A 57671-nucleotide genomic window follows, 5' to 3' on the forward strand; every position below is an offset into this window, starting at 1 on the left:
CATAGTAGCTAAAAAGAAGATTTTCATTTTAATCCTTATTTAAGCCTTATCACTTAAAAGCACCGCTATATAGCGCATTTGCTTGCTTTCATTTAGGGCTAATTTTATACTCATAGTTAATGGCACTGCTAAAAACGCCCCGCCAATCCCTAGCAAAAATCCCCAAAAAATCAAGCTAAGCACCACAGCAAGCGTAGAAATCCCAAGCCCAGAGCCTAAAAATCTAGGCTCGATAAAATTGCCTATTGCGATATTTACAATCAAATAAATAATAGCCAAATACAAAGCATAAATAGGTTCATTTACCAATAAACACATAAAAATCGCAGGCACCGCTGCTACTATGCTACCAACCGTTGGGATATAATTAAGCGCAAAAGCCAAAAATAACCAAATGCTAATATATGGAACATTAAAATAAATCAAAGCAGGTGCTAAAATAGCGGCCGTTGCGATCGATGAGGTGGTTTTAATGGCGATGTAATGGGTTAAATTTCTAGCAAAATTACCGACCACGCTTGAAGCAAAATCACCAAAACTAATAAATTTTTGAGCAAAAATCGGTGCTTCAAAAAGCATAAAAATCACTAATAAAAGCACTAAAAAGCTTTTAGTTACAATCTCGCTGGTGCTTTTTAAAATCCCAGTAGCTGAGCTAAAAATGCGCTCTACATTTAGTGAGATTAGCTCGTTTGCGTTAGTGTTTATGCCACGCTCTTGTAGCCATTGAAGCAAATTAGCAAGCACGCTTTCAAACTTAACGCGATAAATTGGCAAATCAGCCACAAAAGCACTAATTGTATTGCTTAAAACTCCACCAAGCAACCATAAAATCGTCCCAAAAATCCCTACCAAAAATACTATCGCAAGAGCGCGTGGCACGCGATAATGCGTTAAAATTCGCATCAAAGGCAAAACCGCCACGCTAATAAAAATCGCTAGCAAAAACGGCACAACCACGCTAGCTGCGGCATTTAATCCAGCACAAATGATCACAAAAGCAGCAAAGAGTTGAATGTGTTTCATAAAATACCTAAAAAATAAAATTTAAGCTAAAATTATAACTTAAATTTGGCATTATAATTGCTTAAAAAATCTCAAATTTTAATAAATTTTAATTTTGGCGATTTAGGACTAATTAAAATTTAAAAGGATCAAAATGACAAAACACGAATTAGGCAAACACATAGAAAATATCCTAGATAAAGGCGATAAAATCAGCATTTTTGAAAGAAATATTTTAGCAATTAGCACTTATTCGGCCACGCTCGCAAAAGAACTTTTAGAGATTAAAGAGAATAAAAATTTTAATGTTTATATGGGCGCTGATCCGCTAGCTTTAAACATAATTAACACAAAAAATTATGAATATTTATACAAAAATCCACTAGATGATGTTACAAAACAAATAAATGAATTTGAAAAAAAATATGCGCGCTATTTGGCTCTTTTTATTTACGGACTTGGCAATGGAGTGCTGATAAAATCGCTCTTAGCAAATGATAGCCACAAACGCATTATAGTTTTTGAGCCAGAAATTGAGATTATTTTTATAGTGCTAAACCTAATCGATTTTAGCATAGATTTACACCAAAATCGCCTAGTAATCGCGCATTCAAGCGTGTTTAGCCCATCGCATTATTATGCTATTGCTAGAATGGACGAGGTGCTTTCTAGTGCGAAATTATATGATTTATACATAAATTGCCCGTATTATTTAAGCTATAAAAATGATATGCTTAAAGTAAATCGCTTTATGAATGATGCGATAAAACAATGCATCCAAGAAATAGGCAACGACTGCACAGACGCACTCACAGGCATAAACCAAACCACAAAAAACATTCCTCAAATGCTAAAAAACCTAGCTATTTCAAGCATTATAAAAGCGCGCAAAAATAAAGTAAAAAGCGCCATTATCGTATCCACTGGCCCCAGCCTTGCAAAGCAGTTGCCTTTATTAAAAAAAGTGCGCGAACACGCAAGCGTTATTTGTGTAGATGCGAGCTACCCGATACTAAAAAAAGAAGGCATCGTGCCTGATTATGTAGTAAGCATTGAGCGCGTGCCAGCAACTAGTAAATTTTATAACTCCACGCCAAATGAATTTGATAAAGATATAATTTTTGTAATTTCAAGCTTGATGCACGAAGATACAGTAGCTAAAATGAAAGGGCGCAATGTTTCTTATACAATGCGACCATTAAATTATGAAAGAGGTTTTAAGGATAAAGATTTTGGCTACATGGGCTCAGGGCCATCAGCAGCGCATTTAGGGTTTGATTTAGCCTTAGCCTTAGGGCATAAAAAAGCCATTTTAATAGGCCAAGATTTAGCCTTTGGCGATAATGGCACGAGCCATTCAAAAGGGCATATTTTTACCGAAAGAGAAACCGATATAGAAAAAACAACTATCGAGCTTGCGCCAAAATATGGTGGCAAGGGCTTTGTTAAGACTAATACTTTTTGGAATTTATTTAGAAGATATTTTGAAAACTTAGCAATGCTACATCGCAAAGAAATCAAGCTTTATAATTGCACAGAAGGCGGAGCGCGCATTAGCGGAGTAGAAGAAAAACCATTTGAAAAACTAGTAGAAATAATCCTAAAAGAGCCAAAAAAACACCTAAAAGCTATAAAACCACTAAGCCAAAAACGCCAAGCTGCTAAATTGCAACGCTACCAAAAACACATAAAATCCACCCTGCGCTATGGTCAAAACCTACAAAAACGCGTAGAAAAGCTTTTTTCAGCCTTAGTAAAAGAAATTGAAAAAGTAAAACTCTTAAAACAACAAGGCAAAGAAAACAAAATCAATTACGCTCGCTTACAAGCTTTTAGCGATAAAGTTGATGTGATAAAAGATAGCCTAAGTGATAAAAGATTTTTAAGCAGTTATTTTACTATTTGTGGTGCTGCGCTTAAACATAAAGATTTAGATTTTGCTAAGCTTGTAGTGCGCCAAGCAGATACTTACGAGCAAAAATGCGAAAAACTTTATGAATGGGTTTGCTTACAAGCTCATTGGCTTTTTACCATAGCAGGTTATATAGATGTTACAAATGAAAACATCTTAAATCAATCAAAAGAATGGCTAGAAAAATAATTTTTTGGCAAGCTAAAATTTAAAATTTTAACTTTAAATTAGCTTGCTAAATCAACACACAAATTTTATAAAAGGCTGATTTTTACATATTTCTTACTTTTATTTTCGTAAAATAATATTTAATTAAAATTTTAAATTTTATCTTCTTGCTAGCTAAAAATTCCTTAACAACGCAGATTTATGCTATCATTGCGCGAAAATTTTAAGGAGAATAGATGAAGATTCTTAAACGCGCCCTAACCTTTGAAGATGTGCTTTTAGTGCCACAATATTCACAAATTTTGCCAAAAGAAGTAGATATTACAAGCAAACTTACAAAAAACATCTCTTTAAATGTGCCTTTAATTTCAGCTGCTATGGATACAGTTACAGAACACCGCGCAGCTATTATGATGGCGCGCATAGGTGGCATAGGCGTAATCCATAAAAATATGGATACACAAAGCCAAGCAAAAGAGGTGCGCCGTGTCAAAAAAAGTGAGAGTGGGATTATTTTTGATCCGGTTTTTATAAGCCCAAATGAAAGTGTGGCGCGCGCGTTAGAGATTATGAGCGAATACCACATTTCAGGTGTGCCAGTAGTTGATGAGGCTAAGATGCTTTTGGGCATTTTAACTAATAGAGATTTGCGCTTTGAGATAGATTATAAAAAACCAGTGCGCGAGGTTATGACAAAAATCCCACTAATTACCGCTCCAAAAGGTTGCACACTTGATGATGCGGAGAAAATTTTTGCTAATAATAAAGTAGAAAAATTACCTATTGTAGATGATGATGGTCGCTTAGAAGGCTTAATCACCATAAAAGATCTAAAAAAACGCAAAGAATACCCAAACGCAAATAAAGACAAATACGGCAGATTGCGCGTAGCAGCTGCTATTGGCGTGGGCGCGCTAGATAGAGCCTTAGAGCTAGCAAAAGCTGGCGCGGACGCACTTGTAATAGACAGCGCGCACGGACATACTAAGGGCATAATAGACACATTAAAAGAAATAAAAAAAGCCCTACCTGATATAGATGTAATAGTAGGAAATATAGCAAATCCAAAAGCTGTTGAGGATTTAATACAAGCAGGTGCTGATGGCATTAAAGTAGGCATTGGGCCAGGCTCGATTTGTACCACGCGCATAGTTGCAGGCGTTGGCGTACCACAAATCACAGCCATTAGCGACTGCGCTGAGGCTGCTAAAGGCTCAGGCGTGCCTATAATAGCAGATGGTGGTATAAAATACAGCGGCGATATAGCCAAAGCCTTAGCAGCTGGTGCTAGCTCTGTGATGATAGGTTCGTTATTTGCAGGCTGTGATGAAACGCCAGGCGAGCTAGTAACTTTCCAAGGCAGGCAGTATAAAAGCTATCGTGGCATGGGTTCAATCGCGGCTATGGCGCGTGGAAGCTCAGATAGGTATTTTCAAGAAGGCACGGCTGCTGAAAAGCTAGTGCCTGAGGGCATCGAAGGGCGCGTGCCTTACGCAGGTAGCATAAAAGCAGTAGCTCATCAATTACTTGGCGGGTTAAGAAGCTCGATGGGGTATTGTGGTAGCGCAAATATCACAGAATTTCAAACTAAGGCTGAGTTTGTAGAGATTACCTCAGCAGGCCTTAGAGAAAGCCACGCCCACGATGTAATAATCACGCAAGAAGCCCCAAATTACCGCGTTAAATAGCAAATTTACAGAGCGCTTGCTCTGTAAGCAATGATAAATTTTAAAATTTTTTCATTTAATAATAAATTTTAAAATTTGCTAATTTTAAAGATAAAATTAAAATTTCTTAGCCAAATTTTAAGATATTATTTTAAGGATAAAGTTTAAAATTTCTTAGATAAATTTTTAAAATTTGTGATTTTTAAGATAATTTTCAAATTTTAATCACGCTCTACCACTTAAAAGTGGCACAAACTCGCAAACATCAAGCTTTTGGCTTGTAATTTCATCGCCAAATTTTGTGTATTTTATTATGTTTTGTTGTTGGTTTTGGCCAACTGGTGCTACTAAAATCCCGCCATCTTTTAGCTGAGAAAAAAGGCGCTCAGGCACGCTCACACAGCCACAACTAAGCAAAATACGATCATAAGGCGCATAGCTACTCCAACCATTATTGCCATCATCAAAACGCACAAAAACATTATTTACCCCAAGCTCTTTAAAGCGCGCTTTTGCGGTATTTGCAAGCGTTTCTATGCGCTCAATGCTAAAAATTCTATGCGCCAAATGCGATAAAATCGCAGCTTGATAGCCAGAACCACAGCCTATTTCTAAAACATTATCGCAGTTTTTGGCATTTAAGGCTATGGTCATTTTAGCCACGGTTAGAGGCGAGCTAATCCACTGCCCGCTATCAATAGGATGAGCATCAAGGCTAAAAGGATCGGCAAATGATGGAGCAAAAATCGTGCGTGGGGTATTTGCAAAAGCTTGTTTAATATCTGGGCTAAGATTTAAAATTTCGCTGATTTGGTCGGCGAGTTTTGCGCATTTGGCAAGTTCTAGGGCTTGTATTTTCATGGGCGCGCATTATGCCAAAGTTTGTTTAAAATTTGCTTTTAATTTTAAGCTAGGGTTAAAATTTTGATTAAATTTAGCAAATTTTAGATAAAATCAACAATTTTGCTTTTAGGAACAATTATGAAAAACCGCATAATAATCGGCCTTGGCCTACTTTTAGCCTTTGTAATTTTGGCTTGTTTGGATATTTCGTGGATAAATTTTATACTTTTTGCCCTGCTTTTGTGTGCTTGCGTGAGCGAATCTTTAAAATTTTATAGCATAGAAAATCGCGCACTGGTTTTATTAAGCCTTGTATTTTTTACTTTTTTGCCTTTTATGAATGCTTTTTATGTGATTTTTTTAATGCTTGCAATAATTGCTGGCGCGCTAGCTTTAATCCAACATAAAGAGCCAAAAATCATTTTGCCATTTTTGTATCCAGTAGCGCCGATATTTTTGATGTTTGGCTTACTAAAAGATCAAGGTATGAGCGCGCTTGTTTGGCTTGTGCTTTGTATAGTAGCTAGCGATAGTGCGGCCTTTTTTGGCGGGAGATTTGCTAAGGCCAAAAATAAAGCGCACGCCCTTTGTCCATCAAGCCCAAACAAAAGCATAGAAGGCGCGCTAGCTGGTGTGATGGCTGGGGCAATTATAGGATATTTGTATGCGATAAATTTTATAGAAATTAACGAGCAAGCAATTAGCCATTTTAAAGCATTTGGGATTAGCATTTTAGTAGCGATTTTTGGGATTTTTGGCGATTTATTTGAGAGCTATTTAAAGCGCATTGCTGGCATCAAAGATAGCGGCACCTTGCTAGCAAGCCACGGCGGGCTGCTTGATAGGGTTGATGGGCTTTTATTTGGCGCGGTAGTGCTCGTTGTGGCCTTAGGATAATTAAGCGATGATAATACTAGGCTCAACAGGCTCAATAGGCCAAAACGCTCTAAAACTAGCAAAAGACCATAATATCAGCATTTTAGCCCTTGGAGCTAATAAAAATTACGAACTCTTAAACGCGCAAATCGCAAATTTTAAACCAAAACTAGTGTATATGGCCGATAAAAATTACGCAAAAAAAATCAGGCATAAGCGAGTATTTAGCGATTTGGCTGTGTTTATGAAAGCTTGCGATAGCCAATGTTGTAGCAAAAATACCACACTAATTAACGCTATTGTGGGCTTTGCCGGACTTATACCTAGTAAATTAGCCCAAGATTATGGCTTTAAGCTAGCCCTTGCAAATAAAGAAAGCTTGGTAGCTGGCGGGGCTTTTTTGCGCTGTGATGAGATTATGCCTATTGATAGCGAGCATTTTGGTTTAAAATTTTTATTAAGCAATAAATTTTGCGCCCCATCAAAGCTTATTATAACAGCATCGGGCGGAGCTGTGCGCAAGCTAAAAGCCAAACAAATCGCAAACCTAAGCCCAAAACTCGCCCTAAATCATCCCACTTGGGATATGGGCGCAAAAATCACCATAGATAGCGCAACAATGGCAAATAAACTCTTTGAAGTGCTTGAAGCTTTTTGGCTATATAAATGTAAAAATATTGACGCGCTTATTGAAAAAACCAGCACGATTCACGCTTTGATAGAATTTTATGATGGCTCAACCACAGCCCACATCAGCGCGCCTGATATGAAACTAGCAATAGCCCATGCCATCGGGCTTGAAAGCAGAATTTTATCGCCCCTAAATCTTGCTGATTTAACATTAAAATTTAAAAAAATAAACCTTAAAAAATATCCTATTTTCACGCTAAAAGATTATTTGCTAGATAACCCAAAACTTGGGGTTATAGTAAATGCAGCAAATGAGCAAATGGTGTATAAGTTTTTAAAAAATGAATGTGGTTTTTTAGATATTAGCAGGGCTTGTTTTAAAGCACTTGATAAGTTTGGTTCGGCAAAAATTTCGTGCTTTGGCGATATTTTAGAGCTTGATAAAAAAGTTAGAGAATTTCTAAGTAAATAAGGGCCCGTGATGATACTAGCCATAGAAAGTAGCTGTGATGATAGCTCGCTAGCTATAATGAGCTTAGATGATTATTCTTTGATCCATTATGAAAAACTAAGCCAAGAAATTTGGCACGAAAAATACGGCGGAGTTGTGCCTGAGCTAGCTTGTAGGCTTCATGTTAGTGCGATACCAGCGATGTTAGAGCGCGCAAAACCATATTTTAAGCAACTAAAAGCACTTTGTGCTACTAGCGAGCCAGGACTTAGCGTTAGTTTAATAGGTGGAATTTGTGCTGTGCGCGCTCTTAGCGTAGCGCTTAATCTAAAAGCCTTTGGCGTCAATCACCTAATCGGCCATATTTATTCGCTTTTTTTAACAAGCCAAATTAAATTACCACTTGGCGTGCTTTTGGTTAGTGGCGGGCATACTATGGTGCTTGAAATTAACCAAAACCGCGAAATATCCGTGCTTTGTGCTACTAGTGATGATAGTTTTGGAGAAAGTTTTGATAAGGTAGCAAAAATGCTAGATCTTGGCTATCCAGGTGGGGCTAGGATTGAAAATTTAGCCAAAAATGGCGATGATAAAGCCTTTAATTTTACCCTGCCATTAAAAGAGCAAAAACGCCTAGAATACAGCTTTTCAGGCCTTAAAAATCAAGTAAGACTAACAATACAAGAGCAAAAAAAATCAAATCTTTTACAAGATAGCATTTGTGATATTTGCGCTAGTTTTGAGCGCGTGGCTTGCTTGCATATTATGGATAAATTAGAGCGCATTTTTGCTTTGCGTGAGTTTAAGTATTTTGGCGTAGTTGGCGGAGCTAGCGCAAATGCTAGGCTTCGTGCTAGTATTTGCGAACTTTGCCTAAAACACGGCACGCAGGTGCTTTTTGCGCCTTTGGAGTTTTGTAGCGATAATGCTGCGATGATAGCGCGCGCAGGTGTGGATATATTTAAAAATAACGCATTTAGCGAGCAAATCACGCTAAGAGCAAGAAGCCAAATTGATAAAAGCAAGTTATTTTAAAATTTAGCCTAAATTTTAAAATTTGGCTTAAATTTTAATTACACAAGCACTAAAATTAGGCGTTTTAAGCTAAAAATGGCTAAAATACGCAATTTTGAGGTTAAAATGAAGCAAATTAGCTTAGCGCATTCACCAGATGCTGATGATATTTTTATGTATTCGGCTATAAAATTTGGCTGGTGCAATGCGCATAATTTAAAATTTCAAGCCAGCTCTGCTGATATACAAACGCTAAACACGGCATCTTTGCGTGGAGAATACGATATATGCGCTATTAGCTTTGGATTGTATCCGTTAATATGCGATGAATACGCGCTTTTACGCACGGCCATAAGCTTTGGGCAAGGATATGGGCCAAAGCTCATAAGGCGCAAGGATAAAATTTTAAAGCCAAATTTTAAGGTTGCGCTAAGCGGTGAAAACACGACAAATGCGTTGATTTTTCGTATAGCTTACCCAAAAGCGCGAATAATTTATAAAAATTTCTTGGATATTGAAAATGCTGTTTTAAGCAAAGAATGCGATGCTGGCGTGCTAATACATGAGAGCATTTTGGATTTTAATGATGAATTGTGCGTGGAGATGGAGCTTTGGGATTTATGGCAAGAATTAGCCGGCGATTCGCTACCATTGCCACTTGGCGGTATGTGCTTGCGCCGCTCTCTCCCACTTAGCGATGCCATAAATTGCGAAAAACTCTTAACACAAGCCGTAAGCGTGGCAAACTCGCATAAAAAAATGCTTAGCAAAATGCTAATGGAGCGAAATTTAGTACGCGTAAATGACGAAAAATTAGATATTTATTTAAGTTTATACGCAAACCAAAACTCAGTAGAATTAAGCCAAACACAAATAAAAGCCCTTGATAAGCTTTTTTATCTTGGCTTTAAACATGGCTTTTTTGCGCGTTTAATTACTTGCCAACCAAATCTCATACCGCGCGAGTATATGGATTATAGAAACTCTTAATTAAGGATAAAAAAATGCAAAGTGAATTAGTAGGACTTGGAGTGCAGACCTTTAAAATAGCACTTATTTTAGCCTTGCCGATGTTATTAAGCGGTTTGATTGCTGGTTTGATTATTAGTATTTTTCAAGCCACTACGCAAATAAATGAAATGACGCTTTCATTTGTGCCAAAAATTTTACTTGTGGTGGCGGTGCTTATTTTTTTAATGCCGTGGATGATGAATGAAATGATCGATTTTACGCGCTCCGTGCTTAATAAAATACCAACATTCATTCAATAAAGCTATGAGAATTGATTTTGCCAAATACAGCTCTGTAAAAATTGGTGGAGTATTAGATGTAGAGCAAATCACGCCAAATCAAAGCTTTGATGGCATTGTTATAGGCGGGGCAAATAATCTTTTAATAAGCCCGGATTTTTCAGGCAAGCTTGGCATTTTAAGCGATGAGTTTAATTATATAAAATGCGAAAATGGCTTATTAAAAATTGGAGCCAAAACAAGTTCAAAAGATATTTATAAATTTGCTAAAAATAATGATATTTCGGGCTTTGAAGCCATAGGTCAAATTCCTGGATTTTTAGGCGGACTAATTAAAATGAATGCTGGCTTAAAAGGGCTTAGCATTAGCGATAACCTAATAAGCCTAAATTGCGCTGGCAAAAGTTTAAGCAAAGATGAATGCGCTTTTGCGTATAGAAAAAGTGAAATTTCAGGCGTGATTTTTGAAGCAAGTTTTGAGTTAAGGCACGGCTTTAATGACGCTCTTAGCAAGAGTTTAAGGCTTGCGCGCTTAAATCAGCCAAGCGGGGCAAGCTTTGGATCTATTTTTAAAAATCCAAGCAATGATAGTGCTGGCAGGCTAATAGAAGCAGCCGGCTTAAAAGGCCATAAAATCGGCGCTTGCGAGCTTTCAAAAAAGCACGCTAATTTTTTAATAAATCACGGCAATGCTAGCTTTAATGATGCACTAATTCTAATAAATCTAGCAAAAAAACGCGTTTTTGAATGTTTTGGTATTTGTTTAGAAGAAGAGGTTGTTGTGCTTTATTAAAATTTAATTAACACAAAAGCTTCAAAAGCCAAAATATTGGCAAATTTTAAAATTTGCTCTGTGAAATTTTAAATAAATTAAAATTTAATCCAAAAATCTAAAAAAAATAAAATTTTATCAAGCTATTAAAGCGCGCCTTGCTGGGTAAATTTTAAAACTTTTATCAAAACGCTAAATAGAAAATTTTACATCTTGCTATATTTTTTTTTAATTTTTTCTAAGGTGCCGTTTGCTTTCATTTGCTTTAAAATTTCATTTACTTGGGCTAAAAGCTCGGGCTTGTTTTTAGAAATAGCGATGGCGAAATTTTCACTAAATAAGGGTGAGTTTATTTGTGCTAGTTTTGGAAAGGATTGTTTATAATCGGTGGAATTTCTAACTAATAATAACAAATCTATATCGCCTGATGTTAGAGCTTTTAGCGCGCTTTTTGTTTGTTTGAAAGTGATCACACTAGAATCATCAAAATATTTTATTGCATAATCTTTGGCGATTTTTTCGCTCAAAGTGCCTGCAATAGCGCCAATGCGTGATTGGCTTAGTTCTTTCATAACATCTATTAGCTCTTTTTCATTTTTAGCCTCTAATAAAACCTTGCCTGTATAATTTGTGCTATTTACTAAAATTTCAATATTTTCGCCGTGATAAATTTGGCTAAAATTTACAATTTTCTTGCTTTTATCATCTGGGCTTATAGCACAAATTGCGCCATCGACATCTACTGAGCTTACATATTCTATTAAATTATATTGTCCAGCACTTAAAAGCAAGAGCTTTGAATTGCTTGCATTTGCTATTTGTTGGATAATTTCTATATCAATGCCTTTTAATTGATTATTTTGCGTGTAAGAAAAAGGTTTATAAGTCCCACAAGTTACGATTATTAAATCTTTTTGTTTGCCACAAGAGCTTAGCAAAATACCAGCAAAAATTACCAAAATAGCTTTTTTAAACATTTCTTGCCTTTTTATATTTTTTCTTCATCTTTAAAAGCGCAAATTTCACTCCAAAAAGAGCTTAGCAAAAAAGCATAAGCACTAAGCGCACTTTGCTTTCTTATATAATCCCTATCGCCACTAAGATTTATTTTTTTAGAATACACACTTTGCTTTGATGCAGCAGCGATAAAAACCGTGCCAACTGGCTTTTCTAAGCTGCCACCGCCAGGTCCTGCTATCCCGCTAATAGCCAAGGCATAATCAGCCCCACAAAGATTTAGCGCACCTGTTGCCATCGCTTCTACACAAGGCGCGCTAACAGCGCCGTGTTCATTTAATATACTCTCATCTACATTTAGCCAAATATTTTTAATATAATTTGCATAACTTATCACCGAACCAGCAAAAATCTCGCTCACACCTGGAATTTGACCCAAAAGACAAGCCCCAAGCCCTGCTGTACAAGACTCAGCCAAGGTAATACTAGCTTTTATTTCTTTAAGGCGCGAAACTATAAACTCTACGATATTATCACTAGCTATAAAATGCCTGACAAAATTATTTTTAACCTCAGCCAAAAAGCCATCTAATTGTCCAAATTTTTGAGATATAGCCTTAACATAAACAAGATTTTCCAAAATATTACTAGCAATAATTTGGACATTATGAACCACGCCAAGCTCTTTAAGCACGGATAATGCGCTATTTTTATCAATATCAAGCAGATTAAAGCTAAGCATTTTGTCTTCTAAATGTAATAAAAAAGGCGGTAAAATTTGCGTAGGTATGGCTTTTAAAAGATTTATTTTTGCATTTTCAAGCTCTACTACAAAGCTATCTTTTGCTTCAAGTCTTGCTCTACTTGGTGCTAGCGTGGTGTCTTTTAACTCTAAGGTATCATTGCTTAGGGTAGATAAAATTTTAGCGATAGTAGAAAAGTTTGCATCGCTTGCTACGATGGTAATTATTTTAGTGTGTTTGGCGTATTTTTCTATTTTAAATGGCAGTTCGTTATCGCCATCTCGCACATAAAAAATCAACGCACTTTCACCAAAATGATGTAAATATTGAGAGCGAATATAAGCTAAAAAAAGCTCATTTATATGCAACTGCGAACCTACAATTAATAAAATATGTTTCATCTTGCCTCTTTTAAAAAATTTTGCATTTTAGCAAAATAAGCTTATTTTATGCAAGTATTGGCTACAATCGGCAATTTTTAAAATTTTCAAAAGGCGAAAATATGGATTATAAAGATACTTTGCGCTTGCCAAATACAAGCTTTGCTATGAGAGCAGATTTAAGCCAAAATGAAGCAAAACGCTTTACAAGCTGGGACGAAAAAAAAATCTATGAAAAAATGAAAAAGGCTAGAAAGAGCGTAGATTTCACGCTTCACGATGGCCCACCATATGCAAACGGCCATATTCACATCGGCCACGCTTTAAATAAAATTTTAAAAGACATTATAGTTAAAACGCATTATTTTAATGGCGAAGGCGTGCGCTTTACGCCAGGCTGGGACTGCCACGGCTTGCCTATTGAGCAACAAGTAGAAAACAAACTAGGCCAAGCTAAAAAAACAATGGAAAAATCAGCCATTAGAGAGCATTGTAGAGCCTGGGCTAAGGAATTTATACAAATACAAAAAAATGAGTTTAAAAGCCTTGGTTGCGTGGCTGATTGGGACGAGCCTTATCTTACGATGAAATTTGCCTTTGAGGCTGATATTTATAGAGCGCTTTGTGCTGTGGCTAAAAATGGGCTTTTGATTGAGCGTTCTAAGCCTGTTTTTTGGAGCTGGGCGGCGCGCTCAGCACTGGCTGAGGCCGAGGTGGAATATCAAGATAAAGAAGATTATAGTATTTTTGTAGCATTTGAGCTTGATGATGATGCTAGTAAAAAATTAGGCGTAAATGGCGCAAAAGCCGTTATTTGGACGACTACGCCTTGGACTTTACTAGCAAATCAAGGCATAAGCTTAAATCCAAATGAAACCTACATAATAAGCGAAGAAAATTTAATTTTTGCTAAGCCTTTGCTTGAAAATTTAGTAGCAAACGGGCTAACAAGTGGCAAGATTATAAAAGAGTTTAGCTCAAAAGAGCTTGAAGGCTTACACGCCATAAATCCGCTAAATGAAAGAAAATCGCTATTTATGTTAGGCGAGCATGTTTTAATGGATGGCGGCACTGGGCTAGTTCATACTGCCCCAGGACATGGCGAAGATGATTATTTTGTAAGCTTAAAATATGGCCTTGAGGTGCTAATGCCAGTTGATGAAAATGGTTGCTATGATGAAACCTTGCGCTCTAAAAAACTTTTAAAAGATGAACTTTTAGATGAGTTTATCGGCATGCATATTTTTAAGGCAAATGATAAAATAATAGAGCTTTTAGGCCAAAATGCGCTAAAAGTTGGCAAGTTTATACATAGCTATCCGCATTGTTGGCGCACGCATAAACCTGTAATTTATAGAGCCACTAAACAATGGTTTATCGCAATGGACGAGCCAAAATTAAATGGCAAAACACTAAGACAAGTTGCGCTTAAAGCCCTTGATGATGTGAAATTTTACCCTGAAAATGGCCGTAATCGCATAAGTTCAATGATAGAAAATCGCCCTGATTGGTGTATATCAAGACAGCGCGATTGGGGCGTGCCAATAGCGTTTTTTAGGCACAAAAGCACAAAAGAGCCGATTTTTGATGAAGCTGTGATGAGCCACATCGCAAATATTTTTGAAAAACAAGGTGCTGATGCGTGGTGGAGCATGCAAATAAGCGAACTTTTACCAAGTAATAGCGCATATAACGCAGATGAGCTTGAAAAAGTTTATGATATTTTAGATGTTTGGTTTGATAGTGGTAGCACCTGGAATGCTGTGCTAAAAAGCGGGCGTTATGATAGTGGCACTTACCCAAGCTCGATGTATTTAGAAGGTAGCGATCAGCACCGCGGATGGTTTCAAAGCTCACTTTTACTAAGCTGTGCCATAAACGCGCACGCTCCGTATAAAAGCGTGCTAACACATGGCTTTACCGTAGATGCCAAGGGCGAAAAAATGAGCAAATCAAAAGGCAATGTCGTAGCCCCTGATAAAATCGCAAAGGAATTTGGCGTAGAAATTTTACGCCTTTGGGTTGGGCTTAGCGATTATTCGGGTGATTTAAAAATTAGCAATGATATTTTAAAGCAAAATACCGAGCAATACCGCAAAATCCGCAATACAATCCGCTTTTTACTAGCTAATATTAATGATTTAAACACAAACCTAAACGAAGCTAAAAAAGCAAATTTTACTTTGATAGATAAATGGATATTAAATAAAGCAAGTGCTGTATTTAGCGATGTTGGTGAGTGTTTTAGGGCTTATGATTTTGCAAAAGGCTTTAATGGGCTTTTAAATTTTTTAAGCAGTGATTTGAGTGGAATTTACCTTGATATTTGTAAAGATAGACTTTATTGCGATCATATAAACTCAGCGCGCAGATATAGCGCACAATGTGCTATGGCATTAATTGCTAGATCTTTGCTAGCTTTAATCGCGCCTGTGCTTACATACACGGTTGATGAGGCCATGCATTCAGCCCCTAGCGTGCTAAAAGAAAATATGCAAGATGCCTTTGATTTAACGCAATATCCGCTAAATTTTAATTACGAAATAGAAGATAATTTACTTCTAGCAAGCCGTGAAAAACTAAATGAAATAGTAGATTCTCTCAAAAAACAAAAACTTATAAAATCTACCTTGGAGCTTGAAATAATCACAAATAGTAGGCGCATTTTAGCTATGAATGAAAACAATGGTGGCGATATACAAGATTGGTATATGGTAAGTGCCATAATGGCTGATGGCGAGGGTGAAATTTTAGGCGAGTTTGAATGCGAAGAGGCAAATTTCCGTATCATCAAAAGCAAAGCTCACAAATGCCCGCGTTGCTGGAAACTAGCAAGCACACAAGAAAACACGCTTTGTGTGCGTTGTGATGAAGCATTAAGAGCTTAATATGAATGAGCCAGTAAGCTTTATGCTCATAATAATTACCATAGTAATATTAATGGCTATTACAGCCTTTGGCGTGTATTTTGTAAATAAAAGGAAAGTAAAATGATCAGTTTAAAACAAGCCCTAAAACTAAGCGCAAGCCAAATTAGCGCGCTAAGAGCCGAGCTTAAAGAAAAAATCAAAGCCAACAACGAACTTGGCGCGTATATCGAGCAATTAACCAACACGGATTTAAGCGAGCAATACTCTGGCGTGCCTATTGCCATAAAAGACAATATTCAAGTAAAAGATTGGGCCATTACTAGTTGTTCTAAAATTTTACAAGGCTACATAGCACCTTATAATGCCACAGTAATTGAAAAGCTTTTAAATGCTGGGCTTGCTCCATTTGGGCGCACAAATATGGATGAGTTTGCTATGGGTAGCACGACAGAATCTAGCTTTTATGGCAAAACACTAAACCCACTAGATCATACACGCGTCCCAGGCGGTAGCAGTGGTGGTAGCGCAGCAGCAGTTGGCGCTGGACTTGCCATAGCCGCACTTGGTAGCGATACTGGCGGCTCTATCCGCCAGCCAGCGGCCTTTTGTGGATGTGTAGGCTTTAAACCAAGCTATGGCAGGGTTAGTCGCTATGGCTTAGCTGCTTATTCAAGCAGCTTAGATCAAATAGGCCCAATTACGCAAAATGTCGAAGACGCCGCCATTTTATACAATATCATCGCAGGCCATGATGAAAAAGACAGCACTAGTTTAAATCAAAATTTCACGCCATCAGCCCCAGCTCTTAATCCAAACCGCAAACTAAAAATTGCTTTAATTAAAAATTACACAGACGAAGCAGATGCAGAGGTTAAAAACGCCATCTACAAAGCCGCCGATGCGCTAAAATCAGCAGGCCACGAAATAAAACAATGCCAGCTAAGTAGCGCAAAATACGCTATTGCAGCATATTATATCATCGCCACAGCCGAAGCTAGCGCAAATCTTAGCCGTTATGATGGCGTAAGGTATGGCAAACGCGCAGATTGCGATAATTTAAAAGATATGTATGCGCTTACGCGTGGCGAGGGCTTTGGGAGCGAGGTTAAGCGCAGAATGCTTTTGGGAACCTTTGTGCTAAGTAGCGGGTATTATGATGCTTATTACATTAAAGCTCAAAAAGCGCGCGCTTTTATTGCCAAGGCTTATGCTAGCATTTTAGATGATGCGGATTTGCTTTTAATGCCTGTAACGCCAAATGCGGCGTATAAATTTGGCGAGCTAAAAGATCCGCTAAAAGCGTATTTAAGCGATGTTTATACGGTTAGTGTAAATCTTGCTGGCTTGCCAGCTATTAGCGTGCCAGTGGCTAAAAATGCCGATGGATTAAGCATTTCAGCTCAGTTAATAGGTGGCGCATTTAATGATCAAAGCGTGCTAGATGGCGCCCTTTGCTTAGAGCAAATGCTAAAAAATTAACAAAAGGCAAACAATGAATGAAACAAATTTTAAATTACAGGGGGTTCTCCCAACTCGAAAATAGCATAAACACCATAAATCACAATATTTTAGCCTTACACAGACAATTAAATTTTATACAAACTTTACTTCTTAAAAATTCTAGTTTAAATGCCATTTTTGATAGCATTTATGAGACGAATTTATGGGGTAATGGTAGCGGCAGTGGCTCAAAAGAAACCTTAAATCAAGGCTATGTCGCGTTTTTACAAAATTTTATGCGCGAGAGTTTAATTTCTAGCGTGGTTGATGTAGGTTGTGGTGATTGGCAATTTTCTAAAAATATTGATTTTAGCAATATTTACTACACAGGCTATGATGTAGCTAGCTTTGTAATAAACGCCAACAACGCAAAATATGCCAAAGATAATATCACTTTTGAGCATTATGATGGCGATTTTAGCCAAATTAAAAGTGCTGATTTGTTGCTTTGTAAAGATGTGCTCCAACATCTACCTACTAGCAAAATACACGAATTTATCAGCATTTTACCTAAGTTTAAATACGCCTTAATCACAAACGATATCGCAAATAAACAAATCGCAAATTTTGAAAACAAGCAAATAGCTCCAGGACAATACAGACCGCTTGATTTAAGAAAAGCACCTTTTAATCTTAATTTAGAGCCTGTATTTATGATAACAAGAATGCCCGCCGAACCCGATATTTGCGTAATGCTATATAAAAATGAAAAATTTTAAAACTAATTTTGATTTATAAAAATAACTTTGCTAAGCACTTGTTACTTGCGCGAATTTTAAATGAATTTAGTTTAAAATTTTATTCTTAATTATAAATTAAATTTTTAATCTTATATCTTGCCATTAATTTTTAAAATAGCTTTAAACTCAGCTATATTGGTATCCCAGCCGTTTTTTAAAAAGGGCATAAACGGCTCTTTATCGCTACTTTTATGATAAAGCGCAAAAGGCAAGGTGCCGATAGTTTGCGAGAGCAAATTAACACACGCATAAACTGCGCTGATTTTGGTTGCTTCATTTGCGCTGAGTGGGGTTGTTTTGTTTTGTAAAAATTCGCTTAACCCTAGCTCGCTATCATTGCGCGTAAAAATGCCGATGTGGGCGTGAGTTTGCGGGGCTTTTTGCTTTGATTTAAAAAAATTTATCATTCTTTTTAACCTTAAAATTTTTAGAATTTTAAAGCGTTAAAAAGAATTTAGCAAGAGTTAAAGAGAGCTTAAAAAGCTTGACATCTCATCATCTAGTTTTTCATCGTTGATTTTTAGTTTAACGCGGTTATTTACGCCAATGCCAAGCACCTTTTCAAGTGCTAAAAGTCGCTTTTCGCTCTGATCTAGCGCGCTAAAAACTGGATTTAGCATTTCAGCACCTGCGCCTGTTAGCGTAGTGGTGGGGGCTTGCTCGCATTCAGCACTGAGCCTTGCGTTGCGTTTAAGCTCTGCGACATAGCGCGTGATTATTAGATTATCGACATCTGCGCTAGATGTTGTTTCTTTTAGCATTTTGATAAGTTCGCTTTTTAAATCTTGGGGCTGGGGCGCGCTTTGCTCTAATTGCGCGGGGGCTTGCTTTTGCGGATTTGCTCGCGGGCGCGGGTCTTTCATTATTAGAGCTTTTGTTGAGTTCATTTTTGGCGAATTCTCGCGCCAATCCAAGCTTGTAAATTAGGCTATCTCTCATTTGGTAATAATCATCTTTATAAAGCTCAAAATATATACACTGATTATCTGTGTGGGTGGATTTAAAATTTAATATTTTAGCCATGCGAATGGCGCGTTTATTCTCTAGTTTGCAATATGCTTTGAGCTGTTTAAGCCCTAAAATTTCAAATGCCATATCATAGATAGCGCAGTATGCCCCAAGAGTAATTCTAGCCTCATCAAATTGCTTTGGTATAACCATAATCTCGCCAGGTATAGCGGTGCAATCTTGCCAATTAATTTGCTGAAAACAAAAATACCCAATAGCTATATCATCGACAAAAGCCATATAATAAAGCGAATTTGGCTGGTTTTGAATGGAGTTAAACCACTTTAATTGCTCTTCTTTGGTTATGTGTGTGCCATTTTGGCTTAGCATTAATTTAGCGATTTTCGGGTCATTTCGCCAACTTCGTAAAATCTCTATATCTTTTAGCTTTAATTTTTCGATTTTGACGCCATATCTATTAAATTCACTCATTCATCAAATCCAATATATCACCAACGATTTTAAGCTCTTTTAGCTCATCATATGTAAGTGTATGCCCATAATCATCAGCTAGCATAATAATAGTGCTAATCTTGCCCATTGAGTCCCACTCGGCTATGGATTCTAGCGTAGTTTGCGGGTTAAGTGGCTCATCACACTCTATTGTATCTTTGAATTTAGCTATCTTTTTATCCATCTTAATCCTTTATATAGTTATAATCGTCCCGCTCCACGCAAGACCTATGCCAAAACCGGCTATTAATACCTTATTTGTAGGTTTTATCTTGTTATTTTCAATGGCTCTTTTTAACGCTATTGGTATGCTAGAAGATGATGTATTGCCTACATTTTCGATATCATAAATCACCTTAGAATTATCTAATTTCAAGCTTTTGGCAATGGCTTGAAGTATCAATAAATTGGCTTGATGAAAGACAAAATAGTCTATATCATCTAAATTTAGATTATTGGCTTTTAGGGTTTGTTTGACTAAATTTGGAATCTCTCTAATGGTAAATAGAAATATCTCTGGACCATTCATGGTAAGGGTATTTGATGGGGTTTGGGCGTTAAATGGATTTGCGTAGCCACCATATTTTTTATACATACTAAAAAACCCGCCCCCATCTGTGCCGCATATGATTTGACCGATTTTATAAGCGTTGCTATCATCGATTATAGTCGCACTTGCTCCATCGCCAAATAATATTCTTTGTGCCATATCACTATTTTCAAACATTTTATAGCACATATCAGCTGTGCATAGCAATACCCTTTTCACGCTTTTAGAGATTATTAAAGATTTAGCTATTAATAATCCGTGAGCGTAGCCGCTACAAGCGATATTAATCTCCATTGCGTTTGTGGTTTTGGGTAAATTTAATTTATGATGAAGGAGATAAATCGTAGCTGGCTGGAGATAATCAGGCGATTGAGTACAAAGCAAAAGCATATCTATACTAGCTGGGTCTATATCATACCCATTAATTAAATTTAAAGCCGCCTTAGCCGCTAGGTCGCTAGTAAGCTCATTTGGGGCGGCCTTGTGGCGATATTTGATTCCTGATTTTTGATAAATTTGCTCACAACTATACTCATCACTTTTAGCAAGACTAGCAAAGTAGCTATTATCTATAGTTTCATTTGGCAAGTAATAGGCTAGTTTCATGCTATTTTCCACTTAAATTTCATCATTACCCCCCCCAGAGCTGATTTTTGATACACTCTGCGGTGATTTTGCTAGATTGAGAACTTAGCAAAAATAGCACCGATTTAGCTACATCGCTAGGCTCTATTAAGCCAAGTGGCATTATCTCATTTAGCTTTGATTTGTGGGCTTCTTGGGATATGAAGTTATTTACAAAATCATCATACATAGGGGTATTTACATATAATGGTGCTACGGCGTTGATCCTTACTCCTTTTTTGGCGTATTCCTTGGCTAGGCTCGATACGGCTGAGTTTAGGGCTGCCTTACTAGCTCCATATAGACTAAGTCCAGGCTCAGCACCAAAAGCTGCCATAGAGCTAATGGCTACAATGCTAGTATCATTTTTGACATATCTATTATGCTTTAATGTAGCCTTAGCTAGAGCGAAAAATGTTAGTAGATTTATATTAATTAGCTCTTGCATTTTAGTTAAATTTAGATCACGAAGTAGCATTGGGCTTAGCACGCCAGCGCTATGGATAAAGCCATTTAATTTAAATTTATTAGCAAATTTCGCCACTGCTAGCTCAATGCTATCAAGCTTGTTTGAGTCAAATATCGCTATATCGTGGTTATTTGGAGAGTTTAGCTCATCTTTTAGCTTGTTTAAAGAGTTTAAATTTCTACCAAGAAGTAGCAATCTAGCGCCACTTTTGGCAAGCTCTTTGGCTACGCATTTGCCTATGCCTGATGTGGCTCCGGTGATTATATAAGTTTTATTATCCATTTACCCCCCCCATTTAGTTTTATATTATAGTATAGCTCGGTACTACGATATATCAAATCTATCAAATATATCGTCCCAAGAGCGTAAAAACATAGCTCAAATTTCAAGCTAAAAATCGCAATAGATAGCACTATAGCAAGAAGGCTTGCATCAATCCCAAGTAAAATTCCACGCTCTAAAAGATATTTTTTAAGCCCAAATCTATAAATTTTATTTAATTTTTTTAATCTTTTATGGATAAAATGCTTACAAAATTGCTGATGAAATAGCAAGGTAGAGATGATAAAAATAGTGCAAAATATACTAACATTATAAAGATAACTAGCTAAGATAATAAGCCCAAACCACGCTATATAATCGCAGGTATAATCAAGAAAGTAGCCTAATTTTGTGCTTTGATTTTTAAGGCGAGATAGCGTTCCATCGGTATGGTCTGATATGCTATAGATTAAAAATAAAATTCCACTTAAAACATTATGCCCTAGATAGAGCAAAATAAATGAGCCAATAATACAAAATCCACCAAAAATTGTAACTTGGTTTGGTGTGATATTTGTTTTTGCAAGTGGTAATAAGATAAATTTTTGGACTATTAAAACTCGCCAAATATACTCAGTTATATAATATGTCGGTTTGACTTCTAGGCGGTCAGATTTTTTGAGTTTTTCATCTAATTTCATACTTCAACCTCTTTACAAAAGCTGGCATTTATACTCTCATCACTTATAATAAGTTCGCAATTTTTACTCAAAAAATCAATCAAAGAAGTTTGTTTATAGCCTAAAAAATAAAATTTTTGGAAATTTTTTATTAAGCTTAAAATAATTGGGGGGGGTGGCAATATTTTGGATTTTTGCATTTTGTTCCTTTTTAAAAAATTAATTTTAACCAAATTTAAAATAAAATTATACAAAAAAATATATAATTTGCGCTTAAATTTTAAGTTCAGGCTTTTTTATGAATAAAACTCTTTTAATTATTATTTTGCTTGTGTTTTTATTTATAATTTTAGCTCTTGTGTTGTTTCTTTTATATTTTAGCATTAAATCACGCGCTAAAAGCGATATAGATGTAATAGAGCTAATCAAAAACGCCAAAAAACCAAGCCTAAAACAAATAAACGACTTCTTAAAATCCAAAACCGCATCAAAAAATGATTTAAACATAATCAGCGAGTATTTTTTAGCAAATTTTAAACTGCCTATTAAAAGCGATAAAATCACAAACGAAGCAAATGAACAGCTTAATTTTATTAAGTATTTTGCTGGCTCAAAAAACGCAGATGCTAAAATGATCTCAGCCCTAAATGCTGCTTTAAAAAAACTTAATCCAGATTATCAAAACGAAATAGATAAAATGGAAAAAAGTGGCATACAAAATCGAAATTAAGGAAAAAAATGCTAGATATTTCGCTAATTATGCTTGGCGCAGGCGATAGCTCGCGCTTTAAAATGCCCACAAAAAAACAATGGCTAAGGATCGCTAACGAACCTTTATGGCTTTATGCTAGTAAAAATTTGGCCAAAATGCTACCCTTTAAAAAAATTGTAATCGCCGCCAAAGAAAACGAAATAGCTTATATGAAGCGTTTTGAGCCAAGCTTTGAATACATAATCGGCGGCAAAACGCGCCAGCAAAGCCTAAAAAATGCCCTAAATTTTGTTGATAGCGAATATGTAATGACTAGCGATATCGCGCGACCTTGCATTTTGCCTGAGCTAATTTCAAGGCTAATAAATCAATTAAACAACGCCCAGTGCATAGTCCCAGCGCTAAAAGTTGCCGATACTGCCATTTTAGGCTCTACTAGCATAAATAGAGATGAGCTAAAACTTATCCAAACTCCGCAAATTTCGCGCTTGGGGCTGCTTAAAAAAGCACTTGAAAATAACGAAGATTTCACAGATGATAGCCAAGCAATATCAGCAATAGGCGCTAAAATTTGCTATGTCCAAGGCGATGAAAAAGCCCGCAAAATAACCTTTAAAGATGATTTGGCTTATCTTAATTTGCCAAAAGCAGATAAGGTTTTTTTTAGTGGTCATGGCTTTGATGTGCATAGTTTTTGTGCTGGCGAATATATCACGCTTTGTGGGGTCAAAATCCCATATATTAAAGCATTAAAAGCACACAGCGATGGCGATGCGCCCTTGCATGCTTTGTGCGATGCGATTTATGGGGCTAGTGGGCTTGGGGATATAGGCGAGCATTTTCCAGATACTAATGAGCGCTATAAGGACGCTTGCTCTAAGGATTTACTCGCAACTTGCGTTAAAATGGTGCGAAATTTTGGTTTTGATATAGTAAATGCGGATATCACAATACTAGCCCAACAGCCCAAAATCACACCATTTAAAGAGCAAATGCGCCAAAATGTGGCTAGCATTTTAGGTGTAAATGAAAATTTTGTAAATATCAAAGCTACAACTATGGAAAAAATGGGCTTTATCGGGCGCGAAGAAGGCATAGGCGCGCTAGCAAGCGTTAGCTTGAAATATTATCAATGGCATAAGGATATTTAAAATTTTATCAAAATTTGCCATTAAATTTTAACATCACACTTAATGCGCGCTTGCCTAGCACAAATATTTTTATTTACCTCGCACAAATTTAGCTTAAAATTTTAATTTATTAAAATTTCATAGCCTAAATTTATGCTCTTAGCGCGGATTTATCAAGCCATAAATTACGCTATAAACCCGCTAGCTAGCACTCTGGCTTGCTCATCATAAAAGCACGCTAGTTGCCCGCTAGCTATCGCACTTGCAGGACGCAAAAGCTCTACAAACACGCCACCGCGCCCATTTTGGCGCACCACGCACGGCACAGGCTCGCTTTTGTAGCGAATTTTTACAAAGCATTTGAAACTAGTTTCATTTGTGAAATTATTAAAATTTAAAGTCTCAAAACTTGTTTTTTCAAGCTCTTTTTTTAAACCAACGCTTATTTCGTTATTTTCAGGATTTATAGCCGTTACAAAATGCGGCTCGTGCGCGCCATGCACTCTAAATCCTTTGCGCTTGCCGATTGTATAATTCATATATCCATCATGCTCGCCAATTGCCCGCCCAGCGCTATCTCGCACCACTCCGCGCATTTGCGTGTTAAAATGCCTGGCTAAAATTTCTGTGTAGGAATTTTCTACAAAACAAATCTCACTGCTTTCTTTTTGCGTGGCTAGCTCGGCGATTTGTGGAAATTTTGCCGCATTTGCTTTAATGTCTTTTTTTAATTTATCACCAAGCGGGAAAATAATATGTGAAAGCACGGCAGGTTCGATATTTGAAAGAAAATAACTTTGATCTTTACTCTTATCAACGGCCGCTTTTAAAAGCCCATTTTCAATGCGCGCATAATGCCCCGTGGCGATTTTTTGGCAGCCATTTTTCTTAGCAAACTCCCATAAAGCCCCAAATTTTATCAAGCGATTACAATGCGCGCAAGGATTGGGCGTAATGCCCTTAGCATAAGAACTAACAAACAAATCATAAACATCGTGCTTAAACTGCTCTTTTAAATTTAAAATTTGTGTCTTTATCCCCAAAAAATCACCGACTTTTTGCACATTAGCAATATTTTTTTCGTGATAATTTGGCTTATCGTGGAGCATCATATAGCACCCAATCACGCTAAAACCAGCATCTAATAAAATTTTGGCACTCATCGAACTATCTACGCCACCACTTAAAGCTATTAAAACCTTCATCTTTACCCCAGTTTTTAAAATGCTATTATATCGCTAAAATATTAGCATTTTCTTAAAAATATACTTTATTACTTTATTTATTTGCTTTTTTAAATTATATTTTAGCTAGTATTAGTATAATCGCGCGCTAAAAGGACGAAAATGCACTATATCACAATCTTTGGCTCAGCTAGAACAAAAGCAAACGATAAATACTACAAAGCCGCCTACGAGCTAGCAAAAAACCTAGCAAAGCAAGGATATGGCGTCATTACAGGCGGTAGTAGCGGGATAATGGAAGCAGCAAATAAAGGTGCTTTTGAAGCTGGCGGCAAAAGCATAGGCATAAACATCAAGCTCCCGCACGAACAAATCACAAATCAATATTGCACGCTTGTTAAAATTTCCAACAAGCTAAGTGAGCGCAAACTTTTGCTAATAGAGCAAAGTTGCGCTTTTATCATAATGCCTGGCGGTTTTGGCACGCTTGATGAAGCATTTGAGGTGCTTGTGCTAGCTTGCACGGAGCTAAAAAAAGCAAAAATTATTTTTTATGGGAGAGAGTTTTGGGCTAAATTAGTAGAGTTTATGCGCGAGGTTTTGCTAGCTCGCGGTATGATAAATGAGCTTGATTTTAGCTCTTTTGCCCTACTTGATAGCAGCGATGAAGTGCTTGAATATTTGCGCTCTAATTCATAATTTAAAATTTGCCCTAAAAATGCCAAAATAAGGGCGAAATTTTAAAATTTACCCCTTAATCAAGCATACTAAAATCATCTAATTCTTTTACTTTTCTAGCTACAAACATAGAACAAATATCAAAAGAAAAACTTCTAATAATTTCTACTTGAAAACCAGCTTTTTTTAGCTCGCTCTTAAACTGCTCTTTGTCTAAAAAATTTTCAATGCTTTGTGGGAGATATTCATAGGCATTTTTATTTTTGCTGATAAAACCGCCGATTTTAGGTAGCATTTTTAGCAAATAAAAATCACGCAAGTTTGCCATAAAGCCCTTTTTTGAGCGTTTTGTAAATTCTAAAACCAGCAAATAACCGCCATTTTTAAGCACTCTATTAAACTCGCACAAAGCCTTCTCGCGCTCACTTACATTTCTAATGCCATAGCTTATTGAAATTATATCCGCCCAATCGCTTTCTAAGCCGGTATTATCGGCATAAGCGCACTCTAAGCGCACTTTTTCATTTTTGATAAATTTTTTGCGCGCTACTTCTAGCATACCTTTGCTAGGATCAATGCCAGCTATGCTTTTAATAACAATATTTATCAGCTTTGCGCGCTTATCCCACAAACTTATCATATCGCCAGTGCCGCAAGCGATATCAGCGATATTTATGCTATGATGTGAATATTTTTCTAGCACAAAATCCACCGCACGCTTGCGCCAACTTTTATCTATGCCAAAACTCAAAATGCGGTTTGTTATATCGTAAGTTGGCGCGATACTATCAAACATTTGTACTATTTTTTCTTGCTTTTGCACTAAAATCCTTTTTCTTCGTAAATTTTTAAAATTTCTTTAATTTCATCGACTTTTTTATAAAGTTTTTGATTTTTTTTGTCTAATTTTTTTACACTTTGTGCGATATTTTGGCTTAATTGCTTTTTAAAATCGTCCATTTGCGCGCCATTAAATGCTTTGTTTAAAATTTTGTATTTTACAATTTGATTAGAGTTTATGCTGATATTATTTAATTTTTTAGCGAATTTGGCAAATTTTTGGCTTTGATACAGCGAGCCAAAAAGACTAGCCAAAACAAAAAGCTCATTTGCTTTAATGCCGATGGATTCGTAATTTAAGCTATAAATTTGAGTTAAAAACATATTGATTTTACGAGAAAATAACGGCGCAAGCGTGCTTTTAAGCTCATTTTTACCAAGAGGCGATGAATAAAAAAATTCATCATCATGCAAAACAAAAACCCACTCTTTTAATATATTTTCTAATTCATGGCTTTTTGCGATACAATCATCTTCAAGCACAGAGCGTTCGCGCTCTAAGATAGCGAAACTTTGAACACCGATATTTTGAACTTGTAAATATTCGCATAAATAATTTTTTTTGGCTAATTCATTAAGGTTTGTTGTGTAATTGTTTAACAAGCTTAAAAAAACATTTAAAATTTTTTCATCAAAAATCGCCCCGAAACTTTGCATAATCGCTATATTTTGCATTAAAATAAAATTTAATTCATTTATGCTTTTTGTGTTTTTGTGTGCTAAGAATTTATTTAGGGTCGCTTTTAGCGGTTTTATTAGCGAGATAAGCACGCATCTAATCCCATCATAAGCGCTTATTACCCCAGGGCTTTGCAAGCTAAAATTAGCTAAGTTTTGGGCGTATTTTAAGGCGTTTTGATAATTAAATTTAAAGCGAGGATTGCCAAAAAGTGCCACATTATTAAGCGCGTAAGAATCGTTATTTGTGATATTTTCAAGCACTAAATTTTCAATCACGCTAGGCAAGTTAAAATTTTTTAATTCATCAGCATCATTAAAAGAAACTTCTAAAATAGCCAAATCGCAAAAATCATAAAGCAAAATCACACAAGGCAAATTAGCCAAACTAAAAGTAAATTTGCTTTGTAACAAAGCATTACAAATCGCGTTTTTATCGTTATTACTTAGGCTTAGGGCGTTATTTTTTAGCCTTAAATAATACTTCGTTTTTTCACAAATAAAATTTTTGGCTAATTTTGAAAATATCTCTTGTGAGTTTAGTAAAAATCGTAATTTTAAATCTGTCATTTGCGCCTAAATTTTAAAGTTTAAACCGCAAATTTTATCAAATTTGACTTAAAAGAAAATTTAATTCTATTTTAATACTTATATTTGTAAAATCACGGCTTTATTTAAAAGGATAGCTGATGCGATTTAACGAAATAATCAAAAATTTGCCCGTTTATGAAGCCGGCAAACCAATAGAATTAGTTGCCAAAGATTTTAAAATAAATCCTAAAAAAATCATAAAATTAGCAAGCAATGAAAATCCATTTGGCTCATCGCCGCTAGCCATTAAAGCCATAAAAAAAGCAGCCAAAAGGGCTAATTTATACCCAGATGATAGCTACCATGAGCTAAAAAATGCCCTAGCCAAAAAATTTGAGCTAAAAAGCGAAAATTTTATTATCGGTTCTGGTTCTGATGAGGTGATTGAGTTCGCCTTAGGCGCAGTTTGTAATGATAAATTGGGCATTTTAACAGCAGGCGTTAGCTTTGGTATGTATGGAGTTTATGCTAGCCACATCGGCGCGCCACATTTTAAAACAAAAAGCCAAAAGCACGATTTAGCCGAGCTTTTAGAACTTTATGAAAAACACAAAAATAGCATTGGCGTGGTTATTTTATGCTTGCCAAATAATCCACTTGGTGAGTGCGAAAACGCTAGCGAGATTGAAAATTTCATAGCCAAAATTGATAAAAACACTCTAATTATGCTTGATTGTGCTTATATGGAATTTGCTAGTTTTAAAGACAGCAAAAAAGCCATAAATCCAAAAAAATTAGTGCGAAATTTTGAAAATGTGCTGTATTTGGGAACCTTTTCAAAAGCTTATGGATTAGGCGGAATGCGAGTAGGATATGGCATAGCAAATGACGAAATAATCAAATCCTTACATAAATTAAGACCACCATTTAATATCTCAACGCCAAGCCTAGCTTGTGCTATTGCTGCTTTAAATGATGAAAATTTCATCATCAAAACGCTAAAAAACAATCTCCAAGAAATGAAAAAATATGAAAATTTTGCCAACAAAAAGGGCATAGAATTTATCCCTAGCTACACAAATTTTATCACCTTTAAACTAAGCCATAAACACGACAGCACAAAGCTTTGCGATATTTTATTATCGCGCGGGATAATACTGCGCAACCTTAAAAGCTACGACCTAAACGCCGTTCGCATCACCATAGGCACAAAAGCACAAAATAAAAAAGTCTTAAAAGAACTTGATGGCTTATTTAGCTAAACTTCACCACTTTAAAAGGCAAAATTAAATTTTAATTTTGCCTTTTGCCATATTTTAAAATTTCAAATATTTTTAATATAAATTTTAACTTAATTTAAGCATATTATAAGCTACAAATCTTATAATTGCGCCTTTATTTTGTAAAAAATGAAAGGATTAAAAATGACTAGAATTACAAAACCTAGCGAAGTTAAGCGCGAATGGATCGTGCTTGATGCTAAGGGCGAGATTTTTGGTCGCTTGCTTACAAAAGCCGCTGTGTATTTGCGTGGCAAGCATAAACCAAGCTATACTCCAAATGTAGATTGTGGCGATTTTGTCATCATCATAAATGCCTCAGAGGCTATTTTTACCGGCGCAAATAAAGCCGAAGATAAGCTTTATCATCGTCATTCGGGTTATTTTGGCTCAGTTAAGAGCGAAAAATTTGGCCAAATGCTAAAAAACAAACCTGAAAAACTCTATAAACTAGCAATGCGCGGTATGCTACCTAAGACAAAACTAGGCAAAGAAATGATTAAAAAATTCCGTGTATATGCAAGCAGCGAGCATCCGCACACCGCACAAATACAAAATAAAGGAAAATAAAAATGGCTTCTACTACATACGCAACAGGCAAGAGAAAATCAGCAGTCGCTAAGGTATGGCTAAAAGCTGGTAGTGGCAAGATTATAGTAAATGGTATGGATTTAAACACTTGGCTTGGCGGACATGAAGCCATCAAGCTAAAAGTCGTCCAGCCCCTGCTAGTAACCAAACAAGAAAGCTTAGTAGATATTAAAGCTGTAACGCTAGGTGGTGGCTACTCAGCCCAAGCCGAAGCATTAAGGCATGGCATTTCGCGCGCACTTGCAGCCCTTGATTTACAATTTCGCAAAGCACTAAAACCAGAAGGCTTGCTAACCCGCGATAGTCGCACCGTAGAGCGTAAAAAATACGGTCGCCGCAAAGCCCGCCGCTCTCCACAATTTTCTAAACGCTAATATTTTGCTTGCAAGCTTCAAGCTTGCAAGCACTGCTTTTATTAAAATTTATTTTTAGCAATTAGTCGCTTAATTTACCAGCAATTAAACCTTAAATTTTAAAATTTGCGCTGTTAAAATTAAAATTTTAATTTCTCAAATATTTTAATTAAAATTTCTCAAACATATAAGCTAGCTCTAAGCCCTTTATAAGATTATCAACCACAGAGCTAAAATGCGCTTCTTGCTCGCTTGGCTTGCCCAAAAGCATTTGCTTGCCATCAATTTGCACGCTTGGCACAAAATTACCCATACGGCATTTTTTTAATAAATACTTTATAATATCGGCCTTTGAGTGTTTGCCATCAAGCATAGTAAATATTTCATAATCAGTGCTATTTAGGCGCAAGGCTTGATTTAAATAACCGCCCAAACACAAAGCCTGCGTTTTATCATTTGCCAAATACCGCACCAAAGGCATAAAATCCTGTCTTAGGCGCGATTTATTAACTTCGTATTTAATATCAAAAAGCCTCTCATAACTTATAAAAATACTACTTGTAACCGCTGATATATCATAAATATGGCCTATTAAAGTATTTTGCGGGACTAGCTTTATGGCTTCGCGCACGCTAATGCTAGCTGGATAGGCGTCATAAAGCGCACGCACCAAATGCTCAAGCTCTAAGCCCTTCGCGCGCTCTTTTAAATACTCGCTTTTATCACTAAGACAAAGATGAAAATCCATAATGCGCTCTTGCATTTTGGCGTGATCTAGGCATATTTTGCTTTCATTTTTTTTAAGGGTTAAAAGAGAGTGGCGAAACTGCGTGGAGTTAAGAAAATCAAACATTTGATCTTTTTCTATGCGGTTTTTCCACGCTAATTTGGCGTATTCTTCGACAGCGGCGTTACTAAACTCATTATAATCAAAATGTAAATGCATATCCTCAATATAAGCAAGCCCTAAATCATTGGCATCAGCGACAAAATCTATCAAATACGAGGGCGAATTATAAATTTCTAAATATTCGTGCATAATGTAGCTAGGGTTTTTATTATCTTGAACTTTTTTGTTGTTATGGGCTTTTAGCTCTCTTGTTAGGATTTGATAATCATGGGCTGGGCTGCTTAATGTAGTGGTTTTATATGCGCCTATTTCAAATTTTAAAGCATTTAGAGCGCATTGTAATTTTTGTGCTGGCTCTTTATCAAAATCTATATCCTTACTAGCAAAACGCATAAAATCGCGCGTTATTTCTTTAAATTTCCAGCCTGGGTAGGTGTTGTAGCTTATCATTTGCACGCCATTTTCGCTTAATAACTTCGCGCCTATTTCATAAATTGCCTTTTTTACAAAATCAGGCACCCAGCTAAAAATGCCGTGAGCTATGATATAATCAAACTTGCCGTATTTAGCGACCCCCCTAGCTATATTTGCTAAATCATCACTAAATAGCTCTATATTTTTTAGCCCTAGTTTATTGATAGCTTTTTGGCCTTCTTGGATTTGGCTAGTGGCTAAATCCACGCCTATAAAATTTGCGCTTTTATGCTTTATGGCTTGTGCTATTATGTTGCCACCGGCTGCACAGCCAAGCTCTAAAACGCGCGCATTTTCTGGTTTTGTGGCATTTATCCCATAGCTTTTTGCTACTACATACATTCTATCTATGCTTGCGTTTATGAAAGCATTTGATTGATATGGCACTTTATCATAAGAAGTTTTTATTAAATCATTTATCATCTTTTTTGTCCTCTATAATCTCAGGTTCGCCAAATAAAATATTAAGCTCATTTATATTTCTAAGCTCATCTTTACTTAGGGCTTGCTCGCTTAATGGGGTTATTGAAATTTCATTTGTGCTAACTTGCTTATCGCTGGCATTTGGGTTATTATTTGCGCTTGGATTAGGGCTAGCATTTTGGCTAGGGATATTGCTTGGATTAGGGCTAGCATTTTGCGCGCTTAAAATATTATTTAGCACATCGTCATCGCTTTTTGGCAAGTCATTAGGGATTTTTTGCACCTTAAACTTATCGCTACCAAAACTAGCCAATGCTAATTCTTTAATCACGCCCCAATACTTGCGCTGCATCGCGCTTTGCTCGTTATTTGCTCGCGAGCTAAGGCTAATAATGCCATTTTCAAAACCATCAAAACAAATACACTCTTTAAAACACTCGCCAAGCTCGTAATTTCTATCATATATCAAGCCTAAAAAACGCTCATACATATCAGCGCTTGAAGGCTTTTGTGCTTGCTTTGTTGGTGCTGGCTGATTAAGCTGCGGGTTAAAATTTGTAGCATTTGTGGGAGTTTGCGCGCTTTTTGGCAAATTTTGATTTGTTTTATTATCTAATGAGCTTTGCGCGTTTAAAATCACATTATCGATATTTGGGATATTAAAGCATTCTTTCATCATAAATAGCGTTATATACAGCACAAACTCAGCATCGCTGCCACTATTTAGCATATTTTTTGCCTGGCTTAAAATGCGAAAAAATCGCTCAAAAATCAGCAAAGAAAAACTAGGATTTGGCGAGATAAACTTAAATTTTAAATTTGAGATTAGCTCGTTGATTATCATAACCGCATCGCTTTCGTTTAATTCTTTTATAAGCGCGCTTATATCGGCATCTACGCCATTTTGAACCACTTTTAAAATTTCATCTATTTTTGCTGGATCTAAAATGCCTAACATATCGGCAATTTGCGTAGCGCTGATGTTTTCGTGGGTGAAAATTATAGCTTGATCAAGCAAAGTAAGCGTATCGCGCAAAGAACCCTCGCCCGCTCTTGCTAAGATATTAAGCGCGTCTATTTCATACTTTATGCCCTCTTTGCTTAAAATAAATTCTAAATGATGGACGATATTTTGAATGCTTATAGGTTTAAAGCGAAAGTGCTGTGTGCGCGATAAAATCGTAGCTGGTAACTTTAACGGATCGGTTGTGGCCAAAATAAATTTTATATAACTTGGCGGCTCTTCAAGCGTTTTTAAAAGCGCATTGCAAGCTTGCTGGGTAAGCATATGTGCTTCATCAATTATAAAAATTTTAAATCGCCCAGACATCGGCGCATAGCGCGTTTGCTCGGTTAAATCCCTAATATCATCTATGCTTCTATGGCTTGCGGCATCAAGCTCAATTATATCAAGATGGCGACCTTCATTTGCCATCACACAACTCTGACAAACCTCGCAAGGATGGGAGCTAACGCCCTTTTGGCATAACAGCGCCTTAGCAAAAATCCTAGCCGAGCTAGTCTTGCCACTACCTCTAAGCCCAGAAAACAAATAAGCATGCCCTAAACGCTCGCTATCAAGGGCGCGCGAAAGCGAGCTTGCGATAACATCTTGGCCGATTAATTCGGCGAAATTTTTAGGACGATATTTTAAAGCTAGGGCTTGCATTGATAACCTCTTATGCGATTTAATAAAACAAAGGGTAAAATTTAGCTAAAAAATACAAAAAGCTTGCTGAATATAAACAAAACAATCCTAATTTGGCAAAATCCACGCAGAATTTATTTAAAATTTTATCAAAATCACAAGACAATCGCATTTTTTAAAATTTTAATTATTACTAGCGGAGTATTTAAAGCAAGCTCAAACAATGAATATAGCGCGTTAAGCTGAGTTAAGATAAAAATGGTGGAGCCAAGCGGGATCGAACCGCCGACCTCTTGAATGCCATTCAAGCGCTCTCCCAGCTGAGCTATGGCCCCGCAAAAAAGATTGTGATTGTAGCGCATATGAGCTTAAATTTTGCTTTTTTTGCTAATTTTAAGTTTTGTTTTGGTATGATTACAGCCTTTTTTGTAAAAATACGCCCAGGTGGTGGAATGGTAGACACAAGGGACTTAAAATCCCTCGGCCTTTTGGCTGTACCGGTTCAAGTCCGGTTCTGGGCACCACTGCTATATTTATTGATTTTCTATAATTCTTTTTAAGCATTTTTATTTCATCGTTTCATAGCTTTTAGTTTTTTGTAAGCTTTTTTTAATTTACACTACTTTACCAAGTTTTTTAACCAATGTTAATAAAGCCTAAAAGGATAATAATGCCTAAACTAATAACCCACAGCTAAACGCTCTAAAACACGATGGTAAAAATCAGTCTGCACCCACGCAATACCCCGTAAATACAACAAATAGGCTTTATGCTTTTTGCTACGCAAGCGGTAAAAATGAGAAAAAATATTTCGGTATTAAATCATATTTTATTAGTAGCTAAAAGAAAGCAACTTATACAAAATTACGATTTCTTAATGCTAGTTAAAACAGAGCTAAATAAAATCCTAGAAAACAAAAAATGTGTTCATCACAAAGGGCTGATTACAGATGATTTCGAGCTAGATGAGGACGGCATAAAAATGCTAATAAATGCGGTGTTAAACTCAAATACTAATTTAATAAACAAACTGCTTTTTTCTTTTATGCTTTTAAGTCCGCAAAGGTAGGGCGATTTAAGAAATTTAAGATGCGAAAAGGCGAATTTACAAAAAGGCTTTATTTGTTTTAAATTAACTAGTAATTTTAAAAGTAAAATTTTATTTGCTATATTAATGGTGTGTAGTTAGCAAACTTTTTATAATCTTTAATGATGTTTAACTAAATCTATAATAGGATAAAAGTATTAAATACGCTCATTTAAGCATCACAAAATTAAATAAAATTTTTTGTGCCTTCTGGGCATTACCATTTTTATCAAAACATCCAGTAATAACTCCATCTGTAACGGCAAAGATTTTCCCTATATAAGGTAGCTTTTCACCATTGCGCATTATTACTCTAAGCTTGCTCAGCCAATGTTCCAGTAAATGCTATATACCCACTAAAACCTGCCATAGCTATATCTTTTGAATCAGCCATTGTTTTTTACTCCTTTTTTAATTAAAATTTCTTTTATTTTATATAGCTCGTTTTTGTGTAAAAGAATGCCGCTTAGGTAAGCGTGCATAAATTTTGGTTCACACTCTAAAATCAAGTTTTTTGTCAGCTCGTATTCAAAAAGCTTAAAGCTTTTTATCTGGCTATATGCCCTAACTATAACCTTATTTAGGCAATAAACCTCTATCCTATCATCAAAAAGCATAATTTTTTTAAATATAAGCGTTATATCAAGAAAGCCAACTCCAAATACACCAAACAATCCAACACAGAACAACCAACCACTTGTTTTAGCTTATTGGCTTTTGGCTCTTGTGCCAAAAAATAGATAACCAAAGCCATCATTAAGCCTGTCGCAACTAGTATCAAACCGTGAAAAATCCTGCTTTTTGCCACAAAAATTGGCTTATCATTTAGCATTTCATTTTCATTCATTTTTTGCCTTTGATTGTTTTTAATAAATTCCAAAATCCACATTCTACCCAGCTTGATTTAAAAGCTATTTTATCACCATTATGCCCTGTCTTATAAGCATATATTGTGCTAAGCTTCCGCCTAATGAATGCCCTGCTATGCTTATTTTAGCATCTGGGTTTTGTGCTTGTATTCTAGCTATTTGCTCACTAGCAAAAGCAAAAGCTTGACTAAATTGCTTATTTGTAACATCACCAAGCAAGCCTGTGCTAGTAGCTCCCATTATTAAATTATCACGATAATCTTGTGCATCATTACTGCCACGAAAGGCTATAACATATTCGTTTGTGTTTGTATCTTTAAACACAGTTGCACTAAAACCACCAGTATCAACTCCAAAAAATTTTGATTTTTCATTAATTTGGTCGATAACTTCAAAACTAGAATTTGTAGCAGGGTTATAAACAGCATAATTATTGCCAATATCTTTATTGCTTTGTTGTTCATTTTTTATCTCTGACTCTGAGGCATAAGCCTTGTTTGCTAAAAAGGCAAAATCCTTAACATTTGTTAGTGTAACATTTTTCATTTTTTTTCTCCTTTTTGATGTTGTTTTAATGCGCTAAGCAATAATTCAAATTCTTCATCTAATTGCGACCACGAGCCTGATTTTAAATCATAAAATCGGTAGTGAGTAGGATAGTGTCCATAAATAGGTAATCTAGCTAATAGTGGCTTAGCATAATACAAGCCATAAATAACACCTACTTTTTTTCTCTTACTTAAATCATTTTCTTCATTTGCCTTGATAGATTCATACACATAAATATTTTTAAAAAGTCTTTTAACTGGTAACGATGAACAAAAATCTACATTATCTATACATTTTTTAAATTCGCTAGATGGGGGAGCAAAAAAATTACTTTTCATATAACCAAAACCATCGATTTTATTTTCACTGACCTGAACCGTGTAGTTATTGTCAAAAATAATTATTTCTGGCACTTGCGATGTTTTTACCATTATATACATTATTACCTTTTGTGGCACTTCAAGCTGCCAAGCATACACTAAAAGGCACGCGCTTGCTATTGCTAGCCTTAATTTTGTAAAATTTATAAAGTATTGCTTTCTTTTAAGTATTAGTATGGATAAAATCATTACAGGCACGGCAAGAAATAACGCAGCCCCAAAGCCAAAATATAAAATAAGCAAAGTAAAAATCGCATAAAAAACCAAAAAGCCTATTTTTACGCTAAGCCTTTTACTAAGATTTAGTACGCCAAAAAGCACATAAGCATACAAATAAGCAAGCAAAACACAAAAAGGCACAAACATAAGAATAATTATCAAAAAAATCATAAAATAAAATTCCTTTAAAAAATTATTTAAAAAAGCAAAGCCGTATTTTAACTAAATCTTATATCGTTACCAAAAAATTAAAATTTCCAAACAGCGCACCAAGCAAAGCTAACAATAAATAATAAGTTGATATTTTTTAGCTGTTTATATTAAAATTTCATAATGTAGATTTTTGCTAGCATTAAAATAGCTAGCTAATTTTTTGTTTGATTAAATGATTATTTGTCTTTTTAAAATTTAAAATTTTGTTCTAGCTAAGTTAATAACTAGAACAAAAACGCATAAAACAAAAAAAATAATTAAAATTTTATTTATTAAATAACAATCCCTTAGCGATTTCATCAGCGTTTTGCTTGCTTGTTAGCTCGCTAAGGCACGCTAGGGCAAACTCCATAGCAGTTGCTGGGCCGCGAGATGTTGTGATATTCATATTTGTAACCACATTATCCTGGCTTGGTGCGTCTTGACTAACCTGGCTTTCAAACCCAGGATAACAAGTATAAGCCCCGCTAATGGTGCCTGCGCGCCCTAGCACCATAGGCGCAGCACAAATTGCGCCAAGTTTTTTGCCCTTAGCATTAAAATCAGCCAAAAGCTCTTTTAAGCGCGTATTTTTAGCTAGATTATCAGCACCAGGCAAGCCACCTGGTAAAATAATCATATCAATTTGGCCAAAATCTGTCTTTTCAAAAAGCCCATCAGCCATCACGCTAAGCCCATGAGCGCCTTTAATTTCAAGCCCATCAAGCCCAAGAGCCAAAACATTAACCCCGCCACGCCTTAAAACATCAATAACGCTAATTGCTTCGATCTCTTCAAAACCCTGAGCTAAAATAACAGCCACATTTGCCATAAAAACCTCCAAAAAATTAAAATAAGCTGAAATTATAGCCTAAAAGCATAAAATTTAGCTAGAATAGCGCGCAAATTTTAAAGGACTAAGATGAAATACGGAGAAAAAGAAATCGCAAATTTTGATATAGATAAGGATTTTGAGCTGTGGGAAAATACCACAAAGTATGATTATATGATGCGTATAAGCTTGCTGGAATTTACATGTTTGTGTCCGCGCTCAGGCTATCCTGATTTTGCTAAAATTTACATTGATTATGTGCCAAATGCCCTTGTAGTAGAGCTTAAAGCCTTAAAGCTTTATATAAATAGCTTTCGCAATCGCCATATAAGCCACGAAAACTCAGCAAATGAAATTTTTGAACTCTTATTAAATAAATTAGCCCCAAAATATTTACATTTAAAAATGGAGTTTAACCCCCGCGGTAATGTCCATACCGTAATAGAACTAGATTCAAACCAAAACGCACAAAATCCTTATAATTTATGCCAAACATTTAAAAAACAAAAAATTCATAGCTTTTAAGGGCAAAAATGATAAATGCAAAACTAATAGAGCATATTTTTAAAGCAGCTAGCATTTCGCGCTGGAATGACTACCCAAAAATGATGGATTTAAGCGAGTTAGACAAGCAATCACACAAGGCGATAATTGCATATTTTTTAGCCAAAATCGAGGGCGGATTGGATATGAATGCGCTAATTGAATGTGCTATTTTTGATTTTTTAAGTCGTGTGGTAATTACTGATATCCGCCCTGATGTCTTACACTACATTCAAAAAAACAAAGCCAATGAGCTAAACGAATGGGTGCTAAGTAAAATTTCACCAATAATTGAAGGACTTGATGATGGCTTTATAGAACGCTTACAAAATTATTTAAAAGAGCCAAACCTACACCAAAAAGAGCGTAAAATTTTAAAAGCCGCAAGCTACTTGGCTACGCGCTGGGAGTTTAATATAGTCTATCAAACCAGCAAATTTTTAAGCGATATTAAAGAATTAAAAGCAAAGGTAAATGAAGAATTAGAAGATTATAGCGAATTTGCTGGCGTGCGCCAAATAGCGATGAATCAAAAGCTTGCGCGCCTTGTGGATTTAAGTGGGCGATTGCGCTTTCAAAAGCGTTGGGCGCAAACTCAGCGCATACCGCAAACTAGCGTGCTTGGGCATATGTTGGTTGTGGCGATTTTGAGCTATTTTTATTCACTTAAAGTCAATGCGTGTAGCACAAGGCTTGAAAATAACTTTTTTTGCGCTTTATTTCACGATTTACCAGAAAGCTTAACAAGAGATATTATAAGCCCCGTAAAATACGGCGTCAGCGGGCTTGATGCCATTATAAATGAATACGAAATGCGCTTGATTGATGAAAAAATTTTACCGCTAGTATCTGAAAAACTTAGAGCTGAGTTTGCCTATATTTTAGGCGTTAGACAAAAGCAAAGCTTAAAAGAGCAAATTTTGCCAAATTTTAATGGCGATGAATGCGAATTAGACGAAATTTTAGGGCATTTAAAAGACGAAAAAATTTACATAAAAGATGAGTTTGAAAATAGAATTTTAAGCACAAATACCCAAGGCATAGCAATTAGTGGCTCGCTTAGTGCTTATAATGAAAATAAATTTTGCGCCATCGATGGCAAGGCTTTAAAAGCTTGTGATAAACTAGCGGCCTTTTTTGAAGCTGGAATTTCAATTAGCTATGGCGTTAGCAATGCTGAGCTAAAAAACGGCTTTAAAGGTGTTTTGAGCAGTTTTGAGAAGCTCTCAAATGTAGAGGGCGTGGATTTTTTACAAATCTGTAAGGATTTTAAAGAGCATTTTGGAGTTAATTTATGATAGTTAGTAAATATAACGCAAGCGGTAATGATTTTATTATATTTTCAAGCTTTTTAGCTGGCAATAGAAGTGCGCTTGCAAAAAAATTATGTGATAGATTTAGTGGCGTAGGTGCTGATGGGCTGATAGTAATTTTGCCAGCAAATGATGAAAATTGCGATATTAGATGGGAGTTTTACAATAGCGATGGCTCGCAAGCTTTAATGTGTGGTAATGGCTCGCGCGCTGCTGGGCTGTATGCGTATATGCAAGGCCTAACAGGCCAAAAACTTCGCCTTAAAACAGGCGCTGGGATCATAAACGCTCAGGTTTTTGCCGATGAAACTACAAATGAAAATCCTAACAAAAACTTAGCCCAAGAGCCTTTGGACACTGCTAATTCAATGCTTGTAGAAGTTGCACTAACAAATCCAAAAAAACTAAGTCAAAGTTTTGATGAAAACGGCAAAACTTGGCATTTTTACGATACGGGTGTGCCACATTTAATCACTTTCATTCAAAATTTAGCCGATTTTGATTTAGATTTAGCCAAAAAAATGCGAGAAAAACATAACGCAAATGTAAATTTTGCCCTTATTAAAGATAGCCAAAATATCGCAGTGCGCACCTATGAGCGTGGCGTAGAAAATGAAACTATGGCTTGTGGAACGGGTATGGCAGCAAGCTTTTATGCGGCATTTGAGCTAGGCCTTGTAAAAAATCAAATTAGCGTGCGCCCAAAATCAAATGAAGAATTATTTTTGCGTTTTGATGAAAAAATTTATTTTAAGGGCGCGGTTATAAAATGCTTTGATGCTATTTTCTAGCCTGCTTGTGCTAGCTTTGTTTAGCATAAATTTTAAAATTTCGCTTTAAATAGCTTAAAATTTCATAAATTTTAAAAAAGGATTAAAATGCTAGATCTAACCCTTTGTGCCTTACAGCTTGGCACTTTACCACTTAGTGATTCAAGGATTGATTATTATTTAAAGCTTGCTAAGGATAATGGCGCAAAAATCGTGCTTTTGGGCGAATATGTGCTAAATACATTTTTTACCGAACTTATCAAAATGCCAGGCTCAATGATAAAAGAACAAAGCGAGCAAAAACGCACAGCCTTACAAGCAATGGCAGCAAAATACGAACTAATCATCATCGCTCCAATTATTTTAGTGCGCGGTAAAGATTATATAAAAGCCATAGCAAGATTTAGCCCAAATAGCGTTAAATACAAGCTTGCGAACGCTTTAATGCCCTATTCGCATTGGAATGAAAATAATTTTTTTAAAACAGCCAAAAACATTGATATTTCAAGTTTTAGCGTTGATGGGTTTAAGTTTGCTAATATTTTTGGCTTTGAAGCACATTTTGATGTATTTTGGCGCGAAATTGCTGCCAAGCGCGTTGATTGCGTGCTAATTCCTAGTGCTTGCACGCTTGATTCTAGTCTGCGCTGGGCAAATATGCTAAGCTCGCAAGCGTTTAGATATAATGCGTATATTTTGCGGGCAAATCGCCTTGGTAAAGCAAAGTTTAAAGAAGGCCAAAAAGAAGTAATAAGCGAGTTTTACGGCGATAGTATGCTTATAAATCCTAACGGGCAAATCAGCCAAAAACTAGATGAAAAAGAAGGTATGCTAATTTGTAAAATAAGCAAAAGCGAAATCGCGCAAGCACGGCGCATTTGGTGTTTTAGCCAAATCGCTCGCAACCTTGAAAGCTACAAAGAAAATATTTAAAATTTATAAATTTTAAAGCAAATTTGATAAAAGACGCGCTAATAAAATAAAATTTTAATTTATTTAGTAAGTTTTAGTCAAAAATCTTAAAATTTCAAGCGCAACTTTTAGCCAAAAGTGCGCTAAATTTTAATTTATTTATGGGATAAATTTTCTAAATTTAGTAAATTTTGCTTAATTGCCGCATAAGCTTGTGCGTATTTTTTGGCTTTAATGGCGTTTAATTTTGCGTTTATAATTTTAATTTTTTTGCCAAATTTTAAAATTTGAGCGCAAGCTACCCCGTTTTCATCTCCAATGGAGCAAATTAACTCCGTGCCATTTTTGGATTTTAAAGCCTTACACATTTTAAAAATACCAGCTGAGGGCGCATAAAACGCGCTAGTACCAAGCAAAGCAATAAATTTTGCTCCGCCGATTTTTGCTTGATTTTCTAAATGTAAAAGCTCATTTTTACTGATTTTGCGCCCACGCACGCTAGCATTTAGCGCGAACATACTTTGCCCATGCTCGCCAAACATTTGCGCGCTTACATCGCTATTTTTAAGTCCAAAATGCGTGGCTATTTCGTATTTTAAACGCGCACTATCAAGCTCTCCGGCCATACCAAGCACACGCTCTTTTTCAAAACCGCTAAATTTTAAAGCCACGCTAACCATCACATCAAGCGGGTTTGTAACTACGATAATTACGCTTTTTGGCGCGAATTTGGCAATTTTGCTTGCCCACAAACTCACTATGCTTGCGTTTTTGCTAGCTAGCTCATCGCGGCTTTGCCCATCTTTTCTAGCAAAACCAGCCGTTAGCACGCAAATATCAGCATTTTTTAGCATTTTATAATCATCGCCACCTTGTATTTTTGCGTTTATATCAAGCAAGGTGGCACTTTGGGCTAAATCTAATGCTTTGCCTTTTGCTAAATTCGCGTTAATATCGAGTAAAACAAGCTCTTTTGCGATTTTATGGCTAAGCAATAAAAAAGCAGCACTTGCGCCGACATTGCCGGCACCAATCATCGCTATTTTCATTATTTGCTTAGGGCTTCGTTGAAAATTTTAGATGAGCGCATTATACTCGTTGTTTTTTCATCGTTTAATTTATAATATCCGCCCAAATCCACGCTACCGCCTTGATTAGCGTTTAATTGAGCAATGATTTGGTCTTTATTTTCATTTAAAAATTGCGCCAAAGCTTTAAAATTTGCGCCCAGTTCGCTATTTGCTAGCTCATTAGCCCAGTAAAATGCTAGATAAAAATGCGAACCGCGGTTGTCGTTTTCGCCAACTTTTTTACGCGGGGAATTATCGTTTTTAAGATAGCTTGATATTGCTTTATCTAGCGTGCTAGCTAGCACATTTGCGTTTTTATTGCCACTTGTGTTTGCTAAATGCTCTAAGCTTGCCCCAAGAGCTAAAAACTCGCCCAAACTATCCCAGCGCAAATGATTTTCATCTATTAACTGGCGGGCGATTTTAGGTGCTGAGCCACCAGCACCTGTTTCAAATAAACCGCCACCATTAAGCAAAGGCACGATTGAAAGCATTTTTGCGCTCGTGCCAAGCTCCATAATAGGAAATAAATCAGTTAAATAATCGCGCAAAACATTGCCAGTAACGCTTATGGCGTCTTTACCTGCTCTAATAATTTCTAGGCTTTTTTTCATAGCAGCACTTGGCTCTAAAATACTAATATCAAGCGCGCTTGTATCGTGTTTATTTAGCTCTTCGCGCACGATTTTTATCATATTATTATCGTGGGCGCGTTTTTCATCTAGCCAAAAAATCGCCGCGCTATTTGTGGCCTTTGCGCGCGTAATGGCTAGCTTAATCCAATCCTTAATAGCTTCATCTTTTGCTATCATTGCCCTAAAAATATCGCCTTTTTTTACATCAAAACTTAAAGTATTTTTACCATCACTAATGCTAAATGTGCCGTCATTTTCAGCGATGAAAGTTTTATCGTGGCTGCCGTATTCTTCGGCTTTTTTAGCCATTAAGCCCACATTTGAAACCGAGCCAATTACTGCTGGATTTAGCGCGCCATTAGCTTTTAGCTCATCAATTATGCTAGCATAGATTGTCGCATAAGTTTTATCAGGTATTACAGCTAAACTTTGGCGCTCATTGCCATTTTTATCCCACATTTTACCGCTATTTCTTATCATATTTGGCATTGAATTATCGATTATTACATCACTTGGGACATGCAAGTTTGTTATGCCATTATCACTATCTACCATAGCAAGATCAGGGCGAATATTTAAAATTTCATTATATTTGGCGATTATTTTATCTTTTATGCTTAGATTTTCAATTCTTGCAAAAAGATCTTTTAAGCCATTATTAGCATTTACACCGACATCTTTAAGCTCACTACCAAACTCAGCAAAAATTTCTTTAAAGAAGATCTTTACAAAATGCCCAAATATCACAGGATCACTTACTTTCATCATCGTAGCTTTTAAATGCACAGAATATAAAAGATCGTCTTTTTTAGCTTCATCAATGGTTTTTTCAATAAAATCATCAAGCGCGCTAACGCTCATAAATGTGGCACTCAAAATATCGCCCTTATTTAATTTAATGCCACTTTTTAGCAATGTTTTTTGCCCATTTTCGCTCTCAAAACTTATACTAAACTCACTGGCCTCGCTTGCGATTAAAGATTTTTCATTACTATAAAAATCGCCCTCATTCATATGTGCTACGCGCGTTTTAATGCTTTTATCCCAAGGGCCGTTTTTGTGTGGAAATTCCTTAGCGTAATCTTTTACCGCCTTAGCACAACGCCTATCAGAATTACCCTCTCTTAAAACCGGATTTACCGCGCTCCCAAGCACTTTTGCATAGCGCTCTTTTATTTCATTTTCTGCTTCGTTTTTTGGCTGGGCTGGGTAGCTTGGCACTTCAAAGCCCTTAGCTTGAAGCTCCGCAATAGCCGCATTTAGCTGTGGTATAGAGGCTGAAATATTTGGTAGTTTTATAATATTTGCTTTTGGATCTTGTGTTAATTGCCCTAAAATTTCTAAATAATTTGGCACTTTTTGCTCGTCTTTTAAATGCTCAGGGAAATTAGCCAAAATACGACCAGCTAGCGAAATATCCATAGTTTCAATGCTAACATTAGCGCGTTTTAAGTATTCTTTAATAATAGGAAAAAGCGAATAAGTTGCAAGCAATGGGGCTTCATCGGTGTAAGTGTAAATGATATCACTCATTTTGTGTCCTTTTGTGAAAATTTTGGCGATTGTAGCACAAAATCTTTAATGAAAAGGGAGTAAAAATTTTTCTTTTTTTAAATTTATAAAATTTTAAGCCATTAAAATTTATAAATCAAAACTTAAAGCCTTTTTGCGTTGGCATCTATCCATTTTATAAGCCCTGAAATATCATCTAAATCATAATTTGGGCTTAATTTTATTTGCTTTAAATTTGTAGCAAAAGCATTGGCAAAAGGCACAAAACTTTCATCAATTTCATCTCTAAACACACAAATTCTAGGTAATGGCAAGTATTTTAAGCCCTCAACTAGCAAATAATCAAACTCTCCAAAATGCCTTATAATCTCGCCTAATTCATCTTCGCTGCTGTTATTTTGGGTGGAGAATTGTTCTTTTTTAGCATTATGAAGAAGCGAGTTTATGCGCTCCTCGCCTCCAAAAAATCCTTGATTTAAAAAAATGCTTGTGCGTTTTGGGCTTAGCACCGCAACTTGCGCGCCCACATTAAAAAAACGCGTGCTGTCTTTTTGCGGCTCGCCAAAACTAGCCTTATCGCCTGGATCGTGCTTGATAATAGCCACTTTAAAGCCACGCGCAATTAGCTCTTTTGCGATTTTTAAAATAAGCGTGGTTTTACCGCTATTTGAACGCCCACTAAAACAAACCCCAAGCCTTTTCATTTTTGTCCTTTTAAAATTTGGCGCGTATTTTAGCCAATTTAAAGAGTTTTTAAGTCTAATAAAGTAGGCTTTTATGAAATTTTAAAATTTTAAAGGATAATTATGTCGCAAGCAATTTTTAACAAAATAGTTGAAATTTTAAAGGCCAATCAAGCAAATTTTAAAATCATCGAGCATGAGCCTTGCGGTAAATCAGCAGATGTGGCAAAAGTGCGTGGCACAAAGCTAAGTCAAGGTGCTAAGGCTTTGGTTTGCCATGTAAAAAATGAGCAAGAAAAATTTTATGCCTTATGCGTGCTAAATGCCGATAAAAGCGCGGATTTAGACGCCTTAGCAAGGCAGTTAAACGCAAAAAAAGTAAGCCTTGCCAGCCCAAAAGAAGTAAGCGAGCTTAGCGATTGCGTTTTTGGCGCGATACCGCCTTTTAGCTTTAATGAACGACTTAGGCTTTTTGTAGATGCTGGCGTGTTAGAGCGCAATGAGCAAATCGCCTTTAATGCTGGGCTTTTGGAGCGTTCTATCATAATGAGCGCAAATGATTATAAGCGCATCGTGCGCCCTTGCGTGATACATTTTGCTAGCGAGCCTGCGCCAGCCATCACGGATGCGAAATTTTTAAATGGCGAGCTTGTAGGTCTTAAAAAGCTTTTGCGCGATAAAAAAATCGTGCTTGTTTGCCTGCCAAAATTAGGCGAGCATAAAAAGCTCTTAGATGATGAAACAGCTAGTATTTGCGGGCTTAGTGGATGTAGCGATGAATGCGCGCAATACAATAAATTTCACAATGAATTTAAAGCATTAGGATACGAAATAATCGCTCTTAGCACGCTTGATTTTGAAAATGCCAAAAACTTTGGCTTAGCTTTTAATAATTTAGCCATGATAAGTGATAAAAAGCTTGAATTAGCAAAGCCTCTAAGCCTTGAAACTATGAAAACAAAAGACAATAAACACTTTTACCATCGCCAAACTTTAATCATAAAAAACGCAAAAATTATCAAAAGATTTGATCGCATAAGTGAGCCTAGCAAAAATGCCAGCGAGGTTTTGGAGTATTTAAAAAGCTAGCCTTGCTTTAAAGATTAAAATTTATGCTTGCTTAGTAAAATAAATACCACGCATTCATTTACTAAGCAATGCTAATCTAAACCCTAGCCTTTACTAAATCAGCTATCAAAAAGGCAAGCTCTAAGGCTTGATCGGCATTTAGCCTTGGGTCGCATTGTGTTTGGTAGTGGTTTTGAAGCTGATCTTCGCTAATGCCGATACTACCGCCAACGCATTCTGTTACATCTTGGCCTGTCATCTCTAAATGCACGCCACCAGCTACCGTGCCACAAGCCTTATGGATTTCAAAAAACGAACGCACCTCGCGCATAATGGCTGAAAAATCGCGCGTTTTTAATCCGTTTGCGGCCGTTTTGGTATTGCCGTGCATAGGATCAATACTCCATACGATATTTAAGCCTTCTTTTTTTATTTCATTTAAAATTTTCGGCAAATTTTGCTCTAAAAGTTGTGCGCCCATGCGAATTATGATATTTAGCCTGCCGGCGATATTTTGCGGGTTTAGGATATTAGCCAAAGAGATTATATCGCTAGCTGTGGCATTTGGGCCGATTTTACAACCTAGTGGATTTTTAATCCCGCTTAAAAAATGCGTGTGAGCATCATTTACTCCGCGCGTGCGCTCACCAATCCAAAGCATATGCGCACTACAACAATACGGCTCGCCACTTAAACTATCAATGCGCGTAAGTGCTTCTTCATAAGGAAGTAAAAGCGCTTCATGTGATGTATAAAGCGTGGTTTGGCGAAGACTTGGAGAGTTTATAGAGTTTATCCCGCAAGCCTCCATAAAGTCCAAACTTTGAGTAATTGCATCGCTTAGGCTTTTAAATTTTTCATCTAAATTAGAATTTTTCAAAAAGCCTAAATTCCAGCGATGAACCTCGCGCAAATCAGCCAAACCTCCGCTTGAAAAGGCTCTTAATAAATTAAGCGTGCTTGCGCTTTGATAATAAGCTTGAATCATTCTTTGAGGATCTGGCACGCGCGCTTGCTCGTCAAACTCATAGCCATTTATGATATCGCCGCGGTAACTTGGCAAGGTTTTATCGCCTATGGTTTGCGTGTCGCTGCTTCTAGGTTTAGCAAATTGCCCTGCTACGCGCCCTACTTTTACCACAGGGCAACCGCCAGCAAAGGTAAGCACAATGGCCATTTGTAAAAGCACTTTAAAAGTATCACGAATGCCATTTGCGCTGAAATTTTCAAAACTTTCAGCACAATCTCCGCCTTGGAGCAAAAAAGCCTTGCCATCATTTACTAAGGCTAGCCTTTTTTGTAATGATCTAGCCTCGCCAGCAAATACTAGCGGCGGCAAGCTAGCAAGCTTTGTTTCTACGGCTTTTAATGCGTTTTGGTCTGGGTAGGTTGGTTGTTGTAAGATATTAAAATTTCGCCATGAATTTTTTTGCCATTGCATATTTTTATCCTTAATTTTTATAAAATTTGCGATTATATCGATGTTTGCTTATTTTTTTATAAATTTAAGCATTTTATAAGCTGATATTACTAATAAAATTTTATTTAAAATTTAGTTCTTTTAGATTTTTTTTAAGAGAATGCTCCATAGCAATTCTTGCTTTTTGTAGCCAATTCTCATCGCTAGTATCTGCTAAGGCTAAATACTCCACTACTAGCTTACCACGGCGCGTGCTTAGCTTTTTGGTATCTAGCAAATGGCGCGAACCAGCTATTACAATGGGCTGGACTTTAAGCTGTAATTTTTTTGCCAAAATATCAGCGCCTTTATGAAATTTTAAAATACTTTCTCCATCGCTTCTAGTGCCTTCTGGGAAAATCATAATGGGGCGATTTTGGGCGATTTGTTCTTTTGCTTGGCTTAGGATTAAAGCCATTGAGCGCGGATTTTTGCGATCAATTGCTATCATTTTTGGGATTTTTAGCATTTTGCCTATGAAAAATAATTTAGCAATTTCTTTTTTGGCTATCCAGCAAATATCTTTTGGATGAATTTCTTCAAAAATCATTATATCAAGCATACTTTGATGATTTAAAATATAAAGATTTGCGCTTAAATCCAGCTTGCCAATTTCTTTAATCTCATAGCCTAAAATTTTACGCTGAGATTTAGCCCAAGATCTTCTTAAAGAGCGTTGATATTTAGGCAAAACGCACATTATGCTGATTGTGATAACTATGCTAAAAAGTAGCTCTAAAAGCAAAAAAAAGCTAGTAATTTTATTTAAAATTTTCATTTTGCTACTTTAAAATTTTAAGTTTTATTTAATGCGTTGATTTTGTATCCAGCCTATTTTATCATCATCTAATAAAACCTTAGTGTAGTTTTTATAAGTGCCTAGGATTTTTAGATTTTTCTCGTTTTTAATGGTGTAAAAAATGCGGGAGTTTTCCATCGGCAATATTGAAATTTCGGTATTTGGCTTTACTGTTACTTCACTAAAAGGCCTAGCATCATAAAGCGCATAAACGATAAAAATTATGCCTAAAATCAAGCCATAAATTGAGCGCCAAAGCACAAAGCTAAGCAAGCAAACTATGGTAATTGCGTAAATTATGATGCTTTTATATGTGGCAAGTTCGCTAGTTTTTGGGTTTAGGTTCGTTTGGGTGCTAAGATTATCGCCACTAATTTTAATTGGCAAATCAAAACTTTTATAGCTTTTAGAGATGGCGTTGAAGTAGCTAAATTTTATATTTGTTTCATCTTGATTGCTGATTATAAAATAATTTGCGCTCATTGAGCTTATGTCGCCTTTTAAATTTTCAATGCCTTGTTTTTGGTATTTTTTTGGTAAAGAAAACTCACTTAAATTGCCATTTCTTACCTCTAATTTTATTAAAATTAAATTATTTAGCTCGTTAAATTTTGAACTTTTTATGCTTTTTATTATTAATTCATCAGCCACCACATTACAAAAATCATCTTTTGGTTCAAGCGGCGTGATTGCGGGCATTTTGGGTGCTTTACCGCTGCGTTTTACTAGCTCGCCACCTCTTTTCATAACCACAGCGATCTCATCAATGCTTGCATCAAGTGAAGTAAGCTCAAACCACAATCTAGTGGAGTATTCCCCTTGTGCTAGCTCAGTAAAATTAATTTTTTTATTTATCAATTTTGCGCCATTGCTTTTTATAGATAAACTAGGATTTAGCCTTGTAGTACCAGCCATATGCGCTACCACATCTATATAAAATGGCTCATAAACATAAACGCTTTGTGCGCTGGTACTTAATGTAATGTCTAAATCGCCCAAATGTGAGTATTGGTATAATTCATCTTTTGTAGGCTCAGGTTCGTCAGTGCCTAAGATGCCAGAAATTTCACTAACATCAAAATTTAATGGGAGAGAATAATTAGCTGATTTGCTTTGGCTTGAATTATCTGGGTTTGATTGTTTGTAGTTTGTGTTTATTTGCGGGTTAGCTTTTTGGCCTGTTTGTTCGCCTTGCATTAACTCAAAAATGCTTTGTTCATTTGCTAAAAGCGCGCAAGCAAAAACCCACACTAAGCTAAAAATTATTTTTAACAAAGAAAACCTTTTAGCATTTTTAATCCATCATCACCACCTAAAATGCTCTCGCAAGCGCGCTCAGGGTGTGGCATAAGCCCAAAAATATTTTTTGCTTTATCACAAATGCCAGCAATTTGCATTTGTGAGCCGTTTAAATCACAAATATTACCGGCCTTATCGCAATATCTTAATAAAATTTGCTCATTATCTTCTAAGGCTTTTAATGTGATTTTATCAGCATAATAATTGCCCTCGCCGTGAGCTACTGGGATATTTAAAATTTCGCCATTATCGCAAAATTTTAAAAAGGCATTGTTATTTGATATTACTTTAATATGCGTAAATTTGCTAATAAAACTCATACTTTCATTTTTGAGCATAGCCCCTGGCAAAAGTCCTAGCTCTAAAAGCATTTGAAAGCCATTGCAAATACCTAAAATTTTGCCACCTTTTTTAGCGTGCGAGATTACAGCGCTCATAGCTGGGCTAAATTTTGCAATAGCGCCCGTTCGCAAATAATCCCCGTGGCTAAAACCACCAGGCAATACAATTAAATCCGCATTGATATTTGTTTGCGTATGCCAATACACGCTAACATCGCAGCCAAGCAGGCTAAAAGCATATTTGCTATCTTGCTCACAATTCGTGCCAGGGAAAGTAATTATTGCTACTTTAAATGCGCTACTCATCGCCATTCTCTAAAATTTCATAATCTTCAATCACAGGATTTGCTAGCAATTCATCACACATTTTTTTTAGCTCCGCTTTGCTTGGGGTTTGTGTAAAATCTATAATAATTTGCTTGCCAATGCGCACATCTTCTATGCCTTTAAAATTTAGCGAAGTTAGAGCGTGGCGCACTGCCTTGCCAGCAGGATCTAGCACTCCGTCTTTTAAAAATACATTTATTTTAACTTGCATTTTTGTCCTTTTTAAAATTTTATCTTGTGATTTTGAGCGATTAAAACCAAATAATCCCCAACACAAATAAATCCACGCCACCTAGCAAAACAATCCAAACTCAATTTATTTTATATTTTGATAATAAAATATTTTTAAAATTTGCTAGCAATTACCGCCTTTGCCAAGCATTAAGGATTATTTGGCGCTATTATTTATTAAAATTTCTTAGCCTAAAATTCTTTTTAAAACTTCTTCATAAGCTACTTTTATGCTGCCACCATTTATATCTTGGCGGAAAATATCTTTATCCATTTTTTGGCCGGTTTTAATATCCCAAAAGCGACAACTATCAGGGCTAATCTCATCAGCTAGTATTATTTGCCCATCTTTATCGCGCCCAAATTCAATTTTAAAATCTACAAGATTTAAACCCTTGCTAGCAAAAAATGGCTTTAAAATTTCATTGATTTTGCGCGCTTGATCTTTAATATAATTTAAATCTTCTTGCGTGCTTGCATTCAATAAAATCGCGTGTTCATCATTTATAATAGGATCATGCAAGGCATCATCTTTATAGCAAAACTCCACCAAAGCAAAAGGCAAAATTTTGCCCTCGCTAATGCCAAGGCGTTTTGTAAGACTGCCCGTTGCGATATTTCGCACGATTACTTCAAGCGGGATTATCTCGCATTTTTTCACCACTTGCTCGGTATCGCTGATGCTTTGGAGCATATCAGTTTTTATGCCCGCATTCATCAAAAGCTTAAAAATCTCGGTTGAAATTTTATTATTTAGCGCGCCTTTGCCACTTTCATTGCCCCTTTTTGTAGCATCAAAGGCTGTTAAATCGTCTTTAAACTCAGCTATTAATAAATCAGGCTCGCCTAAGACGCTCCACATTTTTTTGCCTTTGCCCTCATAGATCATTTTATCTTTTTGCATTTTTTTCTCCTTGTGGGTTTTCATCTGTTTTTTGTAATTTTTGCATTATTTTGATGGTATCAATAGCTGTTTTTAGCTGAATATCATCATAAATGGCGCTTTGAGTGATTATATTTTTATCATCTTTTATTTTTTCTTTTTTATTTGAAATTTTTTCAAGTTCGCTTTTTAAATGCTGTTTAAGGTCGCTTTCTTTTATATTAAAACCATTATCATCATTTGGCACTTTACCAGGATAAACTAGCACATCAGGGCTAACGCCAACAGCTTGAATAGTGCGCCCGCTTGGCAGATAATACCTTGCCACAGTTAGGCGAATGGCCTCTTTATCATCAACAGCTAGTATCATTTGCACGCTACCCTTGCCAAAGGTATTTTCACCAACTACTATGGCGCGTTTTAAATCTTGCAAAGCACCACTAACTATCTCGCTAGCACTTGCTGAGCCATTATTTACTAGCACGGCCAGGGGCAGATTTGTGATTTTTTTATTAGCCTTTGCCTTGTGAATTTCATTTTTTTCGGTGTTGCGCCCTTTTTGGCTTACTATTACGCCATCATCTACAAATAAATTAGTAAGCTCAACAGCTTGGTTTAATAACCCGCCAGGATTATTTCGCAAATCCAAAATAATTCCCTTTACATTTTTATTTTTATTGATAAATTCTGTAGCTTTTTGCGTTACATGCTCATCAAAATTACTTACGCGCAAATAAAGCAAATTTTCATTTTCTATATGCTTTGCCACGACAGATTCTACTTTAATAATATCTCGCGTGATATCAAATTCCAGCGGTTTTTTCTCGCTTTTGCGAACTATGGTCAGCTTTACATTTGTTTTAGGCTTGCCTCGCATTTTGCTTACGGCCTCATCTGTTGAAATGCCTAATGTAGATTCGCCATTTATGCGCAAAATCACATCGCCAGCTTTTATGCCAGCTTTAAACGCTGGGGTATCATCAATAGGCGAAATAACGGTTAAGGCGCCGTCTTTTACGCCTATTGTTATACCAAGCCCGCCAAACTCACCCGTGGTTTGAATTTGCATTTCTTTAACGCCTTTTTCATCAAGATAGCTTGAATGCGCGTCTAAATTACTAAGTAGGCCTGAGATTGTTTTATCAGCAATTTGTGTGAAATTTAAATCATCTACATAATATTTTTCTACCACAGCCATGGTTTTAGTAAGCTTATTTAATGCTTCTAGGCGTTTTTCTTGCGGAGTTTGCGCGCTTAAATGCGAAAGAATACCTAAGCTAAAAGCCAAAAAAAAGCCAAAAGCTCCAAAAAATGATCTCATAATCTATCCTTTGCCTTACAATAAAGCGCGCATTTTACAAAAAACAAACTAAATTTATAGTAAATTTTGCCTTAATCTACTCTCTAAAATTTGTAAATTTTAAAATTTTATTAGCACTCTAATAATATAAGTGCTAAATTTTATCAAAAACCTTGACAAAGATAGACTAAAGTTATATAATGCGCGCCTTATAAAGCTTAAAGGAGAAAACATGGCAAATATCTTAGAAATTTTAACTAATCAAACACGCTCTATGCTTGATAATTCAGCATCGCTAGCCATTAGTAGCAAGCACGCTCAAATCACTAGCTTGCACTTTTTATGGGCGATAGTTAGTGATTCAAGTTCTGTGCTAAATCAAATTTTTAATAAATTTGATGTTAGTAAAGAAGCGATTTTGCTTGATATTAAATCGCAAATCGCAAATATGCCAACCAGCTCAAATGTAGATAAAAACAACATGCAAATAAGCCAAGAATTGCTTAGTAGCCTAGAAAAAGCGCGCGCATTAATGCTTGAATTAAACGACAGCTACATAGCACTTGATACTTGGATTATCAGTAATCTTGATAGCGAACCACTCAATAGCACCTTAAAAAAATACATAGATTTAAGCGAATTAAAAAAAGAACTTCAAGCTTTAAGAGCTGGCGCTAAAATAACTAGCCAAAGCGGCGATGAAACGCTTGATAGCTTAAATAAATTTGGCGTGGATTTATGCAAAAAAGCACTTGATGGAGAGCTTGATCCTGTAATAGGCAGAGATGAAGAAATTACGCGTATGATGCAAATTTTAATACGCAAAACAAAAAATAACCCTATTTTATTAGGTGAGCCTGGCGTTGGCAAAACGGCTATTGTAGAGGGTTTGGCGCAGTTAATCGTAAAAAAACAAGTGCCAACAAGTCTTGCAAATAAAAAAGTAGTAGCCCTTGATATGAGCGCATTAATAGCAGGCTCTAAATACCGTGGGGAATTTGAAGATCGCCTTAAAGCCGTAATTGATGAAGTAAAAAAAGCTGGTAATATAATATTATTTATAGATGAAATTCACACCATCGTAGGCGCTGGTGCTAGTGAGGGCAGTATGGACGCTGCAAATATCCTAAAACCAGCACTTGCGCGCGGAGAATTACACACAGTTGGTGCTACCACGCTTAAAGAATACCGCAAATATTTTGAAAAAGACGCTGCCTTACAGCGTAGATTTCAGCCAGTAAATGTAAAAGAGCCAAGCGTAAATGAAGCCTTACAAATACTTCGCGGGATCAAAGATCGCTTAGAGGTCCACCATAGCGTAAGAATAGCAGATAGCGCGCTAGTAGCAGCTGCTAAGCTAAGCGATCGCTATATTAGCGGGCGATTTTTGCCTGATAAGGCTATTGATTTAATAGATGAAGCAGCCTCTGAGCTAAAAATGCAAATAGAAAGCGAGCCATTTGAGCTTTTACGCATTAAAAGAGAAATAGAAACTCTAAGCGTAGAAAAAGAAGCCCTAAAAATGGAAAATAATGCTAAAAACGATGAAAGATTAGCCCAAATCGAAAAACAAAGCGCCGATTTAAATGAAAAGAAAAATACCTTAACCGCGAGATTTGAAAACGAAAAAGCTGTATTTAATGCTATTAGCGAGAATAAAAAAAGCATAGACAGCCTAAAAAACGAAGCCGAGCTAGCAAAAAGAGCTAGCAATTTTGAAAAAGCAGCTGAGATAGAGTATTCTAAAATCCCATCAGCGCAAGCCAAAATTACAGAGCTAGAAGCAAAATGGGAACAAATGAAAAAAGATGGAGTTTTGCTTAAAAATGAAGTTGATGAGGATTTAGTGGCTGAAATTTTAAGTAAATGGACTGGCATTAGCGTGCGCAAAATGCTAACTAGCGAACAAGAAAAATATTTAAATATAAAAGAATATTTAAGGCAAAGCGTAGTTGGACAAGATGATGCCCTAGATGCGCTTTCAAGGGCTATCAAACGCAATAAAGCAGGACTTAGTAGCCTTTCAAGGCCAATAGGTAGCTTTTTATTTTTAGGCCCAACTGGGGTTGGCAAAACCCAAAGCGCAAAGGCCTTGGCGAAATTTTTATTTGATGATGAGCGAGCGCTCGTTCGCTTTGATATGAGCGAATATATGGAAAAACACAGCGTATCAAGGCTACTTGGTGCGCCTCCAGGATATGTTGGGTATGATGAGGGTGGACAATTAAGCGAGGCCGTGCGCCGTAAGCCTTATAGCGTGCTTTTATTTGATGAAATAGAAAAAGCGCACGCTGATGTGTTTAACATACTTTTAGGGATTTTAGATGATGGGCGAGCAACTGATAATAAAGGCGTAACGGTTGATTTTAAAAACACAATAATTATCCTAACAAGCAATATCGCAAGCTCTATAATTAGCGAATTGAGCGGGCAAAATCAAAAAAATGAGCGAGAAATTGCCGTTAAAGCTGAGCTTAAAAATTACTTTAAGCCTGAGTTTATAAATCGCCTTGATGATATAATTATTTTTAATCCCTTGGGTCAAACTCAGCTTTGTAATATCGTGGATATAATGTTTAAAGACTTACAAGCCGTGCTAAATAATCGTGGCATAAAAGCAAACCTAGATGAAAGCGCAAAAGAGCTAATCGCAAAAGCTGGCTTTGAGCCTGTTTATGGGGCTAGACCGCTTAGACGCGCGCTTTATGAATTAGTTGAGGATAAATTAGCTAATATGATTTTAAAAGGCGAGCTTGAAAACGGCGATGATATTAAAATAAGCGCCAAAGATGATGAAATAATCATCACTAAATAATTATTTTCTTAGGCAGTTTTAACTAATTTTTAGCTAAAACTGCTTTTAAATTTTAAAATTTCTAAAATTTTAGTATTTCAAAAATTTCACAATATTTTTACATTTTATATAAAGTTTTTTGTTTGCTTGCCGATTTATGCGATATTTAAAATTTCAAAGCGCGATGTGCAATTTATTTAGCTTGCGCTTTTTAAGTAGCACAAAGTTAAAGCTACCACAAAGGATAAAAAATGAATATAAGCTCACTAACTACGCACACGCTAAACATACAAACTAATTATAAATTACCAAAAATTGATCCAAACACTCCCTTGCAGCAAATAAAACAAGGTGAAAATATCAATAGACTTGGCGATAAAATAGAGCCTTGTGATTATCATAACTTTTATTATGGTGACATAAATACAATCCAAAAATATTGCTCAAAGACATACACCAAAGAAGAAGCATTAGATAAGTTTATGGTTAGTCAAACACTAAGCATCTTAAATGGTTTTTTATATAAAACAACATTTGGTTTCTCAGATATGCTCGTTGCTGAGGATGTATTTAAAACAAGAAGGGGTACATACATAGAGGACTGTTATTACCCAACATTTGACAATGGATATTTTATGGAAGCAGACTATTATGAGTATTATCAAATCCCACATGAAACCTATCTAAACTCTTATGCAAACTCAAATTTAATTAATACAAAATTTGGCAAGGCTGAGATATTTTTGGATTTAGCTGACAATGATGGTATTTTTAGCAAAAATACTCAGCTTTTTTATTTTGATAGCGATGGTAATGGCTTTGTAGATGAAAACGATACATATGTTGGCACTCTTAGCAAAAACGCTCAGCTTTTTAGATTTGATAGCGATGGCAATGGCTTTGTAGATAAAAATGATATGTATTTTGATAAATTAAAAATAAGAGCTTATGATAAAGATGGTAATAAAATCATCAAAAAACTTGGCGATGTGGTTGATAGCATAGATTTAAAAGAATTTATAGATAGCAAAGAAAATGCCATTAAAAAATTTAAAGCAACAAAGGATAACTACAAAGATATGGATATATATGAGAGATGCTTACAAAGAGTAAAAGATTATAATCCATATCATATGTTTAAAGCTGAGGTAAGATATGAAAGTATGAATGATGATGATATAAAAGAGCTTGCAAAACTAGCTGATAAAGATGGCTGGATACAAATCAAACCAAAGCGTAATGCTGATGGCGAATATTACGGGCTTACTGGGCTTGCTTATGCCAAACAAGGTGTTGATGGAAATTATAGATTAGAAGAGCTAGGCTTTGCTATCGGTCGTGGAAGAACTACAAATTTTAGCTTGAATAACGAATACGACATTTTAAATAACAAGGTTACTTGGAGAGATGAAGATGTCGATTCTTATCAAAATCAGCAATACACTAGATTTATAAACTTATATAATGATTACATGAATGAGATTAACAATAAAAATAAATATTTAAGCACACTTGATGATGAAACAAGGGCAAAATACCAAAATGTAAAATCAGCCGTTATGTTATCAGCAGAGCGTGATTTTACCGCTGCAACTGGCTTAAAATTTAGCCTAGAAAATCTCCAAAAAGTAAAAGATAGCTTTGAAACAGATAAAAAAGCCGCAGCAAATATGCTAATAGATACAGATTCGCTAACTGCTATAAGAATAAATGAAAACGGCACTTTTACGCTTAGATTTAATAGCGGCAGAGAAATAAATGTAAGCAAGCTTTACAAAGACAGCGGCAAGGCTTTTAACGAGGCATTAAATGTAAATGCTGATTTTATGGATGAAAAAGAGCTAAATGAAAAAATAGATTTAAGCGTGAGCGTGGTTAAAATCAAAAATGAAACCACAGGCAAATTAGAAGAAAAATCCCTAAAAGATTTAGGCGTGGAGCTAATCCAAAAAACCACAAACGGCAAGCTTTTTATCCTTAGAACCAAAGAGGGCAAAAGCATAGTTGTAAATCAAATTTACACCAAAACGCAAAATGAAGCACAAAACAGCCAAAACGCCCAAAGCGTCATAGATGAAAAAGAGAAATTTTATCCAAAGCCACTTAAAATTTGGGCTTAAAAGATAGCGGGATTAAAATTTTAATTTAAACCCGTGATGAATTAAAATTTAAGTTTAAATATCGCGCCAAATTAAAAATCGATTAGCTTAAAATTTACTTAATCTAGTGAAATTAAAATTTAAAATTTAAGTTAATTTTTAGCGTGGTGATTGCTTTTTGCCACGCTTATATTAAAATTTAAGATTAAAATTTATTTAAAAATTTCTTTATTTTTTGGATTAGATTTAAAAATATCGGCGCTTTTTTGCACCTCATCGCTGGTTTTAGCTGGTGGGAGCGAAAGATTTA

The 57671-nt window shown here is 36.0% G+C and carries 58 protein-coding genes and 2 tRNA genes (2 of these 60 cut by a window edge); 26 read left to right on the forward strand and 34 right to left on the reverse strand.

Annotated features, from left to right (window positions below; all coding sequences use genetic code 11):
* Together CINF_RS05495 and CINF_RS05500 are read right to left on the reverse strand one after the other, a co-directional pair.
* Nucleotides 1-27, reverse strand: the 5' portion of a protein-coding gene (locus CINF_RS05495; RefSeq protein WP_179974790.1) for a hypothetical protein. It extends 657 nt beyond the left edge of the window; the window shows 27 of its 684 coding nt (coding positions 1-27); the start codon lies at nt 25-27; the stop codon falls past the left edge of the window.
* A gap of 12 nt (nt 28-39) precedes the next feature.
* Nucleotides 40-1026, reverse strand: coding sequence for an AI-2E family transporter (locus tag CINF_RS05500; protein WP_179974791.1), 987 nt, complete (start codon nt 1024-1026; stop codon nt 40-42).
* Between the two features lie 133 nt (nt 1027-1159).
* Between CINF_RS05500 and CINF_RS05505 the strand changes: the two genes are divergently transcribed.
* Both CINF_RS05505 and guaB read left to right on the forward strand, forming a co-directional pair.
* Nucleotides 1160-3106: a motility associated factor glycosyltransferase family protein gene (locus CINF_RS05505; protein WP_179974792.1), complete on the forward strand. Its 1947-nt coding sequence runs from the start codon at nt 1160-1162 to the stop codon at nt 3104-3106.
* A gap of 215 nt (nt 3107-3321) precedes the next feature.
* Nucleotides 3322-4773, forward strand: coding sequence for an IMP dehydrogenase (guaB, locus tag CINF_RS05510; RefSeq protein WP_179974793.1), 1452 nt, complete (start codon nt 3322-3324; stop codon nt 4771-4773).
* Nucleotides 4774-4977: 204 nt separating this feature from the next.
* On the opposite strand, the gene CINF_RS05515 is transcribed toward guaB, so the two are convergent.
* The gene (locus tag CINF_RS05515; RefSeq protein ID WP_179975946.1) at nt 4978-5607 is read right to left on the reverse strand and encodes a protein-L-isoaspartate(D-aspartate) O-methyltransferase; all 630 of its coding nucleotides are present in this window, start codon (nt 5605-5607) and stop codon (nt 4978-4980) included.
* 126 nt (nt 5608-5733) lie between these two features.
* Between CINF_RS05515 and CINF_RS05520 the strand changes: the two genes are divergently transcribed.
* The 6 genes from CINF_RS05520 to CINF_RS05545 all read left to right on the forward strand — a co-directional run bounded on the left by CINF_RS05520 (nt 5734) and on the right by CINF_RS05545 (nt 10609).
* A complete protein-coding gene (locus CINF_RS05520; RefSeq protein WP_179974794.1) occupies nt 5734-6492 on the forward strand; it encodes a phosphatidate cytidylyltransferase in 759 nt (252 codons plus the stop codon).
* Between the two features lie 7 nt (nt 6493-6499).
* Complete coding sequence (locus tag CINF_RS05525) at nt 6500-7573, forward strand: 1-deoxy-D-xylulose-5-phosphate reductoisomerase (RefSeq protein WP_178697193.1); 1074 nt, start codon at nt 6500-6502, stop codon at nt 7571-7573.
* A 9-nt stretch (nt 7574-7582) separates the two neighbouring features.
* Nucleotides 7583-8587, forward strand: coding sequence for a tRNA (adenosine(37)-N6)-threonylcarbamoyltransferase complex transferase subunit TsaD (gene tsaD / locus CINF_RS05530; protein WP_179974795.1), 1005 nt, complete (start codon nt 7583-7585; stop codon nt 8585-8587).
* A gap of 105 nt (nt 8588-8692) precedes the next feature.
* Nucleotides 8693-9556, forward strand: a complete 864-nt coding sequence (locus CINF_RS05535) for a menaquinone biosynthesis family protein (RefSeq protein ID WP_179975947.1) — start codon at nt 8693-8695, stop codon at nt 9554-9556.
* Nucleotides 9557-9570: 14 nt separating this feature from the next.
* On the forward strand, nt 9571-9837 hold the full coding sequence (gene fliQ / locus CINF_RS05540; protein ID WP_178697195.1) for a flagellar biosynthesis protein FliQ: 267 nt from the start codon (nt 9571-9573) through the stop codon (nt 9835-9837).
* A gap of 4 nt (nt 9838-9841) precedes the next feature.
* Entirely contained in the window at nt 9842-10609 is a 768-nt protein-coding gene (locus CINF_RS05545; protein WP_179974796.1) for a UDP-N-acetylmuramate dehydrogenase, read from the forward strand.
* A 185-nt stretch (nt 10610-10794) separates the two neighbouring features.
* Here the strand turns inward: CINF_RS05545 and CINF_RS05550 are convergent, their stop codons facing one another.
* Entirely contained in the window at nt 10795-11565 is a 771-nt protein-coding gene (locus CINF_RS05550; RefSeq protein ID WP_179974797.1) for a substrate-binding periplasmic protein, read from the reverse strand.
* Nucleotides 11566-11576: 11 nt separating this feature from the next.
* Nucleotides 11577-12689, reverse strand: a complete 1113-nt coding sequence (locus CINF_RS05555; RefSeq protein ID WP_179974798.1) for a CinA family protein — start codon at nt 12687-12689, stop codon at nt 11577-11579.
* A 101-nt stretch (nt 12690-12790) separates the two neighbouring features.
* On the opposite strand from CINF_RS05555, the gene ileS reads away from it, so the two are divergent.
* From ileS to CINF_RS05570, 3 genes are all read left to right on the forward strand, one after another.
* Complete coding sequence (gene ileS / locus CINF_RS05560) at nt 12791-15556, forward strand: isoleucine--tRNA ligase (RefSeq protein ID WP_179974799.1); 2766 nt, start codon at nt 12791-12793, stop codon at nt 15554-15556.
* A gap of 102 nt (nt 15557-15658) precedes the next feature.
* The gene (gene gatA, locus CINF_RS05565) at nt 15659-17017 is read left to right on the forward strand and encodes an Asp-tRNA(Asn)/Glu-tRNA(Gln) amidotransferase subunit GatA (protein ID WP_179974800.1); all 1359 of its coding nucleotides are present in this window, start codon (nt 15659-15661) and stop codon (nt 17015-17017) included.
* Between the two features lie 17 nt (nt 17018-17034).
* Nucleotides 17035-17757 carry a class I SAM-dependent methyltransferase gene (locus CINF_RS05570; RefSeq protein WP_179974801.1) on the forward strand — a complete coding sequence of 241 codons (723 nt, stop codon included), beginning with the start codon at nt 17035-17037 and terminating at the stop codon, nt 17755-17757.
* A 110-nt stretch (nt 17758-17867) separates the two neighbouring features.
* Here the strand turns inward: CINF_RS05570 and CINF_RS05575 are convergent, their stop codons facing one another.
* Genes CINF_RS05575 through CINF_RS05605 form a run of 7 tightly spaced genes read right to left on the reverse strand, consistent with a single transcriptional unit; the run spans nt 17868 to nt 21844 of the window.
* Nucleotides 17868-18185: a hypothetical protein gene (locus tag CINF_RS05575; protein ID WP_179974802.1), complete on the reverse strand. Its 318-nt coding sequence runs from the start codon at nt 18183-18185 to the stop codon at nt 17868-17870.
* A gap of 57 nt (nt 18186-18242) precedes the next feature.
* The gene (locus CINF_RS05580; protein WP_179974803.1) at nt 18243-18539 is read right to left on the reverse strand and encodes a hypothetical protein; all 297 of its coding nucleotides are present in this window, start codon (nt 18537-18539) and stop codon (nt 18243-18245) included.
* Complete coding sequence (locus CINF_RS05585; protein ID WP_179974804.1) at nt 18517-19218, reverse strand: GNAT family N-acetyltransferase; 702 nt, start codon at nt 19216-19218, stop codon at nt 18517-18519. The genes CINF_RS05580 and CINF_RS05585 overlap by 23 nt, the downstream gene beginning before the upstream one ends.
* Entirely contained in the window at nt 19211-19423 is a 213-nt protein-coding gene (locus CINF_RS05590) for an acyl carrier protein (protein WP_179974805.1), read from the reverse strand. The genes CINF_RS05585 and CINF_RS05590 overlap by 8 nt, the downstream gene beginning before the upstream one ends.
* 9 nt (nt 19424-19432) lie before the next feature.
* Entirely contained in the window at nt 19433-20395 is a 963-nt protein-coding gene (locus CINF_RS05595; RefSeq protein WP_179974806.1) for a ketoacyl-ACP synthase III, read from the reverse strand.
* A gap of 25 nt (nt 20396-20420) precedes the next feature.
* Nucleotides 20421-21164 (reverse strand): SDR family NAD(P)-dependent oxidoreductase, encoded by a 744-nt coding sequence (locus CINF_RS05600; RefSeq protein ID WP_179974807.1) that lies wholly within the window; start codon nt 21162-21164, stop codon nt 20421-20423.
* The gene (locus CINF_RS05605; RefSeq protein ID WP_179974808.1) at nt 21143-21844 is read right to left on the reverse strand and encodes a CDP-alcohol phosphatidyltransferase family protein; all 702 of its coding nucleotides are present in this window, start codon (nt 21842-21844) and stop codon (nt 21143-21145) included. Before CINF_RS05605 ends, CINF_RS05600 begins: the two co-directional genes overlap by 22 nt.
* Before the next feature lie 277 nt (nt 21845-22121).
* Here CINF_RS05605 and CINF_RS05610 point away from each other — a divergent pair, with 277 nt between their 5' ends.
* Entirely contained in the window at nt 22122-22553 is a 432-nt protein-coding gene (locus CINF_RS05610; protein WP_179974809.1) for a hypothetical protein, read from the forward strand.
* A gap of 8 nt (nt 22554-22561) precedes the next feature.
* Nucleotides 22562-23686: a bifunctional 2-C-methyl-D-erythritol 4-phosphate cytidylyltransferase/2-C-methyl-D-erythritol 2,4-cyclodiphosphate synthase gene (locus tag CINF_RS05615; RefSeq protein ID WP_179974810.1), complete on the forward strand. Its 1125-nt coding sequence runs from the start codon at nt 22562-22564 to the stop codon at nt 23684-23686.
* Between the two features lie 164 nt (nt 23687-23850).
* Here CINF_RS05615 and mnmA read toward each other — a convergent pair whose 3' ends face one another.
* Entirely contained in the window at nt 23851-24870 is a 1020-nt protein-coding gene (mnmA, locus tag CINF_RS05620; protein WP_179974811.1) for a tRNA 2-thiouridine(34) synthase MnmA, read from the reverse strand.
* 141 nt (nt 24871-25011) lie between these two features.
* Here mnmA and CINF_RS05625 point away from each other — a divergent pair, with 141 nt between their 5' ends.
* A complete protein-coding gene (locus tag CINF_RS05625) occupies nt 25012-25548 on the forward strand; it encodes an LOG family protein (protein ID WP_179974812.1) in 537 nt (178 codons plus the stop codon).
* Between the two features lie 55 nt (nt 25549-25603).
* Here CINF_RS05625 and ubiE read toward each other — a convergent pair whose 3' ends face one another.
* Both ubiE and CINF_RS05635 read right to left on the reverse strand, forming a co-directional pair.
* On the reverse strand, nt 25604-26350 hold the full coding sequence (gene ubiE / locus CINF_RS05630; RefSeq protein WP_179974813.1) for a bifunctional demethylmenaquinone methyltransferase/2-methoxy-6-polyprenyl-1,4-benzoquinol methylase UbiE: 747 nt from the start codon (nt 26348-26350) through the stop codon (nt 25604-25606).
* On the reverse strand, nt 26350-27615 hold the full coding sequence (locus CINF_RS05635) for a hypothetical protein (RefSeq protein ID WP_179974814.1): 1266 nt from the start codon (nt 27613-27615) through the stop codon (nt 26350-26352). Before CINF_RS05635 ends, ubiE begins: the two co-directional genes overlap by 1 nt.
* Before the next feature lie 119 nt (nt 27616-27734).
* Here CINF_RS05635 and hisC point away from each other — a divergent pair, with 119 nt between their 5' ends.
* From hisC to rpsI, 3 genes are all read left to right on the forward strand, one after another.
* The gene (gene hisC, locus CINF_RS05640) at nt 27735-28838 is read left to right on the forward strand and encodes a histidinol-phosphate transaminase (protein WP_179974815.1); all 1104 of its coding nucleotides are present in this window, start codon (nt 27735-27737) and stop codon (nt 28836-28838) included.
* Nucleotides 28839-29000: 162 nt separating this feature from the next.
* On the forward strand, nt 29001-29426 hold the full coding sequence (rplM, locus tag CINF_RS05645) for a 50S ribosomal protein L13 (RefSeq protein ID WP_178697210.1): 426 nt from the start codon (nt 29001-29003) through the stop codon (nt 29424-29426).
* Nucleotides 29427-29428: 2 nt separating this feature from the next.
* Entirely contained in the window at nt 29429-29821 is a 393-nt protein-coding gene (rpsI, locus tag CINF_RS05650) for a 30S ribosomal protein S9 (RefSeq protein ID WP_178697211.1), read from the forward strand.
* Between the two features lie 148 nt (nt 29822-29969).
* Here rpsI and CINF_RS05655 read toward each other — a convergent pair whose 3' ends face one another.
* From CINF_RS05655 to CINF_RS05665, 3 genes are all read right to left on the reverse strand, one after another.
* Complete coding sequence (locus CINF_RS05655; RefSeq protein ID WP_179974816.1) at nt 29970-31547, reverse strand: methyltransferase regulatory domain-containing protein; 1578 nt, start codon at nt 31545-31547, stop codon at nt 29970-29972.
* Entirely contained in the window at nt 31537-33216 is a 1680-nt protein-coding gene (locus CINF_RS05660) for a DNA polymerase III subunit gamma/tau (RefSeq protein ID WP_179974817.1), read from the reverse strand. Before CINF_RS05660 ends, CINF_RS05655 begins: the two co-directional genes overlap by 11 nt.
* A 238-nt stretch (nt 33217-33454) precedes the next feature.
* Nucleotides 33455-33530: transfer RNA gene (locus CINF_RS05665), tRNA-Ala, on the reverse strand.
* A gap of 103 nt (nt 33531-33633) precedes the next feature.
* On the opposite strand from CINF_RS05665, the gene CINF_RS05670 reads away from it, so the two are divergent.
* Together CINF_RS05670 and CINF_RS05675 are read left to right on the forward strand one after the other, a co-directional pair.
* A tRNA-Leu gene (locus CINF_RS05670) sits at nt 33634-33719 on the forward strand.
* Between the two features lie 272 nt (nt 33720-33991).
* Nucleotides 33992-34264, forward strand: coding sequence for a hypothetical protein (locus CINF_RS05675; RefSeq protein WP_178697215.1), 273 nt, complete (start codon nt 33992-33994; stop codon nt 34262-34264).
* A gap of 404 nt (nt 34265-34668) precedes the next feature.
* On the opposite strand, the gene CINF_RS05680 is transcribed toward CINF_RS05675, so the two are convergent.
* The 5 genes from CINF_RS05680 to CINF_RS05700 form a co-directional block, all read right to left on the reverse strand.
* Nucleotides 34669-34899, reverse strand: a complete 231-nt coding sequence (locus CINF_RS05680) for a hypothetical protein (RefSeq protein WP_179974818.1) — start codon at nt 34897-34899, stop codon at nt 34669-34671.
* Nucleotides 34900-34919: 20 nt separating this feature from the next.
* Entirely contained in the window at nt 34920-35129 is a 210-nt protein-coding gene (locus CINF_RS05685; RefSeq protein ID WP_179974819.1) for a hypothetical protein, read from the reverse strand.
* A gap of 64 nt (nt 35130-35193) precedes the next feature.
* Nucleotides 35194-35697 carry a Tle-like phospholipase domain-containing protein gene (locus CINF_RS05690; RefSeq protein ID WP_179974820.1) on the reverse strand — a complete coding sequence of 168 codons (504 nt, stop codon included), beginning with the start codon at nt 35695-35697 and terminating at the stop codon, nt 35194-35196.
* Complete coding sequence (locus CINF_RS05695) at nt 35694-36470, reverse strand: hypothetical protein (protein ID WP_179974821.1); 777 nt, start codon at nt 36468-36470, stop codon at nt 35694-35696. Before CINF_RS05695 ends, CINF_RS05690 begins: the two co-directional genes overlap by 4 nt.
* A gap of 307 nt (nt 36471-36777) precedes the next feature.
* The gene (locus CINF_RS05700) at nt 36778-37323 is read right to left on the reverse strand and encodes a DJ-1 family glyoxalase III (protein ID WP_179974822.1); all 546 of its coding nucleotides are present in this window, start codon (nt 37321-37323) and stop codon (nt 36778-36780) included.
* Between the two features lie 90 nt (nt 37324-37413).
* Between CINF_RS05700 and queF the strand changes: the two genes are divergently transcribed.
* From queF to CINF_RS05720, 4 genes are all read left to right on the forward strand, one after another.
* Nucleotides 37414-37848 (forward strand): preQ(1) synthase, encoded by a 435-nt coding sequence (queF, locus tag CINF_RS05705; protein ID WP_179974823.1) that lies wholly within the window; start codon nt 37414-37416, stop codon nt 37846-37848.
* A gap of 8 nt (nt 37849-37856) precedes the next feature.
* Nucleotides 37857-39164 carry an HD domain-containing protein gene (locus CINF_RS05710; RefSeq protein ID WP_178695383.1) on the forward strand — a complete coding sequence of 436 codons (1308 nt, stop codon included), beginning with the start codon at nt 37857-37859 and terminating at the stop codon, nt 39162-39164.
* Nucleotides 39161-39970: a diaminopimelate epimerase gene (gene dapF, locus CINF_RS05715; protein ID WP_179974824.1), complete on the forward strand. Its 810-nt coding sequence runs from the start codon at nt 39161-39163 to the stop codon at nt 39968-39970. The genes CINF_RS05710 and dapF overlap by 4 nt, the downstream gene beginning before the upstream one ends.
* Nucleotides 39971-40057: 87 nt before the next feature.
* Nucleotides 40058-40882 (forward strand): carbon-nitrogen hydrolase family protein, encoded by an 825-nt coding sequence (locus tag CINF_RS05720; RefSeq protein WP_179974825.1) that lies wholly within the window; start codon nt 40058-40060, stop codon nt 40880-40882.
* Between the two features lie 134 nt (nt 40883-41016).
* Here CINF_RS05720 and CINF_RS05725 read toward each other — a convergent pair whose 3' ends face one another.
* The 3 genes from CINF_RS05725 to CINF_RS05735 form a co-directional block, all read right to left on the reverse strand.
* Complete coding sequence (locus tag CINF_RS05725) at nt 41017-41910, reverse strand: lactate/malate family dehydrogenase (RefSeq protein ID WP_179974826.1); 894 nt, start codon at nt 41908-41910, stop codon at nt 41017-41019.
* Entirely contained in the window at nt 41910-44099 is a 2190-nt protein-coding gene (locus CINF_RS05730) for an NADP-dependent isocitrate dehydrogenase (protein WP_179974827.1), read from the reverse strand. Before CINF_RS05730 ends, CINF_RS05725 begins: the two co-directional genes overlap by 1 nt.
* Nucleotides 44100-44221: 122 nt before the next feature.
* Nucleotides 44222-44782 carry a molybdopterin-guanine dinucleotide biosynthesis protein B gene (locus CINF_RS05735; protein ID WP_179974828.1) on the reverse strand — a complete coding sequence of 187 codons (561 nt, stop codon included), beginning with the start codon at nt 44780-44782 and terminating at the stop codon, nt 44222-44224.
* A gap of 102 nt (nt 44783-44884) precedes the next feature.
* Here CINF_RS05735 and CINF_RS09140 point away from each other — a divergent pair, with 102 nt between their 5' ends.
* A complete protein-coding gene (locus CINF_RS09140) occupies nt 44885-45850 on the forward strand; it encodes a YbaK/EbsC family protein (protein WP_179974829.1) in 966 nt (321 codons plus the stop codon).
* Between the two features lie 76 nt (nt 45851-45926).
* Here the strand turns inward: CINF_RS09140 and CINF_RS05745 are convergent, their stop codons facing one another.
* The 7 genes from CINF_RS05745 to CINF_RS05775 all read right to left on the reverse strand — a co-directional run bounded on the left by CINF_RS05745 (nt 45927) and on the right by CINF_RS05775 (nt 52489).
* On the reverse strand, nt 45927-47270 hold the full coding sequence (locus CINF_RS05745; protein WP_178695397.1) for a class II 3-deoxy-7-phosphoheptulonate synthase: 1344 nt from the start codon (nt 47268-47270) through the stop codon (nt 45927-45929).
* A gap of 100 nt (nt 47271-47370) precedes the next feature.
* Nucleotides 47371-48066, reverse strand: a complete 696-nt coding sequence (locus CINF_RS05750) for a lysophospholipid acyltransferase family protein (RefSeq protein WP_179974830.1) — start codon at nt 48064-48066, stop codon at nt 47371-47373.
* 24 nt (nt 48067-48090) lie between these two features.
* Complete coding sequence (locus CINF_RS05755) at nt 48091-49362, reverse strand: hypothetical protein (protein WP_179974831.1); 1272 nt, start codon at nt 49360-49362, stop codon at nt 48091-48093.
* Nucleotides 49356-50033, reverse strand: a complete 678-nt coding sequence (gene purQ, locus CINF_RS05760) for a phosphoribosylformylglycinamidine synthase I (protein ID WP_179974832.1) — start codon at nt 50031-50033, stop codon at nt 49356-49358. Before purQ ends, CINF_RS05755 begins: the two co-directional genes overlap by 7 nt.
* The gene (gene purS, locus CINF_RS05765) at nt 50026-50265 is read right to left on the reverse strand and encodes a phosphoribosylformylglycinamidine synthase subunit PurS (RefSeq protein WP_178695405.1); all 240 of its coding nucleotides are present in this window, start codon (nt 50263-50265) and stop codon (nt 50026-50028) included. Before purS ends, purQ begins: the two co-directional genes overlap by 8 nt.
* A 207-nt stretch (nt 50266-50472) precedes the next feature.
* Entirely contained in the window at nt 50473-51189 is a 717-nt protein-coding gene (gene purC, locus CINF_RS05770) for a phosphoribosylaminoimidazolesuccinocarboxamide synthase (protein ID WP_178695407.1), read from the reverse strand.
* Nucleotides 51176-52489 (reverse strand): S41 family peptidase, encoded by a 1314-nt coding sequence (locus CINF_RS05775; protein WP_179974833.1) that lies wholly within the window; start codon nt 52487-52489, stop codon nt 51176-51178. The genes purC and CINF_RS05775 overlap by 14 nt, the downstream gene beginning before the upstream one ends.
* 211 nt (nt 52490-52700) lie before the next feature.
* Between CINF_RS05775 and CINF_RS05780 the strand changes: the two genes are divergently transcribed.
* Together CINF_RS05780 and CINF_RS05785 are read left to right on the forward strand one after the other, a co-directional pair.
* Complete coding sequence (locus tag CINF_RS05780; protein ID WP_179974834.1) at nt 52701-55283, forward strand: ATP-dependent Clp protease ATP-binding subunit; 2583 nt, start codon at nt 52701-52703, stop codon at nt 55281-55283.
* Nucleotides 55284-55513: 230 nt separating this feature from the next.
* Nucleotides 55514-57382 carry a hypothetical protein gene (locus tag CINF_RS05785; protein WP_179974835.1) on the forward strand — a complete coding sequence of 623 codons (1869 nt, stop codon included), beginning with the start codon at nt 55514-55516 and terminating at the stop codon, nt 57380-57382.
* Between the two features lie 191 nt (nt 57383-57573).
* Here the strand turns inward: CINF_RS05785 and CINF_RS05790 are convergent, their stop codons facing one another.
* A protein-coding gene (locus tag CINF_RS05790) for a hypothetical protein (RefSeq protein WP_179974836.1) crosses the window boundary here: on the reverse strand, nt 57574-57671 show its final stretch. 334 nt of this gene lie beyond the right edge of the window; the window shows 98 of its 432 coding nt (coding positions 335-432); its start codon lies beyond the right edge, outside the window; the stop codon is at nt 57574-57576.

Source organism: Candidatus Campylobacter infans (assembly GCF_013416015.1).
Taxonomy (GTDB): domain Bacteria; phylum Campylobacterota; class Campylobacteria; order Campylobacterales; family Campylobacteraceae; genus Campylobacter; species Campylobacter infans.

Excerpts from the sequence above, each read along its gene's own strand:
- CINF_RS05695 (WP_179974821.1), bottom strand. The coding sequence starts at position 36,470 with ATGATTTTTTTGATAATTATTCTTATGTTTGTGCCTTTTTGTGTTTTG.
- CINF_RS05550 (WP_179974797.1), bottom strand. The coding sequence starts at position 11,565 with ATGTTTAAAAAAGCTATTTTGGTAATTTTTGCTGGTATTTTGCTAAGC.
- rplM (WP_178697210.1), top strand. The coding sequence starts at position 29,001 with ATGACTAGAATTACAAAACCTAGCGAAGTTAAGCGCGAATGGATCGTG.
- CINF_RS05575 (WP_179974802.1), bottom strand. The coding sequence starts at position 18,185 with ATGATAAATTTTTTTAAATCAAAGCAAAAAGCCCCGCAAACTCACGCC.
- CINF_RS05685 (WP_179974819.1), bottom strand. The coding sequence starts at position 35,129 with ATGAATGAAAATGAAATGCTAAATGATAAGCCAATTTTTGTGGCAAAA.
- CINF_RS05700 (WP_179974822.1), bottom strand. The coding sequence starts at position 37,323 with ATGGCAAATGTGGCTGTTATTTTAGCTCAGGGTTTTGAAGAGATCGAA.
- CINF_RS05605 (WP_179974808.1), bottom strand. The coding sequence starts at position 21,844 with ATGAAATTAGATGAAAAACTCAAAAAATCTGACCGCCTAGAAGTCAAA.
- CINF_RS05585 (WP_179974804.1), bottom strand. The coding sequence starts at position 19,218 with ATGAGTGAATTTAATAGATATGGCGTCAAAATCGAAAAATTAAAGCTA.
- purQ (WP_179974832.1), bottom strand. The coding sequence starts at position 50,033 with ATGAGTAGCGCATTTAAAGTAGCAATAATTACTTTCCCTGGCACGAAT.
- hisC (WP_179974815.1), top strand. The coding sequence starts at position 27,735 with ATGCGATTTAACGAAATAATCAAAAATTTGCCCGTTTATGAAGCCGGC.
- tsaD (WP_179974795.1), top strand. The coding sequence starts at position 7,583 with ATGATACTAGCCATAGAAAGTAGCTGTGATGATAGCTCGCTAGCTATA.
- CINF_RS05680 (WP_179974818.1), bottom strand. The coding sequence starts at position 34,899 with ATGCTTTTTGATGATAGGATAGAGGTTTATTGCCTAAATAAGGTTATA.
- CINF_RS05775 (WP_179974833.1), bottom strand. The coding sequence starts at position 52,489 with ATGAGATCATTTTTTGGAGCTTTTGGCTTTTTTTTGGCTTTTAGCTTA.
- CINF_RS05780 (WP_179974834.1), top strand. The coding sequence starts at position 52,701 with ATGGCAAATATCTTAGAAATTTTAACTAATCAAACACGCTCTATGCTT.
- ileS (WP_179974799.1), top strand. The coding sequence starts at position 12,791 with ATGGATTATAAAGATACTTTGCGCTTGCCAAATACAAGCTTTGCTATG.
- CINF_RS05500 (WP_179974791.1), bottom strand. The coding sequence starts at position 1,026 with ATGAAACACATTCAACTCTTTGCTGCTTTTGTGATCATTTGTGCTGGA.
- CINF_RS05610 (WP_179974809.1), top strand. The coding sequence starts at position 22,122 with ATGAATAAAACTCTTTTAATTATTATTTTGCTTGTGTTTTTATTTATA.
- CINF_RS09140 (WP_179974829.1), top strand. The coding sequence starts at position 44,885 with ATGTCGCAAGCAATTTTTAACAAAATAGTTGAAATTTTAAAGGCCAAT.
- CINF_RS05615 (WP_179974810.1), top strand. The coding sequence starts at position 22,562 with ATGCTAGATATTTCGCTAATTATGCTTGGCGCAGGCGATAGCTCGCGC.
- CINF_RS05525 (WP_178697193.1), top strand. The coding sequence starts at position 6,500 with ATGATAATACTAGGCTCAACAGGCTCAATAGGCCAAAACGCTCTAAAA.
- CINF_RS05745 (WP_178695397.1), bottom strand. The coding sequence starts at position 47,270 with ATGCAATGGCAAAAAAATTCATGGCGAAATTTTAATATCTTACAACAA.
- CINF_RS05725 (WP_179974826.1), bottom strand. The coding sequence starts at position 41,910 with ATGAAAATAGCGATGATTGGTGCCGGCAATGTCGGCGCAAGTGCTGCT.
- CINF_RS05735 (WP_179974828.1), bottom strand. The coding sequence starts at position 44,782 with ATGAAAAGGCTTGGGGTTTGTTTTAGTGGGCGTTCAAATAGCGGTAAA.
- CINF_RS05595 (WP_179974806.1), bottom strand. The coding sequence starts at position 20,395 with ATGAAACTAGCCTATTACTTGCCAAATGAAACTATAGATAATAGCTAC.
- purS (WP_178695405.1), bottom strand. The coding sequence starts at position 50,265 with ATGCAAGTTAAAATAAATGTATTTTTAAAAGACGGAGTGCTAGATCCT.
- purC (WP_178695407.1), bottom strand. The coding sequence starts at position 51,189 with ATGCAAAAAGATAAAATGATCTATGAGGGCAAAGGCAAAAAAATGTGG.
- CINF_RS05660 (WP_179974817.1), bottom strand. The coding sequence starts at position 33,216 with ATGCAAGCCCTAGCTTTAAAATATCGTCCTAAAAATTTCGCCGAATTA.
- gatA (WP_179974800.1), top strand. The coding sequence starts at position 15,659 with ATGATCAGTTTAAAACAAGCCCTAAAACTAAGCGCAAGCCAAATTAGC.
- CINF_RS05675 (WP_178697215.1), top strand. The coding sequence starts at position 33,992 with ATGAGAAAAAATATTTCGGTATTAAATCATATTTTATTAGTAGCTAAA.
- CINF_RS05750 (WP_179974830.1), bottom strand. The coding sequence starts at position 48,066 with ATGAAAATTTTAAATAAAATTACTAGCTTTTTTTTGCTTTTAGAGCTA.
- guaB (WP_179974793.1), top strand. The coding sequence starts at position 3,322 with ATGAAGATTCTTAAACGCGCCCTAACCTTTGAAGATGTGCTTTTAGTG.
- rpsI (WP_178697211.1), top strand. The coding sequence starts at position 29,429 with ATGGCTTCTACTACATACGCAACAGGCAAGAGAAAATCAGCAGTCGCT.
- CINF_RS05555 (WP_179974798.1), bottom strand. The coding sequence starts at position 12,689 with ATGAAACATATTTTATTAATTGTAGGTTCGCAGTTGCATATAAATGAG.
- CINF_RS05625 (WP_179974812.1), top strand. The coding sequence starts at position 25,012 with ATGCACTATATCACAATCTTTGGCTCAGCTAGAACAAAAGCAAACGAT.
- CINF_RS05505 (WP_179974792.1), top strand. The coding sequence starts at position 1,160 with ATGACAAAACACGAATTAGGCAAACACATAGAAAATATCCTAGATAAA.
- CINF_RS05785 (WP_179974835.1), top strand. The coding sequence starts at position 55,514 with ATGAATATAAGCTCACTAACTACGCACACGCTAAACATACAAACTAAT.
- dapF (WP_179974824.1), top strand. The coding sequence starts at position 39,161 with ATGATAGTTAGTAAATATAACGCAAGCGGTAATGATTTTATTATATTT.
- CINF_RS05535 (WP_179975947.1), top strand. The coding sequence starts at position 8,693 with ATGAAGCAAATTAGCTTAGCGCATTCACCAGATGCTGATGATATTTTT.
- CINF_RS05710 (WP_178695383.1), top strand. The coding sequence starts at position 37,857 with ATGATAAATGCAAAACTAATAGAGCATATTTTTAAAGCAGCTAGCATT.
- CINF_RS05600 (WP_179974807.1), bottom strand. The coding sequence starts at position 21,164 with ATGGATAATAAAACTTATATAATCACCGGAGCCACATCAGGCATAGGC.
- CINF_RS05590 (WP_179974805.1), bottom strand. The coding sequence starts at position 19,423 with ATGGATAAAAAGATAGCTAAATTCAAAGATACAATAGAGTGTGATGAG.
- CINF_RS05545 (WP_179974796.1), top strand. The coding sequence starts at position 9,842 with ATGAGAATTGATTTTGCCAAATACAGCTCTGTAAAAATTGGTGGAGTA.
- fliQ (WP_178697195.1), top strand. The coding sequence starts at position 9,571 with ATGCAAAGTGAATTAGTAGGACTTGGAGTGCAGACCTTTAAAATAGCA.
- CINF_RS05580 (WP_179974803.1), bottom strand. The coding sequence starts at position 18,539 with ATGCTAAAAGAAACAACATCTAGCGCAGATGTCGATAATCTAATAATC.
- CINF_RS05520 (WP_179974794.1), top strand. The coding sequence starts at position 5,734 with ATGAAAAACCGCATAATAATCGGCCTTGGCCTACTTTTAGCCTTTGTA.
- CINF_RS05720 (WP_179974825.1), top strand. The coding sequence starts at position 40,058 with ATGCTAGATCTAACCCTTTGTGCCTTACAGCTTGGCACTTTACCACTT.
- queF (WP_179974823.1), top strand. The coding sequence starts at position 37,414 with ATGAAATACGGAGAAAAAGAAATCGCAAATTTTGATATAGATAAGGAT.
- CINF_RS05690 (WP_179974820.1), bottom strand. The coding sequence starts at position 35,697 with ATGAAAAATGTTACACTAACAAATGTTAAGGATTTTGCCTTTTTAGCA.
- CINF_RS05730 (WP_179974827.1), bottom strand. The coding sequence starts at position 44,099 with ATGAGTGATATCATTTACACTTACACCGATGAAGCCCCATTGCTTGCA.
- CINF_RS05570 (WP_179974801.1), top strand. The coding sequence starts at position 17,035 with ATGAAACAAATTTTAAATTACAGGGGGTTCTCCCAACTCGAAAATAGC.
- mnmA (WP_179974811.1), bottom strand. The coding sequence starts at position 24,870 with ATGAAGGTTTTAATAGCTTTAAGTGGTGGCGTAGATAGTTCGATGAGT.
- CINF_RS05655 (WP_179974816.1), bottom strand. The coding sequence starts at position 31,547 with ATGATAAATGATTTAATAAAAACTTCTTATGATAAAGTGCCATATCAA.
- CINF_RS05635 (WP_179974814.1), bottom strand. The coding sequence starts at position 27,615 with ATGACAGATTTAAAATTACGATTTTTACTAAACTCACAAGAGATATTT.